49 protein-coding genes and 1 tRNA gene (1 of these 50 running past the window's edge) are annotated in these 57,671 nt (G+C 38.4%); 35 read left to right on the top strand and 15 right to left on the bottom strand.

Going from position 1 to position 57,671, the window contains the following annotated elements; all coding sequences use genetic code 11:
* Positions 1-19, bottom strand: partial view of a metallophosphoesterase family protein gene (locus I4641_RS11880; protein ID WP_229640744.1) — the start only. It extends 1,541 nt beyond the left edge of the window; 19 of the gene's 1,560 nt are visible here — the first part of the coding sequence; its start codon is at positions 17-19; its stop codon lies off the left edge, out of view.
* A 185-nt stretch (positions 20-204) separates the two neighbouring features.
* Between I4641_RS11880 and I4641_RS11875 the strand changes: the two genes are divergently transcribed.
* Positions 205-2,568 carry a two-partner secretion domain-containing protein gene (locus I4641_RS11875; RefSeq protein WP_229640743.1) on the top strand — a complete coding sequence of 788 codons (2,364 nt, stop codon included), beginning with the start codon at positions 205-207 and terminating at the stop codon, positions 2,566-2,568.
* 4 nt (positions 2,569-2,572) lie between these two features.
* Positions 2,573-2,857, top strand: coding sequence for a hypothetical protein (locus I4641_RS11870; protein ID WP_229640742.1), 285 nt, complete (start codon positions 2,573-2,575; stop codon positions 2,855-2,857).
* 48 nt (positions 2,858-2,905) lie between these two features.
* Here I4641_RS11870 and ygfZ read toward each other — a convergent pair whose 3' ends face one another.
* From ygfZ to gshA, 3 genes are all read right to left on the bottom strand, one after another.
* Positions 2,906-3,940 (bottom strand): CAF17-like 4Fe-4S cluster assembly/insertion protein YgfZ, encoded by a 1,035-nt coding sequence (gene ygfZ, locus I4641_RS11865; RefSeq protein ID WP_229640741.1) that lies wholly within the window; start codon positions 3,938-3,940, stop codon positions 2,906-2,908.
* 42 nt (positions 3,941-3,982) lie between these two features.
* Complete coding sequence (locus I4641_RS11860) at positions 3,983-4,438, bottom strand: tRNA (cytidine(34)-2'-O)-methyltransferase (RefSeq protein ID WP_229640740.1); 456 nt, start codon at positions 4,436-4,438, stop codon at positions 3,983-3,985.
* Between the two features lie 92 nt (positions 4,439-4,530).
* On the bottom strand, positions 4,531-5,676 hold the full coding sequence (gene gshA / locus I4641_RS11855; RefSeq protein ID WP_229640739.1) for a glutamate--cysteine ligase: 1,146 nt from the start codon (positions 5,674-5,676) through the stop codon (positions 4,531-4,533).
* Positions 5,677-5,868: 192 nt separating this feature from the next.
* Here gshA and I4641_RS11850 point away from each other — a divergent pair, with 192 nt between their 5' ends.
* Entirely contained in the window at positions 5,869-6,039 is a 171-nt protein-coding gene (locus I4641_RS11850) for a hypothetical protein (protein WP_229640738.1), read from the top strand.
* A 124-nt stretch (positions 6,040-6,163) separates the two neighbouring features.
* Positions 6,164-7,606 (top strand): DNA phosphorothioation system restriction enzyme, encoded by a 1,443-nt coding sequence (locus tag I4641_RS11845; RefSeq protein WP_229640737.1) that lies wholly within the window; start codon positions 6,164-6,166, stop codon positions 7,604-7,606.
* A 12-nt stretch (positions 7,607-7,618) separates the two neighbouring features.
* Here the strand turns inward: I4641_RS11845 and I4641_RS11840 are convergent, their stop codons facing one another.
* The gene (locus tag I4641_RS11840; protein WP_229640736.1) at positions 7,619-8,506 is read right to left on the bottom strand and encodes a pentapeptide repeat-containing protein; all 888 of its coding nucleotides are present in this window, start codon (positions 8,504-8,506) and stop codon (positions 7,619-7,621) included.
* 235 nt (positions 8,507-8,741) lie between these two features.
* Here I4641_RS11840 and I4641_RS11835 point away from each other — a divergent pair, with 235 nt between their 5' ends.
* From I4641_RS11835 to I4641_RS11825, 3 genes are all read left to right on the top strand, one after another.
* Positions 8,742-9,227 (top strand): DUF4079 domain-containing protein, encoded by a 486-nt coding sequence (locus I4641_RS11835; protein WP_229640735.1) that lies wholly within the window; start codon positions 8,742-8,744, stop codon positions 9,225-9,227.
* A gap of 164 nt (positions 9,228-9,391) precedes the next feature.
* Positions 9,392-11,992: a TIGR03960 family B12-binding radical SAM protein gene (locus tag I4641_RS11830; RefSeq protein ID WP_229640734.1), complete on the top strand. Its 2,601-nt coding sequence runs from the start codon at positions 9,392-9,394 to the stop codon at positions 11,990-11,992.
* 8 nt (positions 11,993-12,000) lie between these two features.
* The gene (locus I4641_RS11825; protein ID WP_229640733.1) at positions 12,001-12,816 is read left to right on the top strand and encodes an SDR family oxidoreductase; all 816 of its coding nucleotides are present in this window, start codon (positions 12,001-12,003) and stop codon (positions 12,814-12,816) included.
* A 20-nt stretch (positions 12,817-12,836) separates the two neighbouring features.
* Here the strand turns inward: I4641_RS11825 and I4641_RS11820 are convergent, their stop codons facing one another.
* The gene (locus tag I4641_RS11820; RefSeq protein WP_229640732.1) at positions 12,837-15,494 is read right to left on the bottom strand and encodes a calcium-binding protein; all 2,658 of its coding nucleotides are present in this window, start codon (positions 15,492-15,494) and stop codon (positions 12,837-12,839) included.
* Positions 15,495-15,663: 169 nt separating this feature from the next.
* Here I4641_RS11820 and I4641_RS11815 point away from each other — a divergent pair, with 169 nt between their 5' ends.
* From I4641_RS11815 to I4641_RS11755, 13 genes are all read left to right on the top strand, one after another.
* Positions 15,664-16,029 (top strand): thiol-disulfide oxidoreductase DCC family protein, encoded by a 366-nt coding sequence (locus I4641_RS11815; protein WP_229640731.1) that lies wholly within the window; start codon positions 15,664-15,666, stop codon positions 16,027-16,029.
* Positions 16,030-16,495: 466 nt separating this feature from the next.
* The gene (locus I4641_RS11810; protein ID WP_229640730.1) at positions 16,496-17,602 is read left to right on the top strand and encodes a glycosyltransferase; all 1,107 of its coding nucleotides are present in this window, start codon (positions 16,496-16,498) and stop codon (positions 17,600-17,602) included.
* Positions 17,603-17,651: 49 nt separating this feature from the next.
* Entirely contained in the window at positions 17,652-19,859 is a 2,208-nt protein-coding gene (locus I4641_RS11805; protein ID WP_229640729.1) for a GumC family protein, read from the top strand.
* 31 nt (positions 19,860-19,890) lie between these two features.
* Complete coding sequence (gene hepC, locus I4641_RS11800; protein WP_229640728.1) at positions 19,891-20,760, top strand: heterocyst development glycosyltransferase HepC; 870 nt, start codon at positions 19,891-19,893, stop codon at positions 20,758-20,760.
* 94 nt (positions 20,761-20,854) lie between these two features.
* Positions 20,855-22,198 carry an oligosaccharide flippase family protein gene (locus I4641_RS11795; RefSeq protein ID WP_229640727.1) on the top strand — a complete coding sequence of 448 codons (1,344 nt, stop codon included), beginning with the start codon at positions 20,855-20,857 and terminating at the stop codon, positions 22,196-22,198.
* Between the two features lie 37 nt (positions 22,199-22,235).
* Positions 22,236-23,399, top strand: coding sequence for a glycosyltransferase family 4 protein (locus I4641_RS11790; RefSeq protein WP_229640726.1), 1,164 nt, complete (start codon positions 22,236-22,238; stop codon positions 23,397-23,399).
* 4 nt (positions 23,400-23,403) lie between these two features.
* Positions 23,404-24,837: an O-antigen ligase family protein gene (locus I4641_RS11785; protein WP_229640725.1), complete on the top strand. Its 1,434-nt coding sequence runs from the start codon at positions 23,404-23,406 to the stop codon at positions 24,835-24,837.
* 70 nt (positions 24,838-24,907) lie between these two features.
* Positions 24,908-25,900, top strand: coding sequence for a sulfotransferase family protein (locus tag I4641_RS11780; RefSeq protein ID WP_229640724.1), 993 nt, complete (start codon positions 24,908-24,910; stop codon positions 25,898-25,900).
* Positions 25,901-25,933: 33 nt separating this feature from the next.
* Positions 25,934-27,085, top strand: a complete 1,152-nt coding sequence (locus I4641_RS11775; RefSeq protein WP_229640723.1) for a glycosyltransferase — start codon at positions 25,934-25,936, stop codon at positions 27,083-27,085.
* Positions 27,086-27,132: 47 nt separating this feature from the next.
* Entirely contained in the window at positions 27,133-27,960 is an 828-nt protein-coding gene (locus I4641_RS11770; RefSeq protein WP_229640722.1) for a glycosyltransferase family A protein, read from the top strand.
* Positions 27,961-28,021: 61 nt separating this feature from the next.
* Positions 28,022-29,167 carry a glycosyltransferase family 4 protein gene (locus I4641_RS11765; RefSeq protein ID WP_229640721.1) on the top strand — a complete coding sequence of 382 codons (1,146 nt, stop codon included), beginning with the start codon at positions 28,022-28,024 and terminating at the stop codon, positions 29,165-29,167.
* A gap of 112 nt (positions 29,168-29,279) precedes the next feature.
* Entirely contained in the window at positions 29,280-30,029 is a 750-nt protein-coding gene (locus tag I4641_RS11760) for a methyltransferase domain-containing protein (RefSeq protein ID WP_229640720.1), read from the top strand.
* A gap of 333 nt (positions 30,030-30,362) precedes the next feature.
* Positions 30,363-31,079 carry a class I SAM-dependent methyltransferase gene (locus I4641_RS11755; protein WP_229640719.1) on the top strand — a complete coding sequence of 239 codons (717 nt, stop codon included), beginning with the start codon at positions 30,363-30,365 and terminating at the stop codon, positions 31,077-31,079.
* Between the two features lie 31 nt (positions 31,080-31,110).
* Here I4641_RS11755 and I4641_RS11750 read toward each other — a convergent pair whose 3' ends face one another.
* A complete protein-coding gene (locus I4641_RS11750; RefSeq protein ID WP_229640718.1) occupies positions 31,111-33,156 on the bottom strand; it encodes a hypothetical protein in 2,046 nt (681 codons plus the stop codon).
* A gap of 730 nt (positions 33,157-33,886) precedes the next feature.
* Here I4641_RS11750 and I4641_RS11745 point away from each other — a divergent pair.
* On the top strand, positions 33,887-34,327 hold the full coding sequence (locus tag I4641_RS11745) for a hypothetical protein (RefSeq protein WP_229640717.1): 441 nt from the start codon (positions 33,887-33,889) through the stop codon (positions 34,325-34,327).
* Between the two features lie 124 nt (positions 34,328-34,451).
* Here the strand turns inward: I4641_RS11745 and I4641_RS11740 are convergent, their stop codons facing one another.
* Positions 34,452-37,547, bottom strand: a complete 3,096-nt coding sequence (locus tag I4641_RS11740; RefSeq protein ID WP_229640716.1) for a type I secretion C-terminal target domain-containing protein — start codon at positions 37,545-37,547, stop codon at positions 34,452-34,454.
* Between the two features lie 391 nt (positions 37,548-37,938).
* Between I4641_RS11740 and I4641_RS11735 the strand changes: the two genes are divergently transcribed.
* Together I4641_RS11735 and I4641_RS11730 are read left to right on the top strand one after the other, a co-directional pair.
* On the top strand, positions 37,939-38,913 hold the full coding sequence (locus I4641_RS11735) for an anti-sigma factor antagonist (RefSeq protein ID WP_229640715.1): 975 nt from the start codon (positions 37,939-37,941) through the stop codon (positions 38,911-38,913).
* Positions 38,914-39,120: 207 nt separating this feature from the next.
* Positions 39,121-40,488 carry a helix-turn-helix domain-containing protein gene (locus I4641_RS11730; RefSeq protein WP_229640714.1) on the top strand — a complete coding sequence of 456 codons (1,368 nt, stop codon included), beginning with the start codon at positions 39,121-39,123 and terminating at the stop codon, positions 40,486-40,488.
* A 207-nt stretch (positions 40,489-40,695) separates the two neighbouring features.
* Here I4641_RS11730 and I4641_RS11725 read toward each other — a convergent pair whose 3' ends face one another.
* Entirely contained in the window at positions 40,696-40,926 is a 231-nt protein-coding gene (locus I4641_RS11725; protein ID WP_229640713.1) for a DUF4327 family protein, read from the bottom strand.
* 238 nt (positions 40,927-41,164) lie between these two features.
* Entirely contained in the window at positions 41,165-42,283 is a 1,119-nt protein-coding gene (locus I4641_RS11720; protein WP_229640712.1) for a Gfo/Idh/MocA family protein, read from the bottom strand.
* A gap of 206 nt (positions 42,284-42,489) precedes the next feature.
* Between I4641_RS11720 and I4641_RS11715 the strand changes: the two genes are divergently transcribed.
* The 6 genes from I4641_RS11715 to I4641_RS11690 all read left to right on the top strand — a co-directional run bounded on the left by I4641_RS11715 (position 42,490) and on the right by I4641_RS11690 (position 46,772).
* A complete protein-coding gene (locus I4641_RS11715) occupies positions 42,490-43,551 on the top strand; it encodes a glycosyltransferase family 4 protein (protein WP_229640711.1) in 1,062 nt (353 codons plus the stop codon).
* 105 nt (positions 43,552-43,656) lie between these two features.
* Complete coding sequence (locus tag I4641_RS11710) at positions 43,657-44,388, top strand: class I SAM-dependent methyltransferase (protein ID WP_229640710.1); 732 nt, start codon at positions 43,657-43,659, stop codon at positions 44,386-44,388.
* A gap of 12 nt (positions 44,389-44,400) precedes the next feature.
* Complete coding sequence (locus tag I4641_RS11705) at positions 44,401-45,171, top strand: lipoate--protein ligase family protein (protein ID WP_229640709.1); 771 nt, start codon at positions 44,401-44,403, stop codon at positions 45,169-45,171.
* Positions 45,172-45,204: 33 nt separating this feature from the next.
* The gene (locus I4641_RS11700) at positions 45,205-45,690 is read left to right on the top strand and encodes an allophycocyanin subunit alpha-B (protein ID WP_229640708.1); all 486 of its coding nucleotides are present in this window, start codon (positions 45,205-45,207) and stop codon (positions 45,688-45,690) included.
* A gap of 167 nt (positions 45,691-45,857) precedes the next feature.
* Positions 45,858-46,337, top strand: a complete 480-nt coding sequence (locus tag I4641_RS11695) for a hypothetical protein (RefSeq protein ID WP_229640707.1) — start codon at positions 45,858-45,860, stop codon at positions 46,335-46,337.
* Between the two features lie 9 nt (positions 46,338-46,346).
* The gene (locus I4641_RS11690) at positions 46,347-46,772 is read left to right on the top strand and encodes a tetratricopeptide repeat protein (protein WP_229640706.1); all 426 of its coding nucleotides are present in this window, start codon (positions 46,347-46,349) and stop codon (positions 46,770-46,772) included.
* A 303-nt stretch (positions 46,773-47,075) separates the two neighbouring features.
* On the opposite strand, the gene I4641_RS11685 is transcribed toward I4641_RS11690, so the two are convergent.
* Both I4641_RS11685 and I4641_RS11680 read right to left on the bottom strand, forming a co-directional pair.
* Positions 47,076-48,065, bottom strand: a complete 990-nt coding sequence (locus I4641_RS11685) for a glutathione S-transferase family protein (protein WP_229640705.1) — start codon at positions 48,063-48,065, stop codon at positions 47,076-47,078.
* A gap of 24 nt (positions 48,066-48,089) precedes the next feature.
* A complete protein-coding gene (locus I4641_RS11680) occupies positions 48,090-48,638 on the bottom strand; it encodes a GNAT family N-acetyltransferase (RefSeq protein WP_229640704.1) in 549 nt (182 codons plus the stop codon).
* A gap of 95 nt (positions 48,639-48,733) precedes the next feature.
* Here I4641_RS11680 and rlmD point away from each other — a divergent pair, with 95 nt between their 5' ends.
* The 3 genes from rlmD (at position 48,734) to I4641_RS11665 (ending at position 51,045) form a co-directional block, all read left to right on the top strand.
* A complete protein-coding gene (rlmD, locus tag I4641_RS11675; RefSeq protein WP_229640703.1) occupies positions 48,734-50,095 on the top strand; it encodes a 23S rRNA (uracil(1939)-C(5))-methyltransferase RlmD in 1,362 nt (453 codons plus the stop codon).
* Between the two features lie 272 nt (positions 50,096-50,367).
* Entirely contained in the window at positions 50,368-50,829 is a 462-nt protein-coding gene (locus I4641_RS11670) for an ATP-binding protein (protein ID WP_229640702.1), read from the top strand.
* Between the two features lie 144 nt (positions 50,830-50,973).
* Positions 50,974-51,045: transfer RNA gene (locus I4641_RS11665), tRNA-Cys, on the top strand.
* A 33-nt stretch (positions 51,046-51,078) separates the two neighbouring features.
* Here I4641_RS11665 and I4641_RS11660 read toward each other — a convergent pair.
* Positions 51,079-52,500 (bottom strand): SGNH/GDSL hydrolase family protein, encoded by a 1,422-nt coding sequence (locus tag I4641_RS11660; protein WP_229640701.1) that lies wholly within the window; start codon positions 52,498-52,500, stop codon positions 51,079-51,081.
* Between the two features lie 290 nt (positions 52,501-52,790).
* On the opposite strand from I4641_RS11660, the gene I4641_RS11655 reads away from it, so the two are divergent.
* Positions 52,791-53,282 (top strand): low molecular weight protein-tyrosine-phosphatase, encoded by a 492-nt coding sequence (locus I4641_RS11655; RefSeq protein ID WP_229640700.1) that lies wholly within the window; start codon positions 52,791-52,793, stop codon positions 53,280-53,282.
* 52 nt (positions 53,283-53,334) lie between these two features.
* Positions 53,335-55,032, top strand: a complete 1,698-nt coding sequence (locus I4641_RS11650; protein ID WP_229640699.1) for an ABC transporter ATP-binding protein/permease — start codon at positions 53,335-53,337, stop codon at positions 55,030-55,032.
* 104 nt (positions 55,033-55,136) lie between these two features.
* Here I4641_RS11650 and radC read toward each other — a convergent pair whose 3' ends face one another.
* Both radC and pyrR read right to left on the bottom strand, forming a co-directional pair.
* Positions 55,137-55,868 (bottom strand): RadC family protein, encoded by a 732-nt coding sequence (gene radC, locus I4641_RS11645; protein ID WP_229640698.1) that lies wholly within the window; start codon positions 55,866-55,868, stop codon positions 55,137-55,139.
* A 64-nt stretch (positions 55,869-55,932) separates the two neighbouring features.
* Entirely contained in the window at positions 55,933-56,475 is a 543-nt protein-coding gene (pyrR, locus tag I4641_RS11640) for a bifunctional pyr operon transcriptional regulator/uracil phosphoribosyltransferase PyrR (protein WP_229640697.1), read from the bottom strand.
* 81 nt (positions 56,476-56,556) lie between these two features.
* On the opposite strand from pyrR, the gene pyrC reads away from it, so the two are divergent.
* Positions 56,557-57,570, top strand: a complete 1,014-nt coding sequence (gene pyrC, locus I4641_RS11635; protein WP_229640696.1) for a dihydroorotase — start codon at positions 56,557-56,559, stop codon at positions 57,568-57,570.
* The last annotated feature ends 101 nt before the right edge of the window (positions 57,571-57,671 follow it).

The following is a 57,671-nucleotide window of genomic DNA, read 5'->3' as shown; positions in this document are numbered from 1 at the left end:
GATCGAAAGCAAATTTCATCGAATGAGGACATAAATTAGATTTTGGATTATTAATATGTTTCCCAAATAAAAAATAAAACTATCTTGTGATGGCTAGATCAGCAATATAAGCGATCGCAAGGCAATCTAAAATTAAACAAAATAGACTCTTGGAAATGGTATTATTGTTGAAATTATAAATTTTCTCTCATAACTTAATTACCGATGCCCAAAGTTTTCTCTCCTTTGCTGCGTATAGGTATTTGTGTATTGGGCTTTTTTGGTGCTAGAGCCGATATCACTCTAGCTGAAGTAAGACTTGCTCAGATAACCCCTGATGGCACAGCCAATACTCAAGTAAACCAAAGTGGTAATATTGCAGAAATCGAGGGAGGTATAACTAGAGGTACTAATCTCTTTCATAGCTTCCAAGATTTTTCTGTACCGACAGATAATACGGCTTTTTTTAATAATGTTTCTGATATCTCTAATATCTTCAGTCGAGTAACGGGGGGAAATACATCTAATATAGATGGCTTGATTAAAGCTAACGATAGTGCCAATCTATTTTTGATTAATCCCGCAGGTATTATTTTTGGCGAAAGTGCAAGATTGGATATTGGAGGTTCTTTTTTGGCTAGCACTGCCAGGGGGATCATCTTTGAAAATGGGGAATTTAGCGCGGTAGATTTAGAAAATCCTCCTTTACTGGCAATTAACGCCCCAATTGGATTGGATTTAAGGAATAATTCCGCAGAAATTGTTAATCGTTCTCAATATAAAGAAGTTGCCGAATCACCCGATTTCGATCCCGATGCACCTGTTTCAGATATAGACTTTCCTGAGTTCGATTTTTCTCCTCCTGTGGGATTAAAAGTAAACGAAGGAGAATCAATTAGGTTTAATGCTGGTAATATTCTCTTTGATGGAGGTTTGGCAACTGCACCAGGAGGCAGTATTAATCTGGAAGCTACAGGAAATATCGAGATTAGAGGAGATGCGATCGCTGATTTTACCTTCAGAATGCCATCCCTCAATACATCTTCTACTTTAGGTGATGGTGGTGCAATTGAGCTTAATTCTTTGGCGGGAAACATCAAAATTATCAACTCTAATTTGGTTTCGAGTTCTCTTGTGGAAGAAAAAAATGGTGGCAGCATTGTTATCAATGCCAGAGAGTCTACTATATTGACCGATAGCTTTATTAACAGCACGAGCAATTCTGCCATAGATCGAGGGGGAAATGTAACTATAAATGCAGATTCATCTATTAGGCTCGAAGATACTAGAATTGATGCAGGCAATTTCGGCGATGGTCGTAGTGGTGACATTACAATTGCTACTTTAGATCGGGGAAAAATCGAACTTGTTGGCACGCAAGTAGCAGAAATCGATATTTTTGACGATTCCGATCTGAATGCAAGTTTAGCAGAAGCAGCGATATTTGTTGATGCCTTTGGTGGCGAAGGTCTGACAGACAGACAAACGGGAGGAACATTAAGCATTCAAGGAGGAGCGATCGAGATTGACAACTACAATCTTATTAGTCGTGTCAACAAATTTAGTGAATTTCCCCCAGAACTTGCTGATATTGGGCTGATTTCCAATCTCAATACTCAAGGAAATGCAGGAGATATTTTTATTTCAGGAAATTCAATCGCAATTAATAATAGCTCTTTGGTAACAGGAACTCTCGGTAACGGAAATGCAGGAAATATCGATCTTAATGCCATTGATGGTGTTGTCTTGAGTAATGGCACGGAGTTGAGTACTAGAACTGTATCATTTGGTTCTGCGGGTGTTGTTAATATTAAAGCTAATTCTCTAACGATAAATAACTCTTCTATAGAAGCTTCTAATGTATCTTCAGAATCGGCTACAGGAGAACTAGAAGTCTTTGCTGGAAATATTAATTTGAATTTAGGGGAAAACTTAATTTTACGAGCTGATAGTACTATTTCTGCTATAGCAAATGGTGATGCCAATGGTGGCAATATCAGGATTGAAGCAGCATCTATAATTGCTTTTCCCGCTCAAAATACAGGCAGCGATATTATAGCCAGTGCTACAGGAGGATTAGGGGGCGCGATCAATATTACTTCTGAATCTATCTTTGGCATTGCTGAAGGTTCTGAAATGGATTCGAGCAACGATATCGATGCTAGTTCGGGGGTTGATGGTTTGGACGGTACAGTATCGATTACGACATCTAATGTGGATGCTCTCCAAGGAGCAGTAGATTTGACCAACAATCCTCTCGATTCTAATGATGTGACTAGTCGCACCTGTACGGTAGATGATGCTCAAGGTAGTACTTTGACGGTTAAAAATATAATTGGTACTCCTCTCAATATTAATCAACCATTTATTTCGGAAAATATTTATATAAATGGTCAAAACTCTTTTGATCGAGCAACTTTAAAGCAGAACTCTACTAGTGAAGATCTCTACCAGGAAATTATTCCAGCACGAGGAGTAGTTGTCCAAGAAGACGGTCAAATTGTCTTAGTTGCCTATCCTACACCAGATACGGTGTCGCCAAGTGTTTATGGGTACATAAACTGTCAAAACAGCATGAATCAAGGTTAAAATCATGAAAATCAAAAGTATGTTTGCATCTAAAAAAATCGGGCTTGTGGTACTTTTTGTTGCCTCTGCGATCGCCACTTTATTAATGTTTAATCAACCCCGCGCGATCGCCCAGGGTGTTAATTTGAATGATGTTCGTAATGCTTCGGCTAGTTCTTGTCGAAAATATGGTTCTCAGTGCAGTAGCTGTGCAAGCAATTTAGCCAAGAATTATATCAAGCAAAGTGGTATCACCGACCAAAGAACCCAACAAGCAATATTTAACGCTGCAATCTCTGGTTGTAGTTAAGGGAATCGAGGAACGAGGCTATTAAATAAATAATCAATAAAAATAGCCTTATTTATGTTGAATAAAGGGAACAGAAATAAGTTCTCCTAGAGCATCCCCTACCCGAACTTGTAAGCCTTCGCCTCCAGCTTTGGTACGGATATAGCCTAAGCCATAGCTGCCTGCTGCGGTATCGGTGCAGCTAGTAAGTATGCCTACTTTTTTATCTTCAAGAGTGATGGGGGTTTCGGGTGCAACGGCTCGATCTAATTTAATTCCCCAGAGTTTTTGCTTGACTCCGTTATAGGTATGCAAACGAGCGATGGTTTCTTGTCCGATATAGCAACCTTTGTCAAAAGAAATTGTTTGCCACAGCCCTGCTTCAAGAGGGTTATAGTCTTCGGTAAGTTCGAGGTCACTTTTTGGTCTACCCTGTTGAATCCGCAAGCTTTCCCATAAGCTTTCTCCTAAAGGAATTGCTCCAGAATTAACTAATTTTGCCCATACCGCTTCTGCATTCTCCTGCTCGGTTATTAGAGTGTAACCAGGAGTAGCCAAGCCACTTCCTAAGGCAATTCTGACGGGAAGATCGGCGATCGCGATTATTTGATGAGAGCCTGTTTTTTCTAGAGTAATATTTTCCGTACCTACTTGGGATAGTAAACTGTTACTTGGTTGACCGATCAGGCTAAAGACAGAGAATTGAGAAGATATATCGGTTAATTTGACTTTATCGAAGGGAAAAATAAATTTATCGAGCCAGGTAAATAATTGTTCGCGACGATTGGGAGAGATTAAGGCGATCGCCGAATCTTCAGTAACATAGGTGGTAGCTAGATCTAAAGTACGAGCAGTGGAGGTAACGAATACCGTATCGCAACCTTCTCCTGGCTGTAGCTTTTCAAAATCGTTGGTACTTTGATTGTGGAGATAACGCAAGCGATCTTCCCCTGTAATTTTAATAATGCCCCAATGAGAGCGATCGCATATTGCCACTCCACCTTCGACTGCTTTTAAAGCTGCTGCTTCATTATCAAAACTTAAAGCAACTCCCTCTTTGTTAAAAATTGCTCCTGCTGCTTGTTGAACTTCTTGTAAACTCATTGTTGATAAATTACTCAATCTTTAAAATATTTAACCAATTATTTAAACCGTCAATTGTCTAATTGCTTCAAATAAACCCACAGAGACACTAACAGAAAGATTTAAACTCCGTACATTAGGCTCGGCAATATCAATCCGTACTAATTTATCGCAAGCATCAATAACTTCTGGTGGCAATCCTGCGGTTTCTTTACCAAAGAGCAACCAATCCGTTTCTCGATACTGACAGTCGAGATAATTACTCGTACCGCGAACGCTAAAACCAATCAATCTACCGCCTCTTTGATCGTGTTCTTGCCAAAAAGCAGCTAGATTCTCATGGTAGTGTAAATCTACATAGGGCCAGTAGTCCAGCCCCGCACGTTTCAAGTAGCGATCGCTAATTTCAAATCCTAACGGTGCGACTAAATGTAACTCTGTTTTGGTCGCAGCACAAGTACGAGAGATATTGCCAGTATTGGGGGGGATTTCTGGATTTACCAGTACTATTTTAACCATTTATCCAGTGGGAGGGTAAGCAAATAAGATAATTTTCTGTGTTAATGAGCAAGCTTTTATTGCTCGTCTCAATGGGATAGATATACCCCAATCTATGCCATTAAAGCAGATTGACAGACAGCATATTCTAAATCGCGCTCTTGCTTGGCTATATTTTGAATATCTTGTTGAATAATTTCTTTTAAAGACATTCCCTGACTATGGAGTGTCAGCCACTTTTGGGCGGTATTACCCTCGCGGAGAATTTTTTTCAGGGGAGATAAGAAGCAAGCAAATCCTTGTTGTTTGGCAATAGGATATACATCATCATAAATTTCATTAATCCAATCTCTTGCTGTAATCTTTCTGCCATCTTGCCAGTGGCGCAATTCGCCATCTAAGCTATTACGAGCTGCTGCTATTTCATTTCCATCGGCCAGAGTGACTAATTCTTTAGGAGATAGAATACTCTGTTTTAGAGGATCTATGTCGGGATTTGCCATCATTTGCATAATTCTGGCTTCTAACAATGCTGTGATAGCTAATAAAGCGAGAGGATCGACTACTAGATCGCAAATTCTTAATTCCAAACGATTGAGATTGTAGGGACGGCGATCGCCATTGGGACGCACTGCACTCCAGAGATGGCGCACATTACGCATACTTTTAGCTGCTAATTGTTCTTCTGTCCAACGAACAAAATGACTGTGGCTGGCAAACAAAGGGACGTTTTGAGGAGTTTTGGGAAACATTTGCCAGCGAGTGGAATGAGAACCCGTTACTTTGCTGTCAATAAAAGGAGAAGAAGCACTCAAAGCTAAATATAAAGCAGCTTCTACCCGAACCAAACGACAGGCTTGAATCAGTACTTCTAGATCTTCGATGCCTACATTAATGTGAATGCTGGCAGTGACAACTTTAGTACCGTAGGTTTGTTCGATGTAAGTATGATAGGGGTTGTTGGGATCGGAGCGACAAAAGCGATCACTTCCTCCCAGAGGCATCGTACTGCCAGGAATCAGGGTATAGTCACCCAAATGCTTGAGATAGTCTCTCAGGGCTTGCCTGGGTTTTAATAGGGCGCAGAGCAAGCGATCGTAACCACAAAAAGGCGCGGTGGTATATTCAACATTGCGACTGTCGGGTTCGCGCACAAAACCATCTAAAGCTCGAACAATTTTGTCTGACAATCCTACAATCTCGCCTTGAGGAGTACCAGTGTACATTTCTACTTCAAAACCTTTAGACAGTAACCTCATATTTTCTCGTTGGTTGAGCTACAGATATATATCGGGATATAACCTATTCGCTATTCGGGACAGGTTATACGGTTATTAGTGTAATCGATCGCAGTTGTTAGCAAATCTAAAGATTATAATTTACCAAAATAGTTTTATGTGGGTTAAAATCGCAAACTGATACAATCAAATCAAATTAATAAAAATTTATTTATGGCAACCCTGTTATCCAATCAAACACTGAAAACAAAGTACTATCAAACAAATCAGCAGGTTAAGTACCTGCATTTAGAAGCAGAAGTGGATATGCTACTGCAAAAATTAACTGCTCTCAAAGACCAAAAACAACTTTTAGAAGAACTTTCTGCTAGATCGACTAAGTAGAGAGATAAGAGAAGTCCAATTAAAATATGGAAATAGAACAAAAAATTAGTTTCCCTGAGAAACCCTGGGCTTCTCTATAAATTGATAACAAATAAAAAAGTATTGTTGACAAGCAAGATAATTAGTGGATTACTTAGATTGGCATAATTTAGCTGTCTTATATCGATATAAGTATCTCAACAATCGTTTAAAAGAAAAATCCTTCGGTTATCAATCTAGTAATTTAGGAATTCCCTGTTTTCCCCGTAACTTAAATCTCCGCAAATATCAACATCAAGCGGTGGCTAATTGGTTAGATAATCAGGGAAGGGGAACATTAAAAATGGCAACGGGTAGCGGGAAAACTATCATTGCCCTGGCGATCGCCACAGAATTATATCAACAAATTGGTTTGCAGGTACTGTTAATAGTTTGTCCCTACCGCCATTTGGTCAATCAATGGTCGAGAGAGTGTCAGAAGTTCAGTCTCCAACCGATTCTCGCTATGAATCGAGCAGACAATTGGCAAGGAGAACTATCAACTCAACTATATAACTTAAATACCCAACCTCGGTCTTTTATAACAATTATTACGACCAACTCTACCTTAATGAGTCAGGGGTTTCAATCTCAGCTTAAATATTTTCCTGCTAAAACTTTGATTGTGGGTGATGAAGCTCATAACTTAGGATCGAGCCGTTTAGAATCTAGTTTACCTCGCAAAATCGGCTTGCGCCTAGCTTTATCTGCTACTCCCGAAAGACAATACGATGAAATGGGTACGGAAGCTTTAATAAATTATTTTGGTGCGATTATTAAACCAGAATTTACCTTGAAAGATGCGATCGCCCAGGGTGCATTAGTCCGTTATTTATATTATCCCCTATTTGTTGAGTTGACTGCTGGTGAAGCGTTAATTTATGCCAAGTTGACCAAACAAATTGGCTGGGTTTTAAGCAAAAATAATAGCTTTGATCGTCATGACAATCTAACATCTTTGCTAGCAAAGCGATCGCGTCTGGTTGCGAGTGCAGCCAATAAGTTAAACAGCCTCAAAGAATTAATGCTATCCCGACTAGATAGCACCCACACTATTTTCTACTGTGGCGATGGATATTTAGATCGAGATCGTAATGTACGTCAGATAGATGGAGTAACTCGTCTTCTGGGACAAGAATTAGGCTATCGCGTCAATTCCTATACCACCGATACGCCCACAGAGATAAGAGAAAATCTACGCCGTCAATTTGAATCTGGAGAATTGCAGGGTTTAGTTGCTATTCGCTGCCTAGATGAAGGAATAGATATCCCTGCCATTAAAACCGCCATTATTCTAGCTAGTACGAGCAACCCCCGTCAGTTTATCCAACGTCGCGGTAGAATCTTACGCCCCCATCCAGATAAAAAGCGAGCAACTCTATATGACATGATAGTCATTCCCCCAAACTTAGATCGGGAAACTTGGCAAGTAGAAAGAAATCTCTTACGTAAAGAATTAATCAGATTTCTCACTTTTGCCGAGTTAGCCGATAATGCTTCAGAAGCTACCAACAAGTTATTACAACTTCAAAAACAATATCGACTATAAAACTATTTTTGATTATTTCATTATCTTCCAACCCATAAATTTAGGATCGAAATCACTGTCAAAAAAAGTGTCGCGGTCGTAATATACTTCGTAAGTATAATGCAAAGGTAACATAGCTTTCTTCAAATTTGCTCCTGCAAAATTCGCTTTTGCTAGATAGGCTCCTCTAAAATCTACACCCTCCAAGACTGCTGATTGAAAGTTGGTTTTTTCTAGACGAGCGTCGCGAAAATTCGCTCCAGTCAATTTAGATTTAGAAAAGTCGACTCCTGTGAAGATTGCTTTGGTTAGATTTGCTCGATCTAAATTTGCTTCGACAAAACTAGAATGACTGAGATCTGCGCGAGTTAAGTCAGCTTTGGTTAAATTTGCTCGATCTAATTTAATGCCTTGGAAACTAACTCCCATCAGAGGTGCTTTGCAAAGCTCAATTCCTTGAAAGTCTTTTTCTCCTTGGGTATAGCTTTCCAGTATTTCATAAATCTTTGCCAGGGCTATGGTATTGGAGTCTCTAGTATTTAAAATATGAGCAACAAAGCAATCTACTGTTATTTGTTTGAGATATCCTTGTTCGACTGCCAAACGATGAAAACGTACCTTATTTTGTTTGAGTTTTTGCAATCTTAAGATAGCATTGATCTGTTTCATGTCTAGCAATCCAGCTTCTTGAAAATAATATGCCAAAGGCTTTTTTTCTTCTTGGCTTAATTTTGACCATCGTTCCGCAAAAAAGTCTACTGTTTCTTGTTTTGTCCAACCATGTAAGACGATTATTTCGCCAATTCTTAAATCGTTATATTTCTGCTCTTGAAGAGCAATTTCAATTTGGCTAATGGATATTATTCCTGCTTCAATTAAAATTTGTCCGAGTGGCTTTTTGCTAGATTGCCTATCTTTCATGATTATCTATATTTCAGAGATGAAAGCAATAAAGTGAATATGCACGACCATATTTTGCTCACAATATTTGATTGTTTTTGGTGTCTTATTGTGGGACTAAGATAAATTACAAAGTCATACTTTATAACTCTAGCCAATCTTCTTTTTAAGTCAATGCAAATCCTAACTACTAAGTGTGTATAGTTATAAATAGACTTGTAAAGTTTAATTAAGACAGAGTGAATAAAAGATCACAATGAGTAACTTGAGAACATCAATACAGCCGATCGCAGACTGGTTTAATAGTCTCGGAACGCCAGAACCCATAATACATTGGGGACATCCTTTGATGATGGCTATTGTGGCTTTTGTCATGGGTGTTGCAGTTGCATTAGCTGGATGGCGGGGTCGAACATTGGCTGTAACTAATACTGAAGTAGCAATCAAAAATAAAGCAGATCACCGTAAGATCGCACCATTAATGTATATATTTTTGTTGTCTGGCTATACTGGGGGTGTTTTGTCTTTAGTCATGCAAGAACAACCTATCTTAGAAAGTCCTCACTTTTTTACAGGTACCATAGTAATTTCTTTGTTAACTATTAATGCTCTAATTGCAGCTACTGGGTTTATTGGCAACAAAGAAACTGCCAGAACAATTCATGCTTATGTTGGTAGTGCTGCATTGATTATTATGGTAGTTCATGCCGTCTTTGGCTTGAAATTAGGTTTATCGATATAAAGCGTGTCATAAAATTAGCAAAAACAAAAAGTTGATGATTTTTTTGTCTCGATCTTTAAAATCATCGACCACTTCGACTTACTTAGTATCATCCAACTATTATCTATGGAGATTCGATATAGTAATAAAATTGAGATGATTGCCCCCTAAAGGAGATATACGTTTTGACCGCTACTTTTGATAACCCTATTGATGCCAATATACTGAAGCCAGCTAGATATCTAGGCAATGAGCTTGGTGCGGTACATAAACCTTGGACAGAAGCGGAAGTACGATGGGTGCTGACTTATCCTGAAGTATATGAAGTAGGGGCATCTAATTTAGGTCATATTATTCTTTACAATATAATTAATGCTCAACCGCAACAGTTATGCGATCGCACTTATCTCCCCGCAGCAGATCTATCAACCAAGTTGCGAGAAACTAACACGCCCTTATTTGCTTTAGAATCAAAACGCCCGTTACAAGATTTTGATATTCTAGGTTTCAGTCTCAGTTATGAGTTGGGGGCGACTAACATTCTAGAAATGCTTAGTTTGGCAAATATTCCTTTAACCTGGAAAGAAAGAGATGAGGGAGACTATCCTTTAATTTTTGCAGGGGGACAAACTGCTACGTCTAACCCCGAACCCTATGCAGACTTCTTTGATTTTATTGCATTGGGCGACGGTGAGGAATTGTTACCCGAAATTGGTCTTATTCTTAAAGAAGGAAAAGCAGCAGGGCTAAGTAAAGCAGAGTTATTGCTAGATTTGGCTCAAGTTCCTGGGGTATACGTGCCTAGATTCTATGATATGGCAGCAGATGGCTCGGTTCATCCCAATAATCCTGATGTACCAAAGCGAGTATTGCGCCGAGTTGCTACTCCCATCCCTGCCTATTCCATTGGCTTAGTACCTTTTGTCGAAACAGTACACGATCGCCTTACAGTAGAAATTAGAAGAGGCTGCACGAGGGGATGTCGTTTCTGTCAGCCAGGGATGCTAACTCGCCCTGCAACGGATGTCGAACCCGAAAAAGTGGTGGATGCGATCGAAAAAGGAATGCGGGCTACTGGTTATAACGAATTTTCTTTACTATCCCTGAGTTGTTCGGATTATTTAGCCCTTCCTGCGGTGGGAATGGAAATTAAAAACCGCCTCCAAGAAGAAAATATTTCTTTATCTCTTCCCAGTCAACGGGTAGATCGTTTTGATGACAACATCGCCGATATTATTGGTGGTTTGCGCAAATCTGGTTTAACCTTCGCCCCTGAGGCTGGTACGCAAAGAATGCGGGATGTAATCAATAAAGGGCTGACTAACGAGGAGTTATTGCGTGGTATTCAAACTGCCGTCGCTCGTGGTTGGAGTAAGGTTAAACTTTACTTTATGATTGGTTTGCCAGGGGAAACTGATGTCGATGTAGCAGGTATCGCCGAGACAGTTAGATGGTTGCGTCGCGAATGTACTCAGTTAAGTAAAAAACGTCTCAACTTTAATATTACCATTTCCAACTTCACCCCTAAGCCCCATACACCCTTCCAATGGCATTCCGTATCTACTAGCGAGTTTCTCCGCAAACAAGAATTACTCAAAGAAGAATTTCGCCGTATCAAAGGAGTTAAAATCAACTATACCGATGTCCGCATCTCGGCAATGGAAGACTTTGTCGGAAGAGGCGATCGCCGTTTAGCCCCTGTGGTAAAACGAGCTTGGGAATTGGGGGCAGGAATGGATTCCTGGTGGGAAAACTTAGAAAAAGCTTATGGCGCATGGGAACAAGCGATCGCCGAAGCTGATCTGACTTGGAAATATCGTCTGGTAGAAAATGGCGAGTGGAATATATTTAAGGAGAAAGAAACAGGGAATAAAGAACAAGGAGAAGAATTAAGTGAATTAAGTGATAGTTTAAATGCGCCCTTACCTTGGGATCATTTGAATACGGGTATTGATAAACAATGGCTCAAAGATGACTTGCAAAGGGCTTTAGATGCTGCTACCGTACCCGACTGTGCTTTTGAGGGTTGTTCCCATTGTGGTGTCTGCGGTACGGATTTCGGACACAATATTGTAGTTGAAGCACCAGAAATCCCTAAGTTTGCGGGACACTTTAAACCCAACCAAGAGAAAGCTCAAAAACTGAGAATGTGGTTTGGTAAAATAGATGAAATGGGGCTAATTAGTCATCTAGATTTGGTTCGTCTCTTCGATCGCGCTATTCGTCGCGCAGCCTTACCTATATCCTTTACTGGAGGATACCATCCTGGCCCTAAAATTTCCATTGCCAACGCTTTATCTTTGGGTATTACTAGCAACGGTGAAATAGTTGATTTTGAATTAACCGAAGAAATAGATCCCGAACAATTCCGTACCAGATTAGCCGAACAACTACCCGTAAATATCCCTATTTATAAGATTGAAGAAGTAGATCTTAAATCCCTTAATGCCAGTCGCATCATGGATAAAGCTGAGTATTTAATTACAGTACAGGCTGAAAATCCCCAATGGCAACAGTGGCTTGATGGGATTAATAATAGTCAGGAAATTATTTGGGAGAAATTTACGAAATCGGGTAACAAAAAGCAGATTAACTTACGAGATCGCCTTTTCTCTCTAACATTGCAATCGGAAACTGGCGATCGAGCCGAAATTTGTTTTACTGGTAGTTGTCGCAATGATGGTACTAATTTATCTCCCGATAATTTGATTTATATGTTGGAACAAGTCGCTAAAGTTGAGGTGCAATTACTCAACGTGCATCGCCAGCAATTGATTTTGAATTAATAATTAGGATGAAATTTGCCAATAAAACAATTATCATTACTGGAGCATCTAGGGGTATTGGTCGAGCATTAGCTATAAAATTGGCACAAGAAAAAGCTAATTTAGTATTAGCTGCGAGAAATGAGGCTGATTTAAACATAACTGCCCAAAAATGTCTTAAAGCGGGAGGTAAACCAATTGTTGTACCGACTGATATTATCGATCCACAAGCTTGTCAAAAATTAATCAAGGCAAGTTTGACTGCTTTTGGCGCGATCGATTGTCTGGTTAATAATGCAGGAATGAGCATGTGGACGAGATTCGATGAGATTGAAGATTTGACTCTGTTTAACAAGATAATGCAGGTCAATTATCTCGGTGCGGTTTATTGTACTCACTATGCCTTACCCCATCTCAAAAAATCCGCTGGTTTACTGGTGGCTATTTCTTCTCTGACGGGCAAAACTGGCGTTCCGACTCGTAGTGGGTATGCAGCTAGCAAACACGCTTTACAAGGTTTTTGTGATTCTTTACGGATTGAATTACAGGATGCGGGGGTTGATGTTTTGGTTGTTTCTCCTGGCTTTGTTGCCACAGAGATTCGTCAGAATAACGTTATCGGAGGAGATGGCAAGCCTATTAGTACTACGTTGAATAACGAGCAGAAAACAGCTATGTCGGTTGAGTTATGTGCGGATTTAATTCTGAAAGCAATGCAGCAACGCAAACGAGAGTTAGTCATGACTCTCAAGGGAAAATTAGGTCTGTGGTTGAAGTTATTCGCACCAAAATTGGTTGATGCGATCGCAACCAAAGCCGTTAGCTCTCAAAAATGCGATCGCTAACGGCTTAAAGGCTTTTATTATCAAATAATATTGAATACTGGATCGGTAATATTCAAGTTGCTGGGAACATCTTCTAAAACCCCAATCAACTCCCCTAAAAGATAGTTACCTGGGTTATAAACAATCTCCGCATTAAAATTACCCGAACCATTTCGATAAAAATTGAGACTGTATTGCTCTACTCTGCCCATTAACTTAACAGTATCTTCTCCAACCTCCAAATCTTTAATGACAGCAAAGTCACTTATTCCCTTACTAGCACTAATTTTGTCATCATAGTAAACCCTTCCGTCATTACCTAGAGTAAAGATATCGCGACCCGTCCCCCCTATTAGAGTATCTCTTTCATTCAAACCAAAATTTTCATCTTTGAATTTTGTACCATCCAAAACATCATTATCTTCATTACCATTGAGAATGTCGTTACCCCTATTTCCATTCAGGGTATCATTGCCATTGCCTCCATTGAGAGTATCGTTGCCATCGTTGCCATAAAGCTCATCTGCATTGTTATTTCCATTCATTCGATCCATGCCAGATCCACCATACAGCAAGTCTTGACTACTTCCTCCACTGAGAATATCGTCACCATCATTGCCGAAGAGAGTATCTCTACCAGCTAGACCGTTGAGACTATCGTTACCATCATTGCCATTGAGTAGATCGAAGCCGTCGTTTCCATTGAGAATGTCGTTGCCATTTCCTCCATTAAGAGTATCGTTGCCAGCTTGACCATAAATCTTATCGTTGTCAGCATTACCATTAAGACTGTCATCATTGATGCCACCCATAAGAGTATCGTTGCCATTTCCTCCATCGAGAGTATCGTTGCCAGCTTGACCATTTAAGCGATCGCTACCATCATCGCCAAACAAGACATCATCACCAAATTCCCCTACCAAGAAGTCATCGTTTTCATTTCCTCGCAGAGTATCATTCCCACCTTTACCATTAATAATATCGTTACCACCCAAACCAGAAATAAGATCGCCGTTAGAAGTTCCGTTTATTTTGTCAGGTCCATTTGTACCGTTAATTCCTAGTAAAGTTACATCTTTTTGACCAAAAACAACATATACTTCACCTTCTTTGGTGTATTCTCCTCCAATATCAACCCCAGGCGCGCTAGTCACAAAATCATCGATACCATCGCCATTAATATCTCCACCACTACTGATGGCACTACCTAACAGATCTTCTGTCCCAACTCCAGCAATTTTGCCACCATCTGCACTATTTAAACTATCCAAATTAATTTCAGCAGCAAAACCTTTGTTCTTACCATATAAAATATATGTTTCTCCTCGGCGATCGCTATAATTATAGCCCTCAAACCCTTGTATGGTTTGTCCTGCGGTATTAGCACCGAAGATCAGATCGTCAATACCATCCCCATTGATATCCCCCGCAGCCACGGCATTGCCTAAGTTATCGTCTAGATTTAACCCTGGAATAGCAAAGCCGTTACTACCATTGAGATTGCTCAGATCGAATTGAGGGGCAAAATTATTGTTTTTGCCAAAAATTACATATACTCCTCCTTCAGCAGTATATTCCCCAGTTTGATTGGCTGTTTTTGCACCCAAAATCAGATCGTCAATACCATCGCCGTTAATATCTCCTGCATTATTAACCGCATTCCCCAAACGATCTTCTGGGTTAATTCCTCCAATAGTAAACCCGTTACTTCCATTGAGACTATTGAGATTTAGCTGAGAATTAAAACCGTTTCTGCTGCCAAAAATAACATAACTCTCCCCCCGCCTATCACTATCGCCATTAGCATAAGGACTATCTAAAACGTCTCCTGCTGCGGAAGTACCAATAATCAGATCGTCAATACCATCGCCATTGATATCTCCTGCATTACTCAAATCATCACTTAAATTGTTATAAGCAGCTTTTCCCTCAATCTTGAAGCCATTGCTACCATTCAGTTGTGCCAAATTAGGAGGAGAATTAAAGTTTCTGCTGCCAAAGACAATAAAAGCTTCACCTCGGCGATCGCTATAGCTATAACCATTATTATTGGTAATTGTTTTTCCCGCATTGGCAGCACTAACTGCTAAGTCATCAATGCCATCACCATTGATATCTCCTGCACTGGTAATAGAAGTACCTAAGTTATCCTGAAAATCAATACCCCCCAGGGTCAATCCATTATTAGCATTGAGAGAAGCCAAATCGATACTAGCAGTAAACCCATCTCGCTTGCCAAAGATGATATAAGCTCTACCGTCTCCCACACTATATTCTTCACCATAGCTAGTGAGTTTTCCCCCTCCATAGGGCGCGCCAAGGGCTAGATCGTCAATTCCATCTCCGTTAACATCTCCGAGGGAAATTGCACTACCTAAGTTATTGTCTGGATCGATACCTCTAACGATAAAACCATTACTACCATTAAGATTAGCTAAATTGAAGCTAGAGTTGAAACCATTTCTCGTGCCGAAAATAACATAGGTTTCACCACGGCGATCGCTCTGTTGATAGCTGTAGGGACTATTGCTGGGGTTTCCTCCATCGATCGAGCTAACGATCAGATCGTCAATCCCATCTCCGTTGATATCTCCCGTAAGATCTACTTTTGTCCCCAAGCGATCGTCTTGAGTCGTACCAGGAATTCTAAAGCCATTATTACCGTTTAAGTTATTAAGGTTAAATAAAGATGTAGCCAAGATATGTAACTCCAATATTTACGTGGGTAAGATTGCCAGTTTGATTGATATTTATTCTTTTTTGGCTATTGATTTATTAGCCTTTATCAAAAAACGTAAGCTGTTAAACATAAAATTCACATCAGAGCATATTTATAAACATTTTTTTAGAATAGTTAAAAACTCAAATATGAAATATCACGTTGTTTTCGATAGCAAATGCAATCTCTGTACTAATTTTTCCCAAATACTTCAACAATTCGATCGAGAAAACATTTTTGCTTATATACCCATGCAAGATAAATCGGCTTTAGCAGAATTTGGTATTACCCCCAACGACTGCGAAGCAGGAATGATTTTGATTGATGCCAGTCAGCCCGACAAAAGATGGCAAGGTAGCGAAGCCGCAGAAGAGATTGCTCGCTTATTACCTTTAGGAGATTTATTTATTAATGCTTATCGTGCTATTCCAGGTATGAAGAGGCTAGGCGATCGCAGTTACGAACAGATCAGAGATAATCGCTATCAATGGTTTGGCGAAAGAAAACTTGACTAATTACTCCATATACTAAGATTTTGCAATTGATCTGTAATCTGCTTGTGGCATTAAAGGAAAGGGTAAAAGTTAAGGGAAAAAGGACAATAAATTGATTATAAATCCTAGATTATTAAGAATTTTCTTTTACTAGAAGAAAATTCTTAGTGGGCATTTGCCGATCGCTCCTGTTGATTAAATTACGACATAATACATTTTTTGCAAAAACTTTCACAATTGTTTTGTTTGCAGTACTACCTAATTACTAAAACCTTACTTCCTCCTTACTAAAGCTATTGGTCATTCAAGATATTATTTTCTCAACTAAATTTAAGACAAATTCAGCAAAAACTATTGATATTGCTTGTTAATACTCCAGATAAAGAACCTCATTATATATTTGAAATGCCAGAAATGATGCAACCGAAGCGAAGGGTCAGATAAACATCAAATTCTAACCAATAAACATCCACAGGTTGATTCTGTTATGAAAATAGCTTTAGTTCACGACTACTTAACGCAAAAAGGTGGGGCAGAAAGAATATTTGCCATGCTTTGTTCTTATTTTCCTCAAGGAGATATATATACATCTATATATAATGAAGACCAAACAGTAGACATGGAAGGAAGAGAAGTCAATACTACTTTTCTTCAAGATATTCCAGGAGTAACTAATTACTTTCGCTTATTTGCACCTTTTTACTATCCAGCATTTCGCTCTTTAGATTTACAAGAATACGACCTCATCATCAGTAGTACTTCTTGTTTTGCTAAAGCTGTACGCAAAAAACCAGGGGCAATGCACATTTGTTTTTGTCACAATGTTACCCGTTTTCTTTGGGATACCAGAACATACCTCCAGGAAAACAGTGGTTTTAGGTCATTTTCTCCCCTAATCAACCAAATCTTTAACCTGATCAGAAAAGTTGATGTGGAGTATGCCCAAGAGCCAGATTTATATATTGCCAACTCCAGTATTGTTGCAGAAAGAATCGGAAGACTCTACAAAAGAAATGCTTTAACAGTCAACTACCCCATTAATACCAACAAATTTATTTTTTCTGATGTTAAAGATGACTACTACTTAGTCTCTTCTCGCATGATTAGCTACAAACGTCTTGATATCGTAATCGAAGCATTCAACTGGTTGGGCTTGCCCTTAATCATTATTGGGGATGGACCAGAAAGAGAGAAATTAGAATCTTTAGCTCTAGAAAACGTCAAATTCTTGGGTTACGTCGAAGACGACTTTCGCAATCAGCTGATGTCGCAAGCTAAAGGAGTCGTTGTCATGGCTCTAGAAGATTATGGTTTAGTACCCATAGAAGCAAATGCTAGCGGTACTCCTGTAATTGCCTACGGTGCTGGTGGAGTTCTCGATACGCAGATTGACGGTGAAACAGGAATTTTGTTTTCACCTCAGACTCCAGAAGCTTTGCACAATGCCCTAAGTAAAGCAGAACAAACAGATTGGGATTATCACCAAATTCGCAACCACGCAGTCAACAACTTTTCTGAGGGAGTATTTTTTAGCAAGGTTAAACAAATTGTTGGAGAATTTTACGGTTCGTCTGCTCTAGAAATTTTCAACTAGAAGTCTTGAATGTCTAACTAATTAAACAACTATATTAAGGATTAACGGCATGAATCAAGATATTTATAATTTAGAAAATTCTACGGAACTAGGATACGCAGAACTATTTTCGATTTTTTGGCGACGAAGGTCTTATTTTGTTGGTGTTTTTAGCGGGATTCTGGCTCTTGCTCTACCTTTTGTCTTTGCCCAAAAACCTGAATATGAAAGCTCAATGCAGTTGTTAATTGAGCCTAATTATCAAAGTAAATACGATAGCGATGAATTCGATCCTACTCAATCAACAGTACAAATTGACTATGCAACTCAAGTCAATCTGATGCGTAGTTCTCAGTTGCTTAGTCGGGCGGTAGAAGAATTGAAATCTAATTATCCTGACATTACCACCGAAGACATTAAAAATTATTTAGTGGTAACCCAGTTGAAAGAACAAGAAGATAAAAAAGAGGTCGGAACTAAAATTTTCCAGGCTAATTTTAAAGGTGATAGCTCTAAGAAAACTCTTCAAGTTTTAGAGGCAATTCAAAAAGTTTATTTGGAATACAATTTAGACCAGCAAAGTAAACGATTAAAAGAAGGATTAAGCTTCATTAATGAGCAAATACCTGAAGTTCGAGCCAAGCTGACTAATTCTGAAAGAAATTTAGAAGAGTTGTTGACTGAATATAATTTGATTGCTCCTTCAACAGAAGCTCTCAATATGTCGCAAGGGTTGAAAGAAATTCAACAAAAGAGAGAAGAACTTAAAGCTCAGTACAGCCAATATGAAGGTAAGCAAAGCGCGCTCGAAGAGGATTTGGCTGATTCAGATACAGGGGCAAAAGTCGAAACTGATGCCAGATTGACTTTATCAACTCGCTATCAAAATTTGTTGGATGAACTACAAAAAGTCGATCTACAGCTAGAAGAACAAAGAAGCAGATTTACTGAATCTAGCCCGATAGTTCAAAACTTATTGAATCAGCGTGCTAATAAACAACTACTGCTAAAACAAGAAGCTAAGAAAATTTTGGGTTCAGATGAGTTGGCGTTGGCAGAAATTGATAACTTAGAAAATCGTCGCCCTCTAGATCCTGGAGATTTAGAAAAAGTACAGGCTTTGAGCGCTGCTCAAAATGAGTTGAGGGCTTTAGAGTCTAGAGAAAAAAGTTTGGCAGAAACCGAGCAAAAGCTCAAGCAAAGACTTAATGAATTTCCTAATCTAATCGCCAGATACAATAGCTTAGAGCAGGAAGTAGAAGTAAATCGGGCAACTTTAAAAAAATTACTCGAATATCGTCAAGAAATTGGCATCATTATCAATCGTGGTGGTTTTAGCTGGGAAGTAATTGAGCCACCCCAATCAGGCGAAAAAATTGGACCTAGTTTACCAAAAGATATAGCACTGTCTACTATCTTTGCTTTCTTTGCTGGCTCGGTTAGCGTTTTCGTTATTGAAGCTTCTGATAATAAAATTCGTGGCTCAAAACAACTACAAAATAAAGCTAATTTGCCTTTGTTGGGTACTACTCCTGGGTTGCCCAAAGTAAAAGAGGATGGATTTGTCGCTCGCTTACCCTTTTTCTCTAGCGATCGCTCTGAAGAATTACCGATTAAAATCATTGAATGGCTGCCATTTCGTGAATCTCTCGATATGGTCTATGAAAACATTCAAAATAGCCTAACTAAGCAAGATTCCAAGGTTAAATCTGTAGCGGTAACTAGTGCAATTCCAGAGGAAGGCAAATCTACTATCACTTTGGGACTAGCTTTAAGCGCAGCTCGTCGTCACAAAAAGGTTTTAGTAATTGATGGAGATTTACGTTGTCCCAGTATCCATGACAAATTAGGAATTACTAATGATATTGGACTGTCTGATTTATTGGCAGGAAGAACCAAAACCCCAAACACATCAACGGTTGCCCTTTCTAATTTGAGTATTGATGTTTTGACTTCTGGTTCGATCACGGTTGACCCTGTTCAATTGCTTAGTTCGGAAAGACTACAAGAGTTTATTTGGAAAGTCGAAGATAGGTACGATTTGGTGCTTGTGGATACTCCTCCTGCTATTGGCATGGTAGACGCCATCAAAATAGCCTCTTGCTGTAGTGGAACTGTGGTAGTAGCTCGTTTAGAAAAAGCCAGTTTTACCCAGGTTTCCGAAACGTTCAATCTACTCGATCGCCTAAATCTTTTGGGAATTGTGGCAAACGACTCCAAAGAAATCCAAAAAAGATACCTGAAAAACAAGCGTTATCTACCCTATGCCCAGGTTTAAAAGTACTTAAATAATTTAGGAAGTAAAAATAATGGTCAACTATGTACAGATAACTCAAATCAGAACTATCGGCTCTAACCAAGAGATTGGCACAAGTTCTTCTTCCATGGGTCAATGCCATTTAAAATGGCGCGACAAGATGTTAATGGTTAAAAGCGATCGCGACCTCAATTCGGTAGATGTGATCGCCTTAAAGTCAGACTGGTGGTTGCTTAATTGTCTCCAAAAGTCTCCCATTAAGCGTATCCGTGTTACCCCCAATCTAAGTGAAACAGAAGTGAAAAATTGGGTGATAGCAGCGAAAAAATCTGGCAAGCAAGTATTTTTGAATATTAGCTCGGATCTAAATATATTTTTGATACATCGCACTATAGCTTGGAAAGTTAAAAGGTTTGCTGATTTAGTTGCAGTTTCTTTGATACTGCTGCTGCTTTCTCCTTTGGGATTGGCGATCGCTTTTAAACGAAAATTATTTGGTCAGCCTGTCCTAGACAAGCGATGGTGCGTCGGAAAAAGAGGTTTGATCTTCCAGACTTTTGATTGGGCAGACAATAATTCTCCTAGTTTCTGGAGTCGTCAAGGATTTCGGTTAGGAATACATAAGCTTCCTCAACTAATCAATGTAATGCGGGGAGAAATGAGTTTAGTCGGTCATTATCCTTTTTCAATAGAAGAAACTCTCAATCTAAATTCTACTCAGCGCAAAGTATTAAATAGTATTCCTGGGGTAATTAGCACTACTCCTTGGCGATCGCCGAAAACAGATTTAAGAGCAATATCAACCAAAGCCTATAGTTACCTATGCCATTGGTCTGTGTTATCTGATTTTAAAATTCTTGCCCTTGCTTTACTCCGCTCATTTAGAGCCAAAGATCCTGCCAGCAGAATCGTCGAACTTTAGGCAGGAATGAAATGCACTCATTTCAACAATTTAGTGCCCGACCAAATTATGTCACCTAGTTATCTTACAGTCACCATCAAGGAATCAATATTAAATGCTCCAAAATTTAAGCAAAAAAGCCAGGTGGCTAATTGAAGGGAAAGGTACGGTTGCTGCCACCGCCCAAACCATGATGACGATGATTGGAATCTTGGGCATCAATGTCCTGACGGGAATGATTACGGCTAGAACTCTTGGTCCTGCTGGAAGAGGGGAACAAGCAGCTCTGATTTTGTGGCCAGAATTTCTCGCTAATGTGGTTACTCTCGGCATACCCTCGGCTTTGGTTTACAATTTGCGACGCTATCCAGAACAAAGAAACAAATTCTTTTCGGCTGCGGTGATTATTTGCACGATTTTGGGTGTTACTTCGGCAATTGTGGGCGTTATGTTCTTACCCCGATGGCTGTCTCAATATCCCCCTGGGATGATTCGTACAGCACAGCTGTTTATGCCCATTGTGCCAATTTTTCTCTTAGCTCAGTTGTTTGCTGTTTCTTTAGAGGCTTCTTCTCAATTTGCTATTTCCAACGTTGGAAAATACATGATGCCAGTAGGCACATTGATTATGCTGGTGGGATTTGTCGCATCTGACAACATGACTTCTTACAACGCAGCAATGGCGTATGTTTTGCCAGGGATTGTTGTATTTGCCACTAGAGTTGGCTATTTACGCAATATGTTTAAGTTTCGCTGGGTGGGCTTGAAAAATGCCTATCGTTTACTAGTAGGCTATGGTATTCGCTCCTATGGAGTCGAGCTAGTCAAAACTCTGTCTGGTCAACTTAGCCAGGTTGTCATTGTCGGTCTTTTAAGCAGCAATAACTTAGGCATATATGTCGTTGCCCTCAGTTTGTCCCGCATGATGAGTGTGTTTCAGACCTCTTTTGTCACAGTGCTTTTTCCCTCGGTGGCTGGTCGTCCCAAAGAGGAAGTGGTTGCCTCAACTGGCAGGGCAGTAAGAGCTAGTTTAGCCTTGACTTGCTGTGCTGGAATTGTAGTTGGTTTGCTTGCTCCCCTGGTGCTGGACGCTCTTTATGGAGAAAGATTTCTAGCAGCGATCGCTGTATTTAGAATTTTACTGGTAGAAATTATAGTTAGTGGCACTGTCTGGGTTTTTCTTCAGGCTTTTATGGCGGTGGGGAAACCAGGCTTTGTTACTCTACTCCAGGGTTTAGGAGTGGCATTCAGTGTTCCTCTAATGTTTTTGCTAATTCCTATCTATGGTTTGGAAGGGGCAGGAATGGCATTACTATGTTCGAGTTCGATTAGATTGCTTTTGGTGTATTTAAGCTATGGATTTGTCTTGAAAGTCAAGCCTCCTAGTCTTTTATTAAATAGGGAGGATTTGGCGTTCATTTTTCAATCAGCCCGCAGGAAACAGAAAAAAATTAGTTAATAATCAGCCAGCTTTTATTATTTAAAAATCTATAAAAATGAAAATCTGTTTGGTAGCAGTCAATTTTTTGACAAATCTTGGGGAAGGTAGAGTTAATTACGAAGTAGCAGCAGAAGCTATTCGTCGAGGTTATGAAGTAACTCTGGTAGCTAGAAATATTGCCCCAGAGTTATTAGAAAGCGATCGCGTTTCCTGTTTTAAATTACCCGCCAAAGGTTTGCCAACTCATATTTTGTCCTTTACAGGTTTTGGCTATCGAGCAACCAAATGGTTAGATCGACATCGTCACGAATTCGATTTGGTTCATGTGAGTGATGCTAGATTATGGACAGGGGCAGACATTTTTACCTGTCATTTTCTATTTGATACCTGGTTGCGATCGCCCTTTCACCCCTGGCAAATTAGACCAACGATTTATAGTCTTTATCATTTAATTGTTGGTAAGTGGTTTTCGTTTTGGCAAAACAAGCTTTTTCCTTCAGCACCTTCGTTGGTGGCAGTATCAGAAACTTTGCGTCAAGCACTAATAGCAAAGGAGATTAATAAATCTCAAATCAGTGTAATCAACAATGGAGTAGAACTAACAGAATTTTATCCAGGCACAGCAGACAGAAAAGCATTAGGGCTACCAGAAAATGTGACCTTGGCTTTGTTTGTGGGAGATATTAAGCTACCGCGTAAAAATCTTGAAACCTTACTGCAAGCCTTGAAGTCTTTACCAAACGTTCATTTGGCAGTGGCAGGAAAATTGCCAGGCAGTCCATATCCCAAATTAGCTGAAGAATTAGGTCTAAGCGATCGCGTTCATTTTCTTGGCTTTCGACGGGATATTGCCGAAATTATGCGGGGGGTAGATTTATTTGTCGTGCCATCAAGATATGACACTTTTGGACTAGTGGTATTAGAAGCAATGGCAAGTGCTTTACCCGTGATTACAACTGAGGCAATGGGAGTAGCTGCTTTGGTGACTCCCGAATCGGGAATTGTCTTATCAGATACAGAAGATGTGGATGCTCTAACGGATGCTATAGCCCAAATAACAGCTAATCCGAGAGTGGGTCAAGCTATGGGTCAGGCAGGAATGGCGATCGCTCAAAATCATAGTTGGAATCGTACCGCAAGTAAATATCTCGACCTTTTTGAACAGCAGTATTTGCTTAAACAGCCAGCCTTCAGCCCTAAAATGCTCCAAGTTAATTGAAATTATGGCGATTAATTCAACCAAAAAATTCTCTTTTAAACTACAACCTGCCCCCGCCTGGATTGCCATAATTGGTCTTATATTTATGGGGTTAATTGGCTCTGTTCCTCCTTTTGGCAGGTTTGTCACCCTGCTATTTCCACTGGCATCATTGTGTGTGGGGTTTTTCTTATACAATAGCTATCCAATCCTATATATTGGCTTTACTTGGTGGTTGTGGTTTTTGACTCCTTTTGTTCGTCGCTTGGCAGACATGGGAGGGGTTTATACCGAACCTAGTCCTATTTTATTAACTCCATTTTTGGTTACTGCTCTTTGCTCGATCACTTTATACAAGCAGATACCAAAGCTAAATCGCTTAGGAAAACTGGGAACACCATTTATTTTATCTTTGATGGGTTTATCTTATAGTCTTTTGGTAGGTGTTCTAACTCGTTCTCCCTCAAAACTTGTCATTGCATCTTTAGACTGGTTTACTCCAGTTATTTTTGGCTTTCATCTCTATGTTAACTGGCGTAGATATCCTGAATATAAGCGCAATCTGGAACGAGTTTTTTTATATGGTGTCCTAATTGTTGGTGTTTATGGCATAATTCAATATTTATTATTACCTCAATGGGAAGTCAATTGGTTGAGAAATGCTCCTATTGATAGTATCTGTGATGGGGGATTTGAACCCTTAAAATGTCGTGTTTATTCGACCCTCAATTCTCCCGAACCCTTTGCCGGTTTTATGGCTGCGGGGTTGCTATTACTTTTGTGTAGCACCAGTAAATTAAGTATGCCAGCACAGATTGCTGGCTACTTATCTTTCTTATTGGCAATGGTAAGAACAAGCTGGTTGGGATGGGCGGTAGGCTTTTTGTTTTTGATTTTCTCTCTCAAAGAAAAATTTCAAATTCGTCTAATTGCTGTTTTTTTAGCGATCGCACTATGTATTGTTCCCATGACTCAAATAGAACAATTTTCAGGAATTACCGAGCGATTTAGCAGTTTTAGCAGTTTGGAAAATGACGGTAGTGCTAGTGCAAGACAAGATACCTATGAAGAAGTGATTGGTGATGCTTTGACTAACTGGCTTGGTGATGGGCTTGGTGGGAAGCAATATGACAGTACTTTACTAGCTTTATTGATGAACCTGGGTTGGGTTGGTACAGCCTTTTACATGGGAGGAATGTTGTTGCTGATTGCTAACCTATTTTATCAATCTGCTAGTAGCAACGATGCCTTTGCCACTGCTACGAGAGGGGTTGTGATGACCATTATCGCTCGTTTACCCCTTAATAGTCCTCTGGCAGGGGTTCAAGGGATTATTTTTTGGGCTTTTCTGGGGATAGGTGTGGCAGCCCATCAATATCATCAAAATCAAAAAACCCTAATGAGACTGCAAATAGGAGAGCAATACATTAATCGGGAGAAAAAAATCATGTCAGGTTGATTCTTTAATGTTTCCCCTAAATTAGCTTTGATAAGTTCAATTATTTAGATAAACATTACTTTTAAAACTAATGCCCATATTAAAAACAACTCAAATCAATGCCATTACTGGTTTGCTACAGCTTAATGATTCTGGTAGTAAAGCCCCTGCTTATTTAGCCAACAATTTTGCGAAAGAAGGAAAAATCGGACAGGCGATCAACTACTATGCCGTTGCAGCTAAAGCGATCGCCGATAAGGCAATTTTTAAAACCAAACCTGGGTGGTTAGAAGAGCCTTGGGCAGAAAAAGCCTATATTGCTAACCACAAGTACAAGTTTGTTTACTGTCCCATTCCTAAAGTAGCCTGTTCTAGTTTTAAGCGTTTTGCGGTGGAGTTGAGCGACTTAGAAAATAAGCAAGAAGTCCTCAACCTTCCCCCCAAGCTATTCCACGCTTATGTAGACCACAACCTGTCTTTTTTTGCTAACTATCTTCACCAAAGAGAAACAGCAATGGCATTGTTGGACAACCCCGATTATTTTAAATTTGCGATCGTGAGAAATCCATGGGACAGATTGACTTCTGCTTATCTAAATAAATTTGTTAAACCCATAGACATCAAGCAGTCTAGCTCTCCTGGCAAACAGGTAGTAGAAGCATATTATCAAGATAAAGATCTCCCTGTAGATTACTCTAGGGGCATTACTTTTAAAGAATTTATTGAATATCTATTAACTCACCAAAACAAAGAGATTGATGGACATTGGCAACCCCAATCGATGTTTATCAACCAAAACAAATTTGACTATCTTGGTCGGATCGAAACTTTAGGTACAGACTTTGGTGCGATCGCCGAAAAAATTGGAGTAGAAGCTAACTTAGGCTGGGCAAATCGTAGTAAAAGAGCAGAAGTTAAAGAAAATATTTTAACAGAAGATTATGCTGGCTATACTCCTCATCAATTGCGTCAATTGTCTCAATATCCGGCATATACCGAATTTTATACTCCCGAACTTTTAGCCCTGGTTAAGCAAAGATACACCGAAGATGTGGAAAGTTTTGGCTATCGCTTTGGTGCTTAAAACAAACATAGTATTTTAAAAATCGATAATTTTATGAAAATTCTTTGTATTGGTACATCAGGCAAAGGGAGTCAGGATGAGCGTAGAATCTATCGCCTGACTAAATGGCTTCAGGCAGATATTGATATCACCTACTACTTTATAGATCGCAGCAAATCTAAAATTGAGTCGGCTAAAGATATCCGACGGGTATTAAATCAGCCTTGGGATTTAGTTTATCAAGAAGGTACAGGAATAGCTAGTGGTGCCAACCTTATTTTGGCTTCCCTACTCCGAAAACAACCCTATGTAGTCTCTTCAGGCGATCCTATTGCTGGTTTTTTCCGCACCACTAAAGGCAATTTAATCGGTAATCTCTTTGAGATTTATGAGCATTTGCTCTACCGTTTTAGTGCGGGTTTTATCGGCTGGACTCCCTATTTAACAGGAGTAGCGATGAGAATGGGCGCACCAAAGGCTGTAACTGTAGAAGGAGCAGTAGCTTCGGACATTTTTTATCCCTACAGTCAAGAAAGGCGTCGCGCAATTCGCCAAAAACTAGGCATTTCTGAAGATCATTTGGTGTGTGGTGTGGTGGGCAGTTTGATTTGGGTGCCACGTCAATCTTATTGCTATGGCTATGAATTAGGGGAAATTCTGCAACGAGTTAAACGCAAAGATATTTCTTTCTTGGTTGTCGGTGATGGCGACGGTAAAGAGCGTATGGAAAAAGCTGTACCCAGGGAATTACGCGATCGCATTGTTTTTACAGGGCGTTTACCAGAATCAGAAGTAGTCGAAGCCATGAATGCCATGGACATTGGTTTTGTAACTCTGTTTGGTGAGATGGGCAAATACCGTCTGACTACCAAACTACCTGAATATTTGGCCTGTGGTGTTCCTGTAGCCATGAATCCCACTGCTGCCTTTTATGACTACGCAGCCCAAGGAGGATGGGCATTACCAGAAGGACATCCAAGCGATCGCGAGTTTTTAGATCGATGTGCTGTATGGCTCGATAATCTAGGCTGGCAGGAAGTTAACGCCAAAAAAGCTGCCGCTGTCGAAGTTGCTGCTAAAAGCTTTGACTATAAGGTAATTGCTCCCAAGTTTCGCGATTTTATCCATCGACTACTCGATCTCAAGGATTCTGATTATATACAAGCAACTCAATCAGAAATAACTCCAATTAGCCAAAAAAACTAATTCGTAACATAGATTTTTCCTTTCTCCCTTTCTTTTTCTCACCACTTATGTTTGTCTTTATTGTCCCAATTAAAAGCGCGCAGGTATCTAACTCTTGGTCACAAGTTTGTAAGCTATTTGAACGCACCCTACGTTCGATATGTCAGCAAACCAACCAAAACTTCAAAGTTATTTGTGTATGTCACGAAAAGCCAGAGATTGATTTTATTCATCCTTGCGTCAGTTATTTACAGGTTGATTTTCCTATTCCCTACTGGAATAAAAAGAATTTTGTGCGCTCAGAAAATCACAATCAATGTGTTGATAAAGGACGTAAAATGTGGCTTGGTTTGGCAGAAGCCAAGAATTTTAATCCTTCTCATATTATGTTTGTCGATGCGGATGACTGTATTAGTAACCGTATAGTAGAATTTGTGCGACAGCAAGATTCTGATAGCAATGGTTGGTATTGTGACCAGGGTTATGAATACGAAGAAGGTAAAAATACAATCTTTTTACGACAGCAAAAATTTAATCAAAAATGCGGAACGAGCTACATTTTTCGATTCGATTTAGTATTTCCCCAATGGATTGAATTTGACGCTATCACCAGAGATTATCAACGTCACCAAATGTTTGGTAAATATTTAGCGGAAAAAGGAACGCCCCTAGATCCTCTGCCTTTTCCTGGTTCAATTTATATGACCGACAATCAAGAAAATATTTGGCTACAGAAAAGCTTTTTTACGCAAAGCGATCGCCCTGTAAAAGAGCAGGCTAAATTCATTGTAGGGGACTTTTATAAAAGAATTAAATCCCAAAAATTATCCGAAGATATCAAGCAAGAATTTGGCATTATGCCTTTGCATGACAAAGTTTTGCAAAAAACCATGTAAGTTTATTTTTTTGTTCTGTTTACAATCAATCAAATTGAAAACAATAAATATACATATCAAAATGAAAGTATTATTTTTAGATCAAACTGGTAAACTTGCAGGAGCAGAAAGAGTTTTATTAGATTTAGTAAAACCATACAAACAACAATGTTTAGTAGGCTTGTTTGAAGATGGCCCATTTCAAGAATTACTAACCAAACAAAATACTCCTGTAACTGTTTTGGCTAGTAAACCCATTGAAGTAAAAAGAGAAAGTAGTTTACTTCAGGGAGTCAGCAGCTTGGGTAAATTCATTCCCCTGCTGTTAAAAATAGTTAAATTAAGCCGTGACTATGATTTGATTTATGCCAATACTCCCAAAGCAATGGTAATTGGAGCTTTGGCTAGTGCTTTGAGCGATCGCCCTTTTGTTTATCATCTCCACGATATTCTGACTCCCGAACATTTCAGCACAACCAACCGCCGCCTTATCGTTATCCTAGCTAACCGCTTTGCCAACAAGATTATCGCAGTATCCCAAGCAGCACGAGAGGCTTTTATTGAAGCAGGAGGAAAAGCCGAGTTAGTCGAAGTGATCTATAACGGTTTTGAAGCCAGCCAATTTCAAGGCTATGAATCCCAAAGAGATGCCGTAAGACAAGAGCTGGGTTTTGATGATAAATTTATCGTGGGACATTTTTGTCGATTGTCCCCCTGGAAAGGTCAAGATGTATTGTTGAAAGCCTTAACCCAATGTCCCGACAATGTTGTGGCTGTTTTTGTCGGAGATGCACTGTTTGGTGAGGAAGAATATGCAGCACGGCTAAAACAACAGGTAAAAGAGTTAAATTTAACCTCACGAGTTAGATTCTTGGGTTTTCGTCGCGATGTACCCCGTCTAATGACAGGCTGCGATCTAATCGCACATACTTCCACTGCACCAGAGCCAGCTTCTAGAGTTTTGGTAGAAACAATGTTGTCTGGTAAACCTTTAGTCGCCAGTAAAAACGGAGGAACAATGGAATTAGTAGAAGAAGGCAAAATGGGTTGGCTTTTCCCTTCGGGAGACTATCTAGCACTAGCAAAAACTATCAACCAGTGTCAGCAAGATCCAGAAAATACCGCCAAGATAGCTGCATCAGGACAAAAATTGGCAAGCGATCGCTTTACCTTAGAAAGAAATCAGCAGCAGGTAGATCGGCTTTTACAAACTGCTTTAAGGTTCTAGACTCTAGTTTTTAAGGTTACTTTTTGCTTACCTTGAAAACTCACTAGTACTGTATGTTTTCGTTTAAGTTGAATCCAGCATATAAACCTTTTTCTATAAACAGTCAATTAGCATGAACAACTTAGAAATGCAAAATGTAGACTCAAAAAAATCGCAAACAAAGGGATTATTGGAAGAATTTAACGAGATATCAGACAAGATTTATCCCGATCCAGGATTGCTCTCTATTGTATCGTCCCTAAGAACATGGTTAGGTTTAAATGCAACGATACTGATACAGCGTTTAGGCTACAACAAAAAAAAGATTTCAGCATTGCAAGATAAGCCAATAGTTCTCAATATTGGTTGTCAGGGAAGTAAGAGCGAAGATTCAAATTGTGTCGATACAGACTTGCTGATTGGTAATTCAATCCTAAAGTTTGCTTTAGGAAAATTAGACTACGATTTGCTGCTCAATGTCACTTATTACGATAAAAATCTGTCAAATGTAGCTGAGGGAATTGTAATAAGTCATGTTTTAGAACATATTCCTTCAACACTAGTCATCACAGCTCTAAAAAATTGCTATGCTTATTTGAAAACAGGTGGATGTATTCGTGTAAGCGTTCCTAATTTAGCTCTTTATCATCAACCCAACTTTCCTGAAAGTGAAAAAGTTCACAATCGCATATTAGCAGAAAATTTACTAATTTATGCATGGGGACATAAATTTATGTACGATGCAGAATTGCTAACTGTTTTGATGAAGGAGGCTGGATTTAGTAATATTAAGGAAGTTACCTATGGTAAAGGTTTACTCGGCGATCAAGACCCTGCAAAACATAGCCATGAGTCGATGTATTTAACTGGAATCAAAGTTTAATATCATTAGACTAAACAAATGAAATGTTTTTAGCTATTAACCTCTCCATTTATTTAGTACAATTTATTGTTCGATTCTGAAAGAGATAGTTTATCTCAACTGCGGACACATTCAAGATTCAAGTAGGTTACTTTTTAATTACCTTTTCTGTTAAGAGGTATTGCTAGAATTTTAATGTATTATCAGTAAGCTCAAATTGAGTTACAAGAGCCATGTTGATAACAATTTTATTGTGGCTAGTTATACATTTATCTGAATTATATTCAGGTAAACATTTAATTGATGTAACCTATTCAATAAGCTAAATCAATAAAATTTAGGAGCAATATTTCCATGGCAGATTTAATTAATCAAGAAGCTCAAATTCAACGAGAATATTACGCTCAAACTGCTCAAGAATATGAAAAGGCTCACGTCAACCAAAATGATGAACATTTCTTCGCTTTATCATTTATGCTTTCTACCTTAGATTATTTAGAAGTTAAATCAATTTTAGATGTTGGTTCTGGGACAGGGAGAACTATTAAATATATTAAAAAACACCGCCCTGCAATTGAAATTTTGGGGATAGAACCCGTCGCTGAATTGAGAGATATTGCCTACACCCAAGGCATTAGTAAAGATGAATTAATTCCTGGAGATGCGACTAATTTATCTTTCCAAGATAATGAATTTGATTTAGTTTGCGAATTTGGAGTATTGCATCATATCAAAAAACCAGAAATAGCTGTATCAGAAATGCTAAGAGTAGCCAAAAAATCTATTTTTATTTCAGATAACAACCATCTGGCTCATGGTTCTCCTTTAATTCGTCTAACCAAGTATTTCCTACATAGTCTTGGTCTGTGGAAACTCGCTCACTTAATCAAAACCAAAGGAAGAGGATTTACTATTTCTAAAGGAGATGGTTTGTCCTATCCTTACACTGTATTCGATAACTATGAACAAATTGAACAAGAATGTCAAACAACTCATTTATTGAGTACAAAGCAAAGCAAGATTAATTTATATAGAACAGCTTCTCATATAGCTCTATTAGGAATTAAGTAACTTATTTTTCAAATTATTATAATTCCCTTATTTATTTTGTCTCAACTATGAGTAGGCGAGGATAATCTTTTGTTTCTAGATTCATAACCGCCAAATCACCTTTCTGTTTAGTAGAAACATCTGACAAATATTCATCTTGGAAAGGATCGTATATTTTAACTTTTAGTTCTTTTGAATCAAATCCTCTAATACTCACTGTATAGTTTTCTGCAATTAAGTCTTCTGCAATATCTCTGGTCATTACATAATAAGGAATGACAAATTTATTAGCGTTGACTTGATAAGGAAGAAAAGTAAATACCTCTCGGTTATAAAGATTGGGATGCTTCATTGAACCATCTCCTTTAAATTGATAATTGTTATGTTTTTCTTTGATTGAAACGACTTCCAACTCTTTAAGATCGATCAGATTTGGATCAAGATCATCTTTCATTTGCTCTACTATACGGCTAGTAGTTAACAAAGTTGGAGATACATATTTTTGATCGGATTGGGGATAATTTTCGCTACCCTGAGTAGCATATTGAGTAAAATTAGCCTGTACCACTCCATATCCCCTGTTATCGCTGTCACCCAGCACATTATAGAGATATACTCTTTCTGTCCCTTTGTTAAGATAAAAACAAAAGTAACGCATTGCTGCCTTTGCCTTTAGTACTAAAGCTTTAGTCTGATCTACATTAGAATCATCTTCTTCTGGATGAATATTAACCTCAGTCATCCAAATAGTCGTGGGTAATACCTTACCATCTACCACTCTAGCGTTGCGTCCATGAGTTGCTCCTCCAAATTCAACAGGAAATGGAGACATATCTCTAAGGATGGTTTCTGTCTGCAAAAAAGTAGCAAAGTATTCAGGAAACCAAATTGAATAAGTGGGAGTAAAATTAGTTTCGTTACCTAAAGCATCTAAAGCTTGGCTACCCTGATATTCTTGTTCGGGAAATTCTACACGACTTCTATAGGGATGTTTATTGATAGCTTTGATGCGAGATGGCATCTGTGAAGATGCGGGCCAAGGAGTTGTGTTAGAAAAACCATTGCTTACCTCTACCCCTGAAAAGTCTTGAGGATGTCTTTCAATATATTTGACGGTATCAACCACTATACTTTGCCAAATATCATTCTTTTTATATTTATAGATCTCTTCTTCATAGTATTCATTGATGTAGAGAAAATTTGATGCAAAAGAAAGCTCATTCCAGATCTCTAGGTCAAAACCTTTATCTTTGCTGTTAGTTGTTCCCAAAGTTTCTGTGACAAACTGAGTTACTGTCGCTACATATTTTTGCCATCCAGCTATAGTTTTTCGATAGTCTGCACTTTCTGGGTCAGCAAAAGGACGGTACTTCAGTGTGGCAATATCTATTGGTGTACCAACATTAATGAATTCAGGTATTGGTTTGGATAAAGTGATCCAATTTCCATTTACTTGAGTAATTAAAATCTCGGCAGCCCAAGGTTTATCAAGAACGTGGGATAAACCGCTGTAGTTAGGTACAATACCGTCGATATTGTCTAGTCTAATTTCTAGATCCCCCACATCAGCATTTCTAGATAGGGTTTTGCGAAATGTCTTCATTGGACAAGGCGCACCTTGATTAGCATTAAGCAAAATTAAAGGACGAATATTATGCTTTTGAAGAGCTAATAATTTTGGCGTAATTTCTTGGGTATTATCAATTTTGGTTTCGTCGTCATAATTAATATAGTTCCAATTGATTTCCACGCGAGCTTGTCTGACCCCATGACGAGCAACCATTTCTGCCACTAAATCTGGGTTGACATTAGTTTTTTCAAGATTAATATTAAAAACTACACCAATACCATCGATAAACTTTTGTGCGGGAATAGTTTCCATATAGGCTCTCCAAGGCTGTATCCAATGGGAATGATAGCCGAAGGGAATCTCTGTATAGTAGGCTGGATTAATATAGGAAGATATTACATTTACACCCCAAGAGGATGCGAAGTAGATTGTGATACTGGCAATAAAGCCTGTTAGAAAGCTATATTTGAGGACTTTTTTAACTCGGTCAAACTGAAAGCTTTGCAACCTCGGTTTTGTATAGTGCATATATAAAATTGAAAATGAGTTTAAAAAATTGAACAAATAGTTTGGAATAAAACTATTACAAATATATTTTTACCCAGTGAGTAAACTTATGAGTGTAGAGTGGATTTATTGATTGATCTTTATTATCTATACAGCTATAAACGATGGTTCGACGATAATTTATCGTTATGACTCAAAAAGAACATCTAGCCTAACTTAAATCGACTATACGATAAACGATAGATTTGCTTTTATATTTGCTTTACATAATATTTAAAGCTTGAATCTCCTTTAATAAGTAAGTAAATAGTGTCTAAATAGTAATCAGAATTTCATACATTATGGAATCCTATCTTCTTATGAATTAATTTAAGAGCAAAAGATATGTATTTTTTTGGTAGTAGTATTATTTGGAAAAAAAATGCTATCTTACTTTGCCTAATGCTTTCAAACATTAGGCAACTTACGCAAATTATCTTAAAACAACATTTAAAAGTTTATTAAGTAACATAGAATACAGATTTTAAACATGAATTTTAAACCTTGATTTAGGCAAATGTTTAGTCACTTTTTGTATACCAAAATTTACTATAAACGCGATCACACATAATAATTATTATGTATGATCAAAAAAGGCTATATCGGCATTAGTAGATTGACTTTTTTGAAAAAATTGCAGTTTTTAAGCGGCATAACAGTCTTCTAAGATTAAAAAAAACTTCTATTTTTTCACGAACAAGGTATTAAGCAAATGAAAAAGAGATTTTTAAATTCAATCAACTATTTTCGAGGTATTGCTATATTGATTATTGTTTTTGGTCACAGCTATGGCTTATCAGAAATTAATATAAATACTTTGTTTGACAGGGCTTTTTTCTCTTTAATGAAACATGGTAGCGTGTATTTCATATTCATTTCTGGCTTTTTATTAATGTCTTGGCTTGCTACTTATGAAGAGACAAATATTAAAGCTTTAAATCAGCTAGCTCAAAAAAGCTTTGCCATTTATTTTATTCATCCTATCTTGATGAGTTCAGGAAGGTGGATATTATTTAAAAATGATTTTTACTACGAAGGAAATTATTTCCTTTGGCTGACTGTAGGTTTTTGTTTGTTGTTGGGATCTATGGGAATAGCTCAGATTATAAAAAACATTTTCAAGAAAAACAGTCGCTACCTAATAGGATGGTGAAAATGCCCTTCTTCTGTCAGACTTCAAAAACTTTCATCATTTATAAAATAGAGAAGGATGTTGCCATCACTTCTCTATTCAGCTCAAATTTAAATCAATTTAGCTCGATTCAAAAGATAAAATTTTAGAAAATAAAACTGTCTGCTGTTATATCAGTAGCATTTACCCCTTGGAGAGTAATAAAGTCTGAGCTTGACGAAGTGAGATCACCATCAGGTTCGATTTTAATCACAGTATTAGAACCAGATTGAACAAACTCTAAATAGTTACCATAATCGCTACTACTGGCTGAAATCATTCGACTGACATCAATCAGATCGATTCCTGTTTGAAAATCAGTAATTAAATCTCCCCTGTCTTGAGAGCCATAGTAGATAAATACATCTGCACCCTGTCCACCAATCAGGCGATCTGCACTGTTTCCGCCACTAATAGTATCGTTACCACTTCCACCATTAAGAGTATCTTTGTTGTGGTTGCCATGTAGGATATCATTGCCTTGGCTGCCATTGAGGACATCGTTGCCATGTCTACCATATAAAATATCGTTACCATAAGCCCCATTGAGGGTATCATTGCCAACATTTCCACTAAGAAAATCATCATTTTGATTGCCATTGAGAACATCGTTGCCTTTTCCACCAACGAGGCTATCTTGACCAAATCCGCCCACTAAAGTGTCATCACCATAACCACCATTTAAAGTATCGTTATCAACACCTCCATTTATAAAATCATTATCTTGATTGCCGTTGAGTAAATCTTCGCCTTTCGCGCCAAAGAGAGTATCTTCGCCAAATTTGCCATTAATTACGTCATTATTGTCGTTACCGTTAAGAGTATCATTTCGGTTTGTACCGTTGATAATTTGCTCTCGGTCAACGTTTTCGACATCTTCATTTTGAAAAGTGGTTGAAAAAATTTCACGATCGCCATTGCTATCTATGCTATCTATTCCGGACCAAACTACAGTATTTCCAGAAATGCTTGGAGTTCGATCTTCAACATTATTGGTAGTAATTTGATAAATATCCTTAGTAGCTAGCTGGTAAGCAAAAATTTCGCGATCGCTTCCACTATCCGAACCTTCAAACCCATCCCAAACAATATAATCTGCCGAGATTTGTGGATTGGCATCATTGACTGTGTTGTTAGTTACCTTCGTAGTTATTCCTGAACCAAAATCGTAAAGAAAAATTTCATAGTCACCATCACTATCCATCCCAGACCAAACTAAGCGATTGCCAGAAATACTGGGATTTTGCTCGACGTTAGCATTGTCAGCGATTTGAACAGTTGTTCCCGAACCAATATCGGAGGTCAATACTTTGCCATCATCACTTAGCCAAACTGTACGATTACCAGCAATATCAGGTCTAAATTCATCCCCAGCATTATGGCTTAATTGAGTAGTTACTCCCGAATCAAGATTGTAGTTAAGTATTTCCTGGTTTGGAGTTCCTGTTGAACTAACATTTAGATTAGGTGAAAAAGTTACTTTTTCTTGACCTATAAAATCTCCTCCATTGGCTGTTGCCGAATCGATGGAACCAACATTTCCCCCATCGCGATCGCTATTTGCCATCAACATATAAGTTTGACCTTGAGGCAAAATATCCGCAGGATTAAAGCTAACGGACGTTTGATCATCAAGCTCGATCATGGCGTAAGGTTGGTCGGCAGTACTATCGGATCTATAAACCGCTAAACCAGTAGCATCACTGGGAATTCCTGATATCCGCACTACAGAATCATTACTCAAGCTAGAAAAATCCTCTCGATTGTGCCATACCCACATTTTGCGATCGCTTCCTTTGAGGATTAAGATACCGTTGTCGTGAGGATCGGTGTGAATAAAATCCATCCCTTGAGTTAGGGTCAAAGTTTCTTGTAATACTTGCCCTTTTTCGTTAGGCTGCCATACATAATTACCATTGCTGTCAAAGGAATAAGCATCTGCCAAACTAGTTTGCTTTTGAGGGTGACTACCAGTGATAGTATAAGGAGCAGAAAATAAACCTACTCGGTCATCAGCTCCCCCATTCCCCACTACAGATAGCTGATCCCAAAAAGCCGTCAAAAAACCGATACTGCGATCTTCATCAGTGCCTTCCCAGTTACGATAGTTAAATTCTCCTGCGATAAAATCTATATTTTTAGTAATTCCCCCTACTTCTTTGGCTCGTATAAAGTTTTTGCTGGGGGCAAAATCACTACTAAGGTCAATATTAGAATAATGAGGCTTGGCTTTAGAATCGTGATAGCTATGGAGGTTTAAAACCTGTAGAGTACCATCATTAAACAAAGGAGTTAGGGCTTCTAAGAAGTCGTCCGTTCGTTCAATTGACATGGGTGTTCCTCCCACACCAGGACTAGTGACCACATAGTCTGAATTGACTGAGTGTACCCCGTCAGCAAATTTTTCCACAGCAAATGCGACTTCTTGGGGAGAGTTCCCGCTTACCACATGATCTGGCTCATTAATAATACCGTAGGCTTCCACGCGATCGCCAAAATAGTCTGCATAGGTGCGACCAACTTGATACCAGTCAAAATCGTCAATAGAACCACCATCTAAATCAGTTCTATATTCTAAGTAGAGATAAATACTGACATCTTTACTGTTAGCATAGTCTACGATGGAATCGAAGTTTTGAGGAGAAAGAGAACCAAACGAGTTCCATTGCTTAGGTCCACCACTAGCCCTGCCCCAAGAAATATCTAAATCGTGAGCAAGATTAATTGCAGCAGTATTAGAAGTTAGTTTTTTGACATCTCCAGCATTACCTAGATGAATTCCTACATACGAACCTGGATCTCGATCTGTATCTAGAGAACTTCCTCCAAAACCCTCATACCTATTTTCCGAGTTTACGTAACCTTGCCAAATTATCTTATTTCCCGAAATTTGAGGTTGAAGATCGTTGTAGTCATTAGTGGTAATTTGAGTCGTATTACCTGAACTAATGTTATAGGAAAAAATCTCATAATTGTTATCCCTCCAGCCCGACCAGACTATATTGTTTCCTGATATCTGGGGGTTTATGTCATTTGTAGAATTAGTGGTAATTTGCTTAGTTGTTTGAGAGCTTAAATCACGAAGAAATATTTCTTGATTTCCATTAATCTCACTTTGCCAAACTAGATAATCTCCTGATAACTGAGGTACTAAATCTTGATGTAAATTGTTAGTTATTTTGTTGCTTGAAAAATTAGCCATAATAAAATTTTGGGTTTTAAAAACCGAACAATAAAGTTTGCGTATTGTTTGTGTATTGTTTTCGTAAACTTAAAGTTCCCACTTCAGACAAAAAAATTACTACAACGCAAAAATAACATCCAAAATACGGGTAACAAGCTAGATGTCTTGGTTCAGCTTACACTTCCTCGAACAGATAACTAGGTAGCATCTAGCAGAGGTTTACACACTTTTAAATTACAAAGTGGTCTATATATCAGTACTTTCAGTATCTAAAGTCATGGCATGATTAATTATCATGAAATCGACAAATATATTGATCAAAATTGCTTTTGAGCAGCAGTTTTTAATCAGGTCTTCGTAAAAACCATCAAACAAAGTTTTAATGCAATGGTGTATTCAAGATAGATTGATGAGAAACACAATTTCAGATCAAGATTTTCCGACTACCAATGTCAACAACAACAGTATTATTCAAGTACCCTCAAGACTTACTATCCTAGAGTCAATTGCCTTTGGCAGTTTTTGCTGCGAGTTGATTGATAATACCCACACAGACAGTAAATTAATCTTAAATTTAAGTAATACCAGTTTTATCGACAGTAGCGGTGTAGGAGCGTTAGTAAGAATTTATAAAGTGGCTTCCAAACACAATCATCAACTAGTGTTACAGAAGCCAAGACCATCGGTAGTTAGAGTTTTAGAAATATCAGGTTTGATCGATATATTTCAGATTCAACCAATCGCAGTACCTGCTGATATAAAACAAGTGTTATCCCATCCCTCTGTTAATTCTGAGCTTAAACGCTTAATAGATGTAATGGGAGCAATTGTTGGCTTGGCGATCTCCGCAATTATTTTTATTCCTATCGTAATCGCCATTAAAATTGATTCTCCTGGTCCAATATTTTTTAGTCAAACCCGTTGTGGTTGGTTGGGTGGAAAATTCAGGATGTGGAAATTTCGCTCTATGTGTACAAACGCAGAAACTATGAGAGCAAAAATTCCTAATCAGGCTCAGGGAGCTTTTTTCAAGAATGATTCCGATCCTAGAGTCACTAGGGTAGGAAAATTTCTCCGTCGTACTAGCTTGGATGAATTACCTCAATTTTGGAATGTATTAAAAGGAGAGATGAGTTTAGTAGGAACTCGCCCTCCAACTCCAGAGGAAATGGATCAATATCAAATTCTGGCTTGGCAAAGATTGAATGTTAAACCAGGAATGACAGGAGAATGGCAGGTTAACGGGCGATCTCAAGTTCGTGATTTTGAAGATGTTGTCCAGTTAGACTTGAACTATCAAAAAAATTGGAGCTTATCATACGATATCAAAATAATTTTGAAAACGATTATGGTTGTTTTTAATAAAAACAGTGGAGCAGTGTAGCTAAATATACCTTCGAATTACTTTTAGTTCTTTTGATCTCTAGTTTTATTCTTGTAGTGATGTAGAATCATTAATGTAAGCGCGTAAAAAGAGCCTTATATTACAAACTGAAAAATCAAGTAATAGTATTATGTACTTAATTTATGCTTCTATTAGTTACTAATACTAGTCTTACAGGAAGTCTTACAAGAAAGTATCTCAATTTAAATGATGGTTAGAAACAGTCTTGATTTACAACAGGCTATTAGTTTAGTAGATCGCAAAATAAATCCCAAGCATCTTAATCGAGTACAAGAAATAATCTTAGTTAAATCTTTAGAAGGACAAACATACTCACAAATTGCTATTGAGTACAACTATGGCATGGAGTATATTAAGACATCTGGCTCTGAATTGTGGAAATTATTGTCTCAAGCTTTCGGACAGCAGGTTAACAAAAGCAACTGTAATAGTTTTATTAGAAGGCAAATTTCTGAATTTGCTGTTAACACATTTTCTCAGAACAAACGAGCCGAAATCATTAAAGACAGACAAGATAAGGTCAGTGTTGAGAATGTCCAAAAAAAAAGTAGTATTTCTCTGATAGCTCCTGAGATATCTGATTTTCAAGGAAGAGATAGAGAGTTATCCCTAATTGAAAAATGGAGTAATAGCTCAGACTGCCGTTTTGTTTTGATGACAGGAATGATTGGCTGTGGAAAAACGACATTAGCAATAAAAGCAGCAGAAATACTCCAAAATAAATTTCATCGTGTTATTTACTTGTCGATGAGTAATAGCTTCAATTTGAAAAATTCAATCAAGTTTTGTTTACAAAGTTTAGACCCTAATTTAGAAATTAGTTCAGATATTAATAAGCTATTAATAGATCTAACACTATATTTAAAAAAATATCGCTGTTTGATTGTCTTAGATGACCTAGATTCAATTGTTGAATTCAAACAAATGGCATCTTATTATCGTTCTGGATGTGAAAAACACGCTCAGTTTTTACGTTGTCTGATTACAGCAAATCATCAAAGCTTAGTTATTGCTAGTAGCCGTAATACTATCAAGCAATTGAGCTACTATAGCAGCAAACAAGTAAAAACTTTGCATCTAAGAGGCATGAAGCCAGAAAACCTTTGGTCTATATTAAAATCTGAAATTACTACGGATATTTCTCAAGATGTCTGGAATAAAATATGCAGATACTATCAATATAACCCAGAACTAATGAAGATTTTAGCGAGCAATTTGGAATATTTGCCAGTATCAGATGCTAATATTTACCATAAATATGTACCTTATATTGAGGAGATAGATCTGATAATTGAAGAAGAGTTGAATTCTTTGGATGAAATTAGTAAAGAAGTAATTTACTGGTTATCTTTTAGTTTAGATAATTCAACTCTAGATAAATTGTTTCAAAAAATCAATCACCATCAAAACAAGATTTTACAGGTAATTAGCTTTTTAAAAAAACACTCTTTGATAGCAGAAGAAAATAACAGTTACGCTTTAATTCCTATGTTTAAAGACTACATTCAACGTTACTTAGTTAACGCTGCCAAACAGGCGGGTGATTCGTCCTAGTATGGGTAAGTAATAAATAATTCAACAATTGACAATGAACAATGTTACGTACCCTTGCACGAAAACTATTAGCTTCCCTTCCGATTAGGAATTAGCCCTAAAGCATTAGCTCTGTGTCGGACGAGGAAAATATTGGCGATCGCTGTATACAGTTTTCCCAGTCTCCAAGTCCCCAATCTACAATGACTAATCAGTGCGTAACACCAGTTAATCATTGTTCCAATACAAAGCACCGACAAGATCGATAATGCGATCGCGTAGCAAATAATCGTGTCTTTCTAATTCTCCTTCAATTACATTCCAATATTGTGCTGGTAAATATTCGTACAAAATTCTTAATGGCTGATCTAGGGAAATAAGTCCAATTTCCAATAAATTGAGGGCTTCTTCTCGAATTGTACTTATAGAATAACGTTGAATCGATTGGGTGGATATCATAAGAAGTACTTCCCTAATGATGAGATTTAAGGTTGGATGACGATCTATAATCGAATCTGAACTTAGGACAATTAGATCGTTAATTATCTGTATTGAGGATGACTAAGTCTCAATTGTTAAATACACTACTGATTTAGCAAGACTAAATTGATAAAATTAAGTGCTTTTACTGAGACATACTCAATAATATGTCTTTTAAAAACTTTTTGCTACTATTTACTACCATTAGATGTTATAGTTACCTGACATTTAAAAACTGTTCTACCTTGGGTACATTCACCCAAGCTTTATCCCGAGCAGATTTATGGGTCATGTCCATCAGCAACTGTGAATAAACTCCTTCTTTAAGAGAGGGAACGAGGGACTCGCCTTTATCAATTGATGCTACAAGACGATCTACCACTCGAATAAAAGGTGCTAGCCTGCCGTCGGTAAAGACCTGACTAAAATCGTATTTTTTGGGTATGGATACCCTTTTTAAAGTCTTTCCTGCGGGGGCTGCAAACAATTCAAATCCGTGGACATAATCTTTTAAATTACTACTGCCTAGGACTAATGTTCCTTTTTCTCCATATATTTCTACCCAATGCCCTCTTCCAGCATAGGTAACTGAACTAATAGATAGTTGTACGGGAGTACCATCTTCTAGTTCCATCATAACCAAACAAGTGTCATCTGCATCTACGGGCTTCATTATGCCTTCGTCATTATGGTCTGGGCGTTCGGGTATGGCACAATTAAGATAGCCAGACAAGCGATTTACCGAACCAAATAGCCAGCTAATATAATCAAAAGCGTGAGAAGCCACTGCACCTAATGCACCACCGCCAGCTTCCGCTTGAGAATACCAATTCCAATCTCGTTTAGGATTAGCGCGACTTGTCACCAACCAATCAATTTTAATTAATCTTTTCTTGCCGACATAATCATCTTTGAGATGTTCGGCTAATAATTGCCAAGCGGGTACATAGCGAAATTCAAAATCGGCGATCGCAACTACTCCTTGTTCTGTTGCTAGGTGATATAGTTCTCTAACCTGGGCAGCATTCATTGCCATAGGTTTTTCTAGCAAGAGATGTTTTTTTGCTTCTAAAACTTTTTTCGCCATCTCGTAGTGCAAAAACGGTGGAGTAGAGATACTAACTGCATCTACTTCAGTCAGCGACAAGATTTTATCGAGATCGCTGTAGGCATAATAGATTTTATTCTCGTCGGCAATTTGTTTGGCTTTATTAAGATCTCGATTGTGTACGGCTACTACTTCAGTGCGGGGATGGTGTTGAAACCCAGGAATGTGTATTTTCTGTCCAAATCCCGTACCAACTACAGCTACGCCAATCTGATTAGTAGATGCCATCTTAATTTTTTATTTTTGCTTCTATTCTTCCAAAATTATTTTATACGCTCGGTGTCTATATGCTGGCGATCGTTTATTATTTTTTTCTTTGAAAAGAAATATAAATCTAGTTTTTCAAGTATTCTCCGTAAAAATTCACTATAAGCATTAGCATTTGTAAGGGATACAAATTACTCTCCAGCAGAGTTATCAATATAGTGAACAGCATGAGATTATTATTAGTTTCCACTCCCATTGGAACTCTGGGAAGTGGCAGTGGCGGGGGAATTGAATTTACCATCACCAATGTAGCGCAGGAAATGCAACGTCGAGGACATCAAGTCACAATTCTTGCTCCAGATGGTTCGACGTTAGCTGGGATAGAAATGATAACTGTGCCAGGAAAAGGACAAATTTCTGTCCAAAATCAATACGAAGATGCTCCTATTACTTTGCCAGTTAACTCTGTCTTGGCAAACCTCTGGCAAAAGGCGAGGGAAATACAGCACAATTATGACGCTGTGGTTAACTATGCCTATGACTGGTTGCCGTTTTACTTGACACCATTTTTTCAGACGATTCTCTTACACCATGTCAGCATGAGTTTTGTGACTCATAGTATAGATCGCGCTCTGGCATCAATTGCTCAAAAATATCCAGAGCGACTAAAATTTGGGAGTTTTGCTCAAGCGCAAACTTTTTCATTTGATACGAGTTATTGTCCTGTGATCTATCATGGCTTGCCCGTAGACCAATATAACTTTTCTGCAACCCCCAAAAAATATTTGCTCTGGCTTGGTCGCATTGCCCCAGAAAAAGCCTTAGAAGATGGGGTTAGAGTAGCTCAGATGACGGGTATTCCCCTAAGAATTTTTGGTAAGTTAGAAGATAGGGAATATTGGGAAAACATTCAACAAAACTTTCCCGATGCACCCATTGAGTATGGAGGGTTTTTAGACAATAAAGCAGATTTACAACAAGTGATTGGTGAAAGCATGGCATTACTCATGACTGCTCGCTGGGTCGAAGCTTTTGGTAATGTGGTGATTGAAAGTCTTGCCTGTGGAACTCCTGTAATTACTTACGATCGCGGAGGTCCAGGGGAAATTATTACGGACGGGGAGACTGGTTTTGTCGTTAAACCTGATAGTGTCGTTGCTCTAGTTGAAGCTGTCAATCGTATAGCGGAAATAGATCGACTTTGTTGTCGTCGGGTGGTTGAGGAAAAATTCAGTTTGGAGGCGATGGGCGATCGCCTCGAACAATGGCTTACTTCAGCGATCGCCTAATTCTATCCAAACTACTCTCGAACTTTTTTGTTTGGGTATCGATCAAAATAAAGAATAATTGAAGATAGACCAAAATTATAAACTTGTAATTATTAAGATTAACGAATGATTGATTCTCAGGATATAAAGCAATATTTACAGCAATTTTTTTCAGAGGAAATTAATTCTCTCATCACCAATCAAAATGAAATTATTGCTAACCAAAACGATCTTGTTGCCAATCATTATTTAGCTCCCCTATCTACTTCTTATCTTCCTTGGACTAAATCTGCCATGCGTCCTAGTGGATTAGTTGCTGTTTTAAATGAAATTACTATTAATCAACGCAAGTGTATCGTGGAATGTGGCGCAGGAATTTCCACTTTTTATATTGCTAGATTATTAAGGGAAAAAGGCGGGCATTTACATACCATAGAGCATGACCAACAATGGTGTGAATTACTCAAACAAGAGCTATCCCAAGAAAATTTGTCCGAGTATGTATCTGTTATCTTTGCACCCCTGAGTTCCAGCGACATAAAAATAGACCGAGAAAATACTGATTGGTACAATTTATCAACCTTGAAAGCACAATTATCTTCGCTAAAAATAGACCTTCTAATTGTCGATGGACCTCCAGCTTATGAAATCGAAAAACAGCTTTCTAGGTATCCCGCCCTGCCCTTTTTATCAACCTATTTTGCTGAAGACTATGGGATTATTTTAGATGATATTAATCGACCTGGAGAGCAAGAAATTCTTAAGGCTTGGGAACAGCAACTAGGAATTGTCTTTGAACGACGTTTATCCCAAGGCAATATTGCGATCGCAAGATCCAAGCCATCTTTAATAATTTAGGACGTGCGATCAATGAACACCTGGCGATACATACCCCCGATAGAAGCATCAGGAGAGATGCAAATGGCGATCGATCGCTTTTTGTTAGAACAACATCGCCAGGGGAAATCTCCGCCGATAATTCGCTTCTATACCTGGCTACCTGCTGCGATTTCTTTGGGATACCATCAAAAAGATTTTCCCTCAGCTTGGAAGGATCTAATCTGGCAAGGAAAACCTTTAGATATTATACGTCGTCCCACAGGGGGGAGGGCGGTATTGCATCAAGGGGATTTAACCTATGCAGTAGTAATGTCTATTCCTCCTGGTAAGAGATTGGAAGTATACAAGCAAATCTGTCAGTTTTTGATTGAGGGGTGGCGATCGCTTGGCGTAGATTTGGAATATGGTATTGCTACCAAGGAATATATCCGCCACGATAACTGTTTTGCTACCGCTACGGGTTCGGATTTGGTGACAGCAGCAGGAAATAAGGTAATTGGCAGCGCGCAACTACGTCGAGGAAAAGTCGTATTGCAACACGGATCGATGATCCTCGATCCAGATCCGCAAAATTATCAACAAATCTTTGGCACTCCTTTAGAGGAAAAATTATTAACTAATATTAAGCAAAAAGGCGATTATGGCAAGCATTCTAGTGAAATAGAATGCTCTAGAGATAAAATAATACATAACTTAATTACAGCAGCGATCTCGACTTTTAAGATTGATATAGTGAAACAATCTTTATCAACCGAGGAATGGCAAGATATTGCTAGCGATCTCTCGTCGTTGAGATACTAAAATTATTAAAGTTAATTAAACCATTCAGATATTATGAGCATAGTTAGTCAAGTTATCCTCAAAGCGGATGACGAACTACGCTACCCCAGTAGCGGAGAACTAGAAGGCATTAAAAACTTTTTAACCACTGGCGAAAGGCGTATGCGTATCGCTGAAACTCTAGCCAATAACGAAAAGAAAATCGTCGATAAAGCTGGGAAGGATTTGTTCAAGCAGCATCCAGAATATCGTTCTATTGGAGGTAATGCTTACGGACAAAAAGAATATAATCAGTGTTTGAGAGATTTTGGCTGGTATCTACGTCTCGTTACTTATGGTGTAATGGCGGGAGATAAAGGTCCAATGGAACAATCTGGTTTAATTGGAGTTAAAGAAATGTACAACTCCCTGGAAGTACCCGTACCAGGAATGATTGATGCTATTCGTTGCTTGAAAAAAGCAGCCATCGATCTTTTGGGTAAAGAAGATGCTCAAGAAGCCAGTCTTTATTTTGATTACATTATTCAAAATATGTCTTAGATAAAAATCTATCTAAGTCTTGGGATAACCATGCTAGTCATGGCTGGTGTTTGTGTGGGTAATCGATTCGTCGATAATAAGCGATCGATTACCTATTATTATTTTTAATCGGTTAACAATCGGCAGTTAAAGAACCATAATTAATTATCGATCGTTGATCATTAGTCATGGCTTGGTTCAGAAAATTTCCTGGTATTTCTCTGTTTTTGTTACTGTTAACTTATGGCGTGGAAGGATGGCTGTATGGTGCTTGGGCGACTAAGTTATTAGAACAAGGGGATTTATACATCCAATTCGTCGAAAAAACTCGCTTTGGTATTTTGTATGGTATCGCCGTTGCGATTATTTTGTTTTGCGTAATTATTTTTACTTCGCCTATTTCTTTAATTGCAATTAGTATAGATAACTGGCTAAAATCCGATACGAGAGCCTTTTTGTCAATTTTCCTAGGAGCTTTTGCCTTTACTCTAATCGTGCAGAAAGTAGACTATTTTGCTAGATTTATAGTGTTCGTCGCCTCCGCATTATTATTAAAATTAGATTTACAGCTAATCGGTTTTAATCGTTGGCTTTGCTCTTTGATTCTGACGATATTTTGTTGGTTGGGATTTACGGGAGGTATACTAGCGTTCTATATGTGGAGTTAATCTAAGCTGATGAGCAAAAAGAAGAAAAACAAAACTAAAACCAAAACCCTAGTCAGAGTTGCGACACTAGTCATGGGTTTGGGATTTGCTGGTTCTACCTTGGCGATCGCTTTGAGTAGTGCCTTTAGCCAAAGTAATTATACCGCTTCGGAGTCAGAACAGTCTGGTGATGCTCCCTCGATCGAATCACAAATTCAGATGCGGGTGAGTGGTTATGAAAAAGTCTTAGAAAGAGAACCTCAAAATATTACCGCACTTGAGGGATTAGCCCAAATACATCTACAAACTAACAATACAGCTAAAGCAATTCCTGTTTTAGAAAAGATGGTGAAATATTATCCCGAAAGACAAGAATTTGCTGGTATTTTGCAGTTAATCAAACAACAGGAAACCAGTCAACAAACCGAGCCAGAACAACCCCAAGAACAACCATAGTTTATTGATAATAAGTTAAGCAAAGTCTTGCAATAGAAAGAGAGCCAAGGATTTTGTCGTGTTTTCCTCGACTCTCAAATTTTGTTCCCTCCTCACACGCCCGCAATCGTAACCAAGGCAATTTATTTTGTCAATATGAGTAATTCGATCAAATTAAATTTACTTTATTCCCAATTAACTATTGAGTAAATAGCCAAATTATTCAGTTTTTTATAAACTTTAGGGAGATTTCGATGGGCGATCGCCGATAGGTGGGAAACAACATTTAGCTATTCCAAATTCATTCCCAATTGGGAATAGTATTCATGCTCGATTGTGGGGCTGTAACAAATTAGTAATATCTGGTCCTGTAGGAATAATCCCCCCTGGATTCAGAGGAAACAAGTTGCCATAATAATCTCTCTTCACACTTTCGAGATCGCAAGTAGCAGCAACTCCTGGTAATTGATACAAGTCTTTCAGGTAAGCCCCTAAATAATTGTAATCCCTAATACGACGGCGATTGCATTTGAACAAGCCATAGTAAACAATATCAAAGCGAAATAGGGTGGTAAACAAACGTATATCTGCCAAGGTAAGGCGATCGCCACAAAGATAACGATTAGTTGCCAATACCCCATCTATTTCATCGAGGGTAGCAAATAATTCCTCGCTGGCTCTTTCGTAAGCTAATTGAGTTTGAGCAAAACCGCAACGATAAACCCCGTTATTAACGGTATGATAAATTTTCTCGTTCCAGTAATCGATTTTCTCCTTTAAAGCAGGAGGATAAAGCTCTAAGTCGGGGTATTGAGCATATTCATTAAACTCTCCATTGAGTATTTCAATAATTTCGGCACTTTCATTATTAACAATAGTATTAGTCTCTTCGTCCCACAAAATTGGTACGGTAGAACGACCTTGATAGCCCGATTGCCCCAATTGATATAATTCTGGTACAGTGCTACAGCCCAACTCAGCCTCGGATAAAACCCACATTCCCCCATCAGAATCGGGATAGACGGTTGATACGGAGATCGCCTTTTCTAGCCCTTTCAATACCCTAGTAACCAAGGTACGATGCGCCCAAGGACATCCCATCCCGACATACAAACGATAGCGATTTGCAGCGGGTTGATAGATATTATCTGGATTTTTGTTAATCGAATTTCTAAACTGGCTTTCAGGACGAATATACTCCCCTGTTTTATTGCGGGGTGCAAGCTGAGACATCATGATTTGCCACATGGTAGTCCAGACAAACTTGCCCAATTTAATAATTATTTTTCCAGGGAGAGACTTATTTTTTGCCATGAATATTTATCTTGCACGGGGTTCTTAAATCTTAGTTAAAAACGCCAGAGTGTAATAAGAACTATTATTAAATTCAAATTCGTCAATAATCTGCAAGTTAAGTTTTCTGGTATGGGCTGCAAGGGATCGCTGATTGAGTCGATTGATAAAAGTTATGCCGACAGGAAAGAGATCGACTAGATGAGAACGCATTATTTCAAATAAATCGGGTAGGGCGTTACTACCCCTGAGAGATTTTTCGATACATATTGGACCATACTCAAATGTATTGTGGACTGTTATTTCTGTTCCCTCAAATTGTAGTTGGGGGAAGCGAGAAACCATATAGGGAAAGATTGCCCATTGAGAAAAATAATCCCAATCAGCAGCAAAAACATAACCAGCGATCTTATTATTGTTTTCCACTACAAAAACACCTTTTTTGGCGATCGCAGTCTTAACTTGAGCATCTGTAATCGGAGTAGTTACAAATCCTTCTGCTAATTCTGCGACAGACAAATTTGTCAATAAATTGATTGATTGCAGTTGCAAGATTCCATCAACGTCAGATTCAGTCGCCAATCTTGTAATCATCGAGCAAGACAAAATAAGAAACAGCAACACTAAGCATACAATTAATCTAAAGCAATCAATCCGCCCTTAAGGAAACGCCAACTAAATCCAGCCAAATGAAGCAAAAATTAGAACAGGGTCAAACAGTCGAACTCGAAATAATTGACCTCAATACTAGCGGTGACGGGGTAGGAAGACACGAAGGAAGAGTCGTTTTTGTTCCCAATACAGTAACGGGCGATCGCATCAATGCCAAGATAATTCAGTCTAAAGCCAAATTTGCGCGGGGGAAAGTCGAGCAGCTATTAACCCCATCTCCTTACCGCATACGTCCCCAATGTATTGTGGCAGATAAATGCGGTGGCTGTCAGTGGCAGCACATCGAGCCAGATTATCAACGAAAAGCCAAACGCCAGCAGGTGATTCAAGCTTTTGAGCGTATTGGTGGTTTTGCCGACATCAAAGTACAGCCCATTTTACACACCCCCGATGTACTTAATTATCGTAACAAGTCTACCTATCCTTTAGGGAGATCCGCTACGGGACAAGTTCAAGCAGGCTACTATCGACAAAGCAGTCACAAATTAGTTAATCTCAATCAATGTCCTGTACAAGACGAGCGTTTACATCCCCTTTTAAAAGAGGTCAAGCAAGATATTCAGCAAAGAGGATGGTCAATTTATGATGAAAGCAACCATCGGGGAAAATTACGCCATCTCTCCTTAAGAATTGGTAGCCATACGGGAGAAATGCTACTTACTTTAGTCACAACCAGCGAGAAATTAGCGGGAATAGAAGAACAAGCGCAACTATGGTTAGATAAATATCCCGAATTAGTGGGAGTGTGTCTCAATCTCAACCCAAATCGCACCAATGCTATTTTAGGAGAAATCACTTATACCGTAGCGGGAAAGCCTTATTTGAGAGAAAAATTTGCAGGGGTTAAACTGCACATTGCAGCGGATACTTTTTTTCAAGTTAACACTAATGCAGCAGAACTTTTGCTAAGTGCGATCGTCGAACAATTGAATTTAACAGGAAATGAATCGATCATTGATGCCTATTGTGGTATTGGTACATTTAGCTTGCCCTTGGCTAAAAAAGTAAAGCAAGTAGCAGGAATAGAAATTAATCCCACTTCCATCAAACAAGCTCAAAATAATGCTGCTCTCAACAACATCACCAATACTAGTTTTTATACGGGAAAAGTCAAAGATTGTATCGAGCTTATTTCTTTTAAACCCGATATATTATTGCTCGATCCTCCTCGCAAAGGATGCGCTCCCCAAGTAATCGAAACAGTCCTCAAAATACAACCATCTTGCATCGTTTACATCAGTTGTAAACCAGCAACTTTAGCCAGAGATATTAAATTAATTTGCCAATCAAATACATATCAATCTCAATACATTCAACCTACTGATTTCTTTCCCCAAACTACTCATGTAGAAACTTATGTAATTTTACGCAAATGCTAATTGAGGTATTCAATCATTCTCATATTATTTCGTAAAGTTTAGTATAATTGGGGTGATGCTAGGTATATGTAATTTTGAAATACTCTAAGAAAAGCACTATGGTTGTATCTTCTGGATTGATTAATAAGCTTGTAGAGTCATCTTAGAAAAGAGGTTGTCAACATAAAAAATCTTAGCTGTTGATAAATAACAATTTTGTTCGATATATAAGACTGAGCGAATGAATTTATCCAGCCAAAAATTCTAAATATTCAACCTAGAGGTATATATTAGTGATTGCCATCCCTATCCCTTGGAGTAGAAGCAAATGGAGTACCATGAGTTTTACTTCAACCCTTTATCTCTGTCCCGTTCTCGATTTGCTATTAGTTAGCGTACCGACCGAATGGCAAACAGAAGTAAGATTAGGATTACAGGAAGCTTTAGTGAACGCTGCCAAGCATGGTAACAAACTAGATCCTAGTAAAACTATTATTGTCAGATTTACGGTTACAACCAAAGAATATTCTTGGGTAATTGTCGATCAAGGGAACGGTTTTATCGAAAAAAATAGCTGTAGGGCTAAATGCGATCGCTTTGACGAATTACTGCCAAACGACGAATCAGAAAATGGTCGAGGCTTGTCAATTTTGCATCATGTATTTGACTACGTTCATTGGAATCGAGATGGAACGCAATTGACTCTATCTAAAGAGTTCGCGGATATTAAAGAGAAAGAACCCGCTATTTACTAAAAAAAATCAAAAATATTATTTTAGTTCGATCTGGTCTTAATTATTTAAACCATAGTTAACAAAGTTTGCTATACTAATTAACGCACTGCGATGGTGTAATGCGCTTAAGTAGTCTGGACTATCTAAGACAGAGCAAACAAGTGTGGCGACATAGCCAAGTGGTAAGGCCGTGGATTGCAAATCCATTATCCCCCAGTTCGAATCTGGGTGTCGCCTTGGATGATCTATATATAATCTATACAATGATGTTTATCGGGAGTTCAAATAGGGTCTCGGATAAACTGGCTTAGGTGCTGGTGCTTGGGTAGGAACAAGCTGCATTTTAGGCATACTGGCAATAGCATAATAAAGCTGTTCGGCTACCTTTTGATTGGCTGCTTCATTAAGATGAATTGGATCGATAAAGCTAGGAGAGGGATATTTATCCGTGAGCTTGTATAAGTCTACCGCTTTCATATTTTTGGGGAAAGCTTTGGCTAGTTGCTGAGTAGCTTGAATCAATACAGGATAGCTATCTCTAACCTGCTGAATATAACTTCTACCTAAGTCTGTGGCAATTTTGCCTTCACTATCAGTTAATTGACTGGGATTTCGTCCCGTAATTTCTGGCTGTATTGCTACTACCAATGGCGCACGCGCTGCTGCACTCAAACTCAAAATTTGTTTGTGGCGATCTATGTAGCGACCGACTCTTTTTTGCAGTTCGTCCTTATTTGGAGGTAAATATTTAATTAGATTGGATGTTGGTTCATTGAGAATAAAGTTTTGTTTTTCATCGCCTTCGCCATTTTTTAGCCAACGATCTTGAGCAATTTGGGCTAAATAACTTTTATTTTCAATCGGTTCAATAAATTGGCCGACATAGTCAACAAAGCTAGTCGGTTTGTTTTGCCTATCTAAATCGATTTGAGGGGCTTGAACCGCTTCTTGCTCGCTATCTAGCATCAAATCTTCGTAACCATCTAGAACAACGATTAAATCTGGCTTATATTGAAGAATTTGCAAAGCTAGTTGGGCTAGTTCGTTACCAGAGGTGTAACCAGGGACGCTAGCATTGATTATGCGATAGTTCCCAGGCTTTATTTTGGCAGGTTTGGCTAAATATTTTTGTTTTTCTACTTTATCAAATGGCAGCACATCGGGCTTATATAGTTCGGGAGAAGCTTTTTGTTGTTGGAGACGCTTTTGTAGGCGTTGTTCTAAGTATTCGCTGATAGTCGTGGCGTTACTGGGGCTACCATAGCCAAATGCAGTTGAACCCCCTAGTAAGAAGACTCTGATCTCATCTTTAGGTTTGGCAAGAGAAATCGGATCGCGATCGCGAAATCCCTCCGCATTAATCGACCAATGTTCGCTATTTTGATTGCCCAATAACTGATAACCTACAGCTAAACTGGGTTTGGCTTTGAGGCTAGTGTTATCAGATTTTGGATCGAGATCGCCATTCTGACCGACAAATTGTAATTTATAGGCTTGGGTAAGATCGGACTTGGTATTTGCTCTAGCAAATTGACTTCTATTGCCCGTCAGGTCAACAAATATACGAGTCAGGAGTTCTAAGACTAATAGCACTAGCACCAAAGATGCGATCGCCGAAAATATAGAGAAGCGAGGGCGCGATCTTTTTCGACTAGTAAAAATTCTACGTTCTCTAGTTTTGGACTTAAACATAAAATTATTTTCCAATTAATTTTTGTGGGCTAAGGATAAAAATAACTACAAATATATAAGTTTTAGCAATAATTTTAGGTGATCGTACTGCCAATTGGCGGGTTTGTTTTGTTGACTCTGTGGTAAATTGACGACATGAATATTATGCAGGAGAACTAAACTAATTAAGAGGATTCGAGAGTATATATATCTGGCAAATTTGTAGCATCTACTTTAGTTTTGTGAGATATTTGTTTCACAATTAGGTAAGATCGGCAATCTATGAAGTATTTATTAGTTTTTAGTTATTCATGACCTATAAATTATTGTTTGTATGTTTGGGCAATATTTGTCGTTCTCCATCAGCCGAAAATATTATGAACTATTTGATAGCTGAAGCTGGTTTGACAGATAAAATTGTCTGTGATTCGGCGGGAACTTCGGGATATCATGTCGGTGCATCTCCAGATCGTCGCATGAATGCTGCTGCACTCAAGGGGGGAATCGAGCTACAAGGGAAATCTCGTAAATTAACTCCTGGGGATTTACAGCAATTTGACCTGATCTTAGCTATGGATCGCGAAAATTACCAGGATATTTTGTATTTAGATCGAGAGGGAAAATATGAAGACAAAGTTTATTTGATGTGTGATTTTGCTACCAATAAAACCGACAAAGAAGTCCCTGATCCTTATTATGGAGGTGCTGATGGTTTTGATTATGTCATCGATTTACTATTAGATGCTTGTGCAGGTTTATTAGACAAAGTAGTTAATTCCAAAGCATATCAAGCCAAAATATAACTCGAAAAACCAGATTTGCCGAGCATTGTTTTTGTAGTTAGATAGAAACGAAATGAATCGATTTAATTTAAAAGTTTTTAAAAAGTTTTGGTCTTTAGCAAAGCTCTATTGGTTGGGCAATGAAAAGAAAGGAGCGTTATCTCTTTTAGCCTTATTATTTATTTTACTAATTGCTTATACTCAATTAAGTGTTTTGTTGTTGCAGCAACAAGGGAATATTATTTCTTCCCTTTCGGCAAAAGATGTCGATCGATTCTGGACTACTGTGAGAATTTTTCTGGCAATTTTAGTTATCTATGTTCCTTTATTTGCAGGTTTTCTTTATGTTCAAGGAATACTGGGCAACTATTGGCGTAGATCGTTAACCCATCACATTATCGATCGCTATTTTAATAATCGAGCTTTCTATAAATTAGGAAATTTCAATAGTGATATTGATAACCCAGACCAACGGATTGCCGAAGATGTAAAGGGTTTTACTGTAGAATCTCTAAGTTTTTTACTATCGTTAATTAGCTCCGTTTTTCAAGTAGCAGCTTTTAGCGTAGTGTTATGGAGAATTTCGAGTAATTTAGTTTATTTGTTGATTGTTTATTCTTTAGCAGGAACAATTGTTGTAGTTGGAGTATACGGCAGAAAATTAGTCGGAATTAACTTCGATCAAATAAAAAAAGAAGCTGATTTTAGATTTGGTTTAGTCCGCATCAGAGAAAATTCAGAATCGATCGCTTTTTATCAAGGAGAAAGTCAAGAAACTCAAAGCCTACGCTATAAATTTAGTGAAGTATTTAAAAACTTCAACTTATTAGTTATTTGGCAAGAAATGTATTTGGGTTTATTTACCAATGCTTACGATTTCTTTCCTTATATTTTGCCCGCTATTGTGATTGCGCCGAGCGTTCTTTCTGGAGAGTTAGAAGTAGGAAAAGTAACCGAAGCTGGAGGAGCTTTTGCTAGGGTATTTGCCTCTTTAAACTTTATCGTAAATCGATTTCAATCTTTAACTGCTTTTGCTGCTAGTGTCGATCGCTTGTCTGTCTTTGAAGACTATTTAGAAAATCCTAAAATAGCTCTCGATAAAGACATTTTAGAATGTCCTACGATCAGCACCATTCAACAAGATAAAATAGCTCTCAAAAAAGTTACTTTACAAACTCCCAACTATCAGCGAACCTTAGTTAAAGACTTGTCCGTCGAACTGCCATCTGGTCAAGGTTTATTAATCATGGGTGCTAGTGGATGCGGAAAAAGTTCCTTACTCAGAGCGATCGCTGGGCTGTGGAATTCTGGAACAGGGGCGATTTATCGTCCAGATCTATCAAAAATGCTGTTTCTACCCCAAAAACCCTATATGATTTTGGGTACTTTACGCAGTCAACTGGCATATCCTAATGACGATCTTGATATTCCCGATCTCGAACTCGCTAGCGCGCTCAAAGCAGTAAATTTACCCGATCTAATCGAGCGTCATGGTGGTTTAAATGTGGAAAAGGATTGGGATGATGTTTTGTCTTTAGGAGAACAACAAAGATTGGCATTTGCCAGAATTTTGATTAACAAACCTAATTATGTAATTTTAGATGAAGCAACTAGTGCTTTAGATATTAAAAATGAGGCTAGTTTATATCAACATTTAGTTAAAAATAATACTACTTTTGTTAGTGTAGGTCATCGTCGTAGTTTGATTGAATACCATCAATATATCTTAGAAATTGAAGATAAAGAAAGCTGGAAATTAAGTCAATGTTAAAGATATTATGACTAACTAACGGGACTTTGACAAAAAATAAGGTTCAAAAAGGGGTGAAAGCCTGATATATCAATAGTTTAACCTCAAACTAGATGCAGTTTGGTCTATTCCCCTTGAGGAAAACGCTGCCATAAATCCGTTCCCTGTCTCAAACTTTGATAATCTCCATTGCCTAAAATCAAATGATCCAACAGCGGAATATCCAAATATTGCGAACCTTGTAATAATTGCTCTGTTAAATTAATATCTTCAGGGGAAGGTTCTAAGTTACCCGATGGATGATTGTGGGCAATAATTAATTTAGTTGCTCCTTGGCGTATTATTTCTCGAAAAATCTCGCGGGGATGAATCAGGGTTTCTGTCGCCGTACCGATAGTGAGAATTTTAGTAGCCAACAAGCAATTTTTGACATCCAACATCAAGACGGCAAAACGCTCTTGACTTTGCCACATGAGGTCGTTGGTCAAAACTGCTGCGGCGGAGGTAGGACTATCTACTGCAACTTTTTCATTGGGTCTAAATTTAAAAGTACGCTTACCCAATTCTACTGCTGCAATAATCGTAGCTGCTTTGGCAGGGCCAATACCAGGAATTTTCATCAATTCACGGGGATGAACTTCTCTCAAGACATCTAAAGGCGCGCGTCTATATGCACCTAGTTCTTTTAAGATATGTTGGGCTAAGCCAATTGCCGATAAATTTCCCCTAGTTTGTCCCGTACTAATCAAAATAGCTAGTAATTCAGCCTCAGATAGATTTTTTGCTCCCATTGCCATCAACCTTTCCCGAGGACGTTCGCTAGGAGGTAAATCAGCTATTCTCAGGCTATAAGTCATGAATACAAGTTTTGAAAAATAATTTTGTAACACAACTATAACTTAAAACAGTTAATCTTAAGTATTAGTCTAAATCTTTGACTAATTCTACGGCATCCCTACCATCGATTTCATTAAAATAAACCTTTACTTTTTCTTCCGTTGCGGTGGGTAATTGTTTCCCCGTGAAATCTGGATGGATAGGCAATTCACGATGTCCTCGATCTACTAAGACAGCCAATCTAATTAGTTCTGGTCTACCATATTCAGTAACCGCATTTAAGGCAGCGCGTATAGTGCGACCTTTATAAATAACATCATCAACTAAGATGACGGTTTTGCCCGTAAGATCGAGGGGTATTTTGGTTTTAGCGGGAATGCGAGTCCGAATTTTATCTAGATCGTCGCGATAAAAAGTCACGTCGATCGCGCCGACAGCCACAGCAGTCTCTTCTAATATTTCTATCTGTGTCGCCAATAGATCGGCTAGAGGGACACCTTTGGTATGAATACCCAATAAGACTATTTGTGATAAATCTCCCGATCTTTCGACAATTTGAGAAGCCAAACGGTTGATAGTACGGCGGATCTCTTCAGCAGACAGTATGGTAACTACTTGGGCTGGCATTTTTAACGGCGAGCGACAAACACTTGCTATGGTATTTATGGGTTAATTATATAGTCCCTTTGTTTGCTAGGTGTGGAATTGATGTCAGATAGACCCCAACAAGTAGTTATCAACTCGCCTTTAGATATGCACCTCCATTTCCGCGAGGGTGCAATGGCGCAAACCGTAATTCCTTTAAGCTCTTATTCTTTTGCAGGAGGGGTTATTATGCCTAATTTAGTCCCTGCGGTCAATAATCTAGAGCGTTTGACAGGATATCTACAGGAAATCAAGTCGATTGTGGGAGATGATGTTTTTCAGCCATATATGACTGTCTTTTTTAAGGATTATAGCTATGAAGAACTCGAACAGTTTAAGCCTCATATTTTAGGTATTAAGCTTTATCCTGCGGGGGTAACTACTAATAGCGAAGATGGTGTAGCAGCACTTGATCGCGTGGAAACCACGATTAAATATATGGAAGAGTTAGAAATTCCTCTTTTAGTACACGGAGAAACTCATGGTTTTGTCTTAGATCGGGAAAAATTATTTTTGCCAATTTTTGAACATCTAGCAAACAAATTTCCTCGTCTCAAAATTATCATGGAGCATATTACCACGGCAGAAGCGGTAGCCCTACTAGATAGATATGAAAATATCTTCGCTACGGTAACTTTACACCATCTGATAATTACTTTAGATGACCTTGCAGGGGGATTACTCAGACCTCATTTATTCTGCAAACCTATTGCCAAACGACCCGAAGATAGGGAAGCTTTATTAAAAGCTGCGATCGCTGCCCATCCTAAATTAATGTTTGGTAGCGACTCCGCCCCCCACCCTATCGATAAAAAAGAAGCCTGTGGTTGTGCTGCGGGAATTTTTACGGCTCCCATCGCCCTGGCAGCTTTAGCAGAATTGTTTGCCAAGCATAATGCACTAGATCGCCTACAGGCATTTGTTTCTGATAATGCACAAAAAATATACGATATAATTCCACCGCAAAAATTTATCACACTAGAATCCATACCTTTTAAAGTTCCTGCAACCTATGGCGATGTTGTTCCCATGTTTGCCGAGCGAGAAATTAGTTGGTCGATTACTAAATTATTTTAACGTGAGTTCGGGATAGGCTCAAAACATTCAGATAGATCCCATAACAATTAAGTACTTATGCAAAATTAATTGTATATTTTGTTCCAAAATTAATTAAAATA

The sequence above is a fragment of the Waterburya agarophytonicola KI4 genome (assembly GCF_020640915.1).
GTDB classification, from domain to species: domain Bacteria; phylum Cyanobacteriota; class Cyanobacteriia; order Cyanobacteriales; family Xenococcaceae; genus Waterburya; species Waterburya agarophytonicola.
The sequence above is the reverse complement of the archived record's forward strand: the minus strand, read 5'-3'. Positions and strand labels throughout refer to the sequence as shown.

Excerpts from the sequence above, each read along its gene's own strand:
- I4641_RS11735 (WP_229640715.1), top strand. The coding sequence starts at position 37,939 with ATGAGAAACACAATTTCAGATCAAGATTTTCCGACTACCAATGTCAAC.
- I4641_RS11740 (WP_229640716.1), bottom strand. The coding sequence starts at position 37,547 with ATGGCTAATTTTTCAAGCAACAAAATAACTAACAATTTACATCAAGAT.
- I4641_RS11770 (WP_229640722.1), top strand. The coding sequence starts at position 27,133 with ATGTTTGTCTTTATTGTCCCAATTAAAAGCGCGCAGGTATCTAACTCT.
- I4641_RS11810 (WP_229640730.1), top strand. The coding sequence starts at position 16,496 with ATGAAAATAGCTTTAGTTCACGACTACTTAACGCAAAAAGGTGGGGCA.
- I4641_RS11685 (WP_229640705.1), bottom strand. The coding sequence starts at position 48,065 with ATGGCAAAAAATAAGTCTCTCCCTGGAAAAATAATTATTAAATTGGGC.
- I4641_RS11690 (WP_229640706.1), top strand. The coding sequence starts at position 46,347 with ATGAGCAAAAAGAAGAAAAACAAAACTAAAACCAAAACCCTAGTCAGA.
- I4641_RS11870 (WP_229640742.1), top strand. The coding sequence starts at position 2,573 with ATGAAAATCAAAAGTATGTTTGCATCTAAAAAAATCGGGCTTGTGGTA.
- pyrR (WP_229640697.1), bottom strand. The coding sequence starts at position 56,475 with ATGCCAGCCCAAGTAGTTACCATACTGTCTGCTGAAGAGATCCGCCGT.
- gshA (WP_229640739.1), bottom strand. The coding sequence starts at position 5,676 with ATGAGGTTACTGTCTAAAGGTTTTGAAGTAGAAATGTACACTGGTACT.
- I4641_RS11760 (WP_229640720.1), top strand. The coding sequence starts at position 29,280 with ATGAACAACTTAGAAATGCAAAATGTAGACTCAAAAAAATCGCAAACA.
- I4641_RS11710 (WP_229640710.1), top strand. The coding sequence starts at position 43,657 with ATGATTGATTCTCAGGATATAAAGCAATATTTACAGCAATTTTTTTCA.
- ygfZ (WP_229640741.1), bottom strand. The coding sequence starts at position 3,940 with ATGAGTTTACAAGAAGTTCAACAAGCAGCAGGAGCAATTTTTAACAAA.
- I4641_RS11730 (WP_229640714.1), top strand. The coding sequence starts at position 39,121 with ATGATGGTTAGAAACAGTCTTGATTTACAACAGGCTATTAGTTTAGTA.
- hepC (WP_229640728.1), top strand. The coding sequence starts at position 19,891 with ATGGTCAACTATGTACAGATAACTCAAATCAGAACTATCGGCTCTAAC.
- I4641_RS11755 (WP_229640719.1), top strand. The coding sequence starts at position 30,363 with ATGGCAGATTTAATTAATCAAGAAGCTCAAATTCAACGAGAATATTAC.
- I4641_RS11815 (WP_229640731.1), top strand. The coding sequence starts at position 15,664 with ATGAAATATCACGTTGTTTTCGATAGCAAATGCAATCTCTGTACTAAT.
- rlmD (WP_229640703.1), top strand. The coding sequence starts at position 48,734 with ATGAAGCAAAAATTAGAACAGGGTCAAACAGTCGAACTCGAAATAATT.
- I4641_RS11765 (WP_229640721.1), top strand. The coding sequence starts at position 28,022 with ATGAAAGTATTATTTTTAGATCAAACTGGTAAACTTGCAGGAGCAGAA.
- radC (WP_229640698.1), bottom strand. The coding sequence starts at position 55,868 with ATGACTTATAGCCTGAGAATAGCTGATTTACCTCCTAGCGAACGTCCT.
- I4641_RS11840 (WP_229640736.1), bottom strand. The coding sequence starts at position 8,506 with ATGAAAGATAGGCAATCTAGCAAAAAGCCACTCGGACAAATTTTAATT.
- I4641_RS11715 (WP_229640711.1), top strand. The coding sequence starts at position 42,490 with ATGAGATTATTATTAGTTTCCACTCCCATTGGAACTCTGGGAAGTGGC.
- I4641_RS11835 (WP_229640735.1), top strand. The coding sequence starts at position 8,742 with ATGAGTAACTTGAGAACATCAATACAGCCGATCGCAGACTGGTTTAAT.
- I4641_RS11720 (WP_229640712.1), bottom strand. The coding sequence starts at position 42,283 with ATGGCATCTACTAATCAGATTGGCGTAGCTGTAGTTGGTACGGGATTT.
- I4641_RS11795 (WP_229640727.1), top strand. The coding sequence starts at position 20,855 with ATGCTCCAAAATTTAAGCAAAAAAGCCAGGTGGCTAATTGAAGGGAAA.
- I4641_RS11655 (WP_229640700.1), top strand. The coding sequence starts at position 52,791 with ATGACCTATAAATTATTGTTTGTATGTTTGGGCAATATTTGTCGTTCT.
- I4641_RS11775 (WP_229640723.1), top strand. The coding sequence starts at position 25,934 with ATGAAAATTCTTTGTATTGGTACATCAGGCAAAGGGAGTCAGGATGAG.
- I4641_RS11750 (WP_229640718.1), bottom strand. The coding sequence starts at position 33,156 with ATGCACTATACAAAACCGAGGTTGCAAAGCTTTCAGTTTGACCGAGTT.
- I4641_RS11850 (WP_229640738.1), top strand. The coding sequence starts at position 5,869 with ATGGCAACCCTGTTATCCAATCAAACACTGAAAACAAAGTACTATCAA.
- I4641_RS11805 (WP_229640729.1), top strand. The coding sequence starts at position 17,652 with ATGAATCAAGATATTTATAATTTAGAAAATTCTACGGAACTAGGATAC.
- I4641_RS11790 (WP_229640726.1), top strand. The coding sequence starts at position 22,236 with ATGAAAATCTGTTTGGTAGCAGTCAATTTTTTGACAAATCTTGGGGAA.
- I4641_RS11660 (WP_229640701.1), bottom strand. The coding sequence starts at position 52,500 with ATGTTTAAGTCCAAAACTAGAGAACGTAGAATTTTTACTAGTCGAAAA.
- I4641_RS11860 (WP_229640740.1), bottom strand. The coding sequence starts at position 4,438 with ATGGTTAAAATAGTACTGGTAAATCCAGAAATCCCCCCCAATACTGGC.
- I4641_RS11785 (WP_229640725.1), top strand. The coding sequence starts at position 23,404 with ATGGCGATTAATTCAACCAAAAAATTCTCTTTTAAACTACAACCTGCC.
- I4641_RS11825 (WP_229640733.1), top strand. The coding sequence starts at position 12,001 with ATGAAATTTGCCAATAAAACAATTATCATTACTGGAGCATCTAGGGGT.
- I4641_RS11680 (WP_229640704.1), bottom strand. The coding sequence starts at position 48,638 with ATGATTACAAGATTGGCGACTGAATCTGACGTTGATGGAATCTTGCAA.
- I4641_RS11700 (WP_229640708.1), top strand. The coding sequence starts at position 45,205 with ATGAGCATAGTTAGTCAAGTTATCCTCAAAGCGGATGACGAACTACGC.
- pyrC (WP_229640696.1), top strand. The coding sequence starts at position 56,557 with ATGTCAGATAGACCCCAACAAGTAGTTATCAACTCGCCTTTAGATATG.
- I4641_RS11780 (WP_229640724.1), top strand. The coding sequence starts at position 24,908 with ATGCCCATATTAAAAACAACTCAAATCAATGCCATTACTGGTTTGCTA.
- I4641_RS11695 (WP_229640707.1), top strand. The coding sequence starts at position 45,858 with ATGGCTTGGTTCAGAAAATTTCCTGGTATTTCTCTGTTTTTGTTACTG.
- I4641_RS11745 (WP_229640717.1), top strand. The coding sequence starts at position 33,887 with ATGAAAAAGAGATTTTTAAATTCAATCAACTATTTTCGAGGTATTGCT.
- I4641_RS11875 (WP_229640743.1), top strand. The coding sequence starts at position 205 with ATGCCCAAAGTTTTCTCTCCTTTGCTGCGTATAGGTATTTGTGTATTG.
- I4641_RS11725 (WP_229640713.1), bottom strand. The coding sequence starts at position 40,926 with ATGATATCCACCCAATCGATTCAACGTTATTCTATAAGTACAATTCGA.
- I4641_RS11705 (WP_229640709.1), top strand. The coding sequence starts at position 44,401 with ATGAACACCTGGCGATACATACCCCCGATAGAAGCATCAGGAGAGATG.
- I4641_RS11650 (WP_229640699.1), top strand. The coding sequence starts at position 53,335 with ATGAATCGATTTAATTTAAAAGTTTTTAAAAAGTTTTGGTCTTTAGCA.